This window comes from Desulfovibrio sp. Fe33 (genome assembly GCF_028532725.1).
Lineage (GTDB): Bacteria > Desulfobacterota > Desulfovibrionia > Desulfovibrionales > Desulfovibrionaceae > Pseudodesulfovibrio.
Map to the genome: position 1 here is coordinate 1 of NZ_JAQKGU010000012.1, position 57,671 is coordinate 57,671.

Below are 57,671 nucleotides of genomic sequence, written 5' to 3' on the forward strand. Positions count from 1 at the left end.
ACCTCTTTCCAGGGCATGTGCACCTCCAGGCTTCCATGCCCAAAGTGTTACCCATGTTCCCGGACTAATGTGTTACCTATGTACCCGGACTGTACCGTTCTTTCCTCCCCTTCCCCCGGACCCCCATCCCCTTCTTTTCCCAAACTTTTTATTGCCGCTTCGCGGACTTTGCACGCCCGGCCGTCCGCACCTCACCCACGCGCCACCCTCTTTTTCCCACCTTTGGAGCAATTCGTGGGCAAAGCCCTCTCGAAAGAGACTCTCCCTCCCCTGCAGCAATCCACTTCCCCCCTTCGGAAAATGTGCAGATGGCCCGCTCTCGAAAGCCGCGCCGCGTCACAGAACACGAAAAAAGAGGGCTCCGGTTTCCCGGAGCCCCTTTTTTCGTGTTCTGTGACGCGCTTACTACTTAATGAAGAGCATTTCCTGGTAGCTGGGCAGCGGCCAGAGATCGTCGGCGACGATGCCCTCGAGGCTGTCGGCCACTTCGCGGACGGCGAGCATGGCGGGCAGGGTCTTGGTGACCTTGTACTTGGCGTCCTCTTCAGGGGAATCGAACTCATCCTTGGCGATGATCGAGTCCAGGGCCAGGATGTTCTGCTGGAGGTCACGCAGCTTGTCGGTGACTTCCTGGAGCAGGATGGTACGGGGCTCGATGCCTGCGGCCTTGATGGAGGCGGCGACCTGGGCCAGTTCGCCCTGGTAGCGGATGGCGGCGGGCAGGATGATGGTCTTGGCAATCTTCACGACCAGCAGCGACTCGGTGACGATGTGCTGGTTGTACTGTTCATGGTAGATTTCGTAGCGGGAGTGCAGCTCATCCTTGGACAGGACGCCGTACTTCTCGAAGACCTCGATCACGTCCTTCCCGATCATGGCGGGCAGCGCGTCCGGGGTGGTCTTCAGGTTGGGCAGGCCACGCTTGGCCGCTTCCTTCTGCCAGGCGTCGGCGTAGCCGTCGCCGTTGAAGATCACGTGGCCGTGCTTCTTCATGATGTCCTGGAGGACTTTCTGGCAAGCGGCCTTCAGACCGGCCTTCTTGCCGCCGGTGATCTTGAGGATCTCTTCGGTGACGAAGTCCAGGGAGTCGGCCATGATGGTGTTCAGGGCAACCTGAGCGCCGGCGATGGACTGGTTGGAGCCGACCGCGCGGAACTCGAAGCGGTTGCCGGTGAAGGCGAACGGGGAGGTACGGTTGCGGTCGCCGGAATCCATGGGCAGCGGGGGCAGGGTGTCGACGCCCACCTCAAGGCAGCCCTTGGACTTGCAGCCCTTGAGGTCGCCCAGTTCGATCTGGTTGAAGATCTCGGCAAGCTCGTCGCCCAGGAAGACGGAGATGATGGCCGGAGGCGCTTCGTTGGCGCCCAGGCGATGGTCGTTGCCTGCGGAGGCGACCACGCCGCGCAGCAGCTTGGAGAATTTCTCGACGGCGCGGATGGTGGCCGCGGTGACCGCCAGGAACTGCATGTTCTCATGCGGGGTCTTGCCCGGAGCGTACAGGGAGCCCTGGGTGGCGGTCGAGATGGAGTAGTTCAGGTGCTTGCCGGAACCGTTGATGCCGGCGAAGGGCTTCTCGTGCAGGAGGCAGGCCATGCCGTGCTTCTTGGCCACGGACTTCAGGGTGGTCATGACCATCTGGTTGTGGTCGGTGGCCAGGTTGGACTGCTCGTAGACCGGAGCGATCTCGAACTGGCCGGGAGCGACTTCGTTGTGGCGGGTCTTGACCGGCACGCCCAGCTTGTACAGCTCACGCTCGACCTCCATCATGAAGGAGAGCACGCGGCGAGGAATGGCGCCGAAGTAGTGGTCGTCCAGCTCCTGGCCCTTGGAGGGCTTGGCGCCGAACAGGGTCCGTCCGCAGACCATCAGGTCGGGACGGGCGAAGAAAAAGTTGCGATCCAGCAGGAAGTATTCCTGCTCGGGACCGGCGTTGGACACGACCATGGAGCCGTCGTCGGTGCCGAAGACCTTGAGGAAACGACGACCGGCCTTGTTCAGGGCCTGGTTGGAACGCAGCAGCGGGGTCTTCTTGTCCAGGGCGTGTCCCTTCCAGGAGACGAACGCGGTGGGGATGCACAGGAAGGTGCCGTTGGTGTTCTCAAGGATGTAGGCAGGGTTGGTCACGTCCCAGGCGGTGTAGCCGCGGGCCTCGAAGGTGGCGCGCAGGCCGCCGGACGGGAAGGAGGAAGCGTCGGGCTCGCCCTGGATCAGCAGCTTGCCGTCGAATTCGGCGATGGCGCCGCCCTCGCCGTCGGGGTTCAGGAAGCCGTCATGCTTCTCGGCGGTCAGGCCGGTCAGGGGGTAGAATACGTGAGTGTAATGGGTTGCGCCCTTGGACATGGCCCATTCCTTCATGGCGGCGGCAACGGGACCGGCCACGGAGGGGTCCAGCTTCTCGCCGGTCATCTTGGTATTCATCAGGGACTTGTAGACTTCCTTGGGCAACATCCCCTTCATGACCTTGTCGCTGAAGACGTTGGAACCAAAGATCTCGGCCGGAGAGGTCTCCGCGAAATTCAGAGGCTCGATGCTGGGTTTGTAGTTGGTCACCGCATTGATCGCGTTCTGACGAGTCTGATATCCGCTCATGTAATGCTCCTTCAGGCAATTGGATGTGGGTTTTCCGGCGTCCGGCCGGCCAAAGGGCGCCTGACCCTTGTTGTCTAGACGCCCTCTGTACCAAGTTGTATGCCAAACAGGGAAAAGGTCGTATATTCAACAAGATGCGTCGATTCAAATTTTCAGCCGACCGGGAATTACTACGAAAATGTAGTTTTTCGCCCCTTTTTCGGCCTTCCTGTATAACAAATTTGCAAAAAAAATTCCGTTTTCACACAACACTGCAATTTAGCAGGGGAAGTCTGTTACGGAATTGGCAAGCGAAAAAGGCCGTAACCCCGGGTATTTTGGAAGGCGCGAACGGTCTTTCCCGAGCCGCCGAAAGGAAAGCACAAAAATGGCATTATCGGCCGTTTTGCGTGTAACCGAAGACGGGTCAAAACGGAGCCGGGGAGACAAATTCGAGGGGGACGCGGGTGACGGGATGGCGGAACCGCAGAAGCGAGGCATGGAGTTTGAGCTGTCCGGGGCCCGTGCCGGTGCCGTAGAGGCGGTCTCCGACGATGGGGAAACCCAGCCCCTTCTTGTGAGCCGAATGCAGCCGGAGCTGGTGGGTCCTGCCGGTATGGGGCATGAACTCGACGCGGGTGCGGCCGTTTTCGACGCCGAGGCTGCGCCAGCGGGTCACGGCGGGCTTGCCGTTCACCGGATCATAGACCTGATAGGGGCGGTTGTCCGGGTCCAAACGGAACTTGAGCTCGATGATCCCGCCCGATTCCCTGACGACGCCGTCGATGAGGGCGATATACCGCTTGCCCACCAGCCGGTCCATGAACTGCATGGACAAGTCGCGGTGGGCCTCCGCTGTCAGGGCCAGGGCCAGCAGGCCGGAAGTGTCCTGGTCCAGGCGGTGGACCGAGGGCTGGTCGATGCATTCGGGCCGCATGGCCTTGAGCCGGGTTGCGACGCTGTCCTGGTTGGCCTCGCCCTTTCCGGGAACGGAAAGCAGGCCGGACGGCTTGTCGACGACCACCACGGCGTCGTCCTCGAATACGATGTTCAATCCTTCCGACGTGGTCATGCATCCTCCAGACCGCAGAGCATGAAGCCGAAGATACGGCCGCACTTGTCCAGGCAGGACGTGTAGAATTGGCCGTGCTCCTTTGAACCCGACCTATTCGTCCTGCCGAAATAGAATTCCGCCAGCCCCAGCGGCGTCAGGCCGTTGAGGGCGGCCCAGCCGAGCAGCTTGGGCGCACAGCAGTCGCCCGTGCCCGTGGGCGGATTGCCTGCCGGGAACACCGCCTGCGGCAACGGAACGGTTTCGCCCCGGAAGTTGGGCAGCCGGTACATGGCGTGTATCTCCCGCATGAGAGCGGCCGAAGCCTTCCTGCGCCGGTAGATGAGCAGGTCGCGGGCGGGCGACCCCTGAGGCAGCCCGACGATTTCCCTGCCCATGGCCTTGATCCGCTGCTCCGGTTCGAAGGTGTCGCGCCGGAACCGGACCGTGTCCAGCAACGGCGGGACCCATCCGTCCACTTCCCATACTGAGTTGTATTGGCCGGAGAAGGCCTTGAGGACGAAGGTCGCGCCCGAGTCGTCACGGGCGGCAAGCACGCCGAACATCTGTCCGCCCGCCTCGCCGTGGAGGTACTCCGTGGAGAACCTCGGGTCGGGCTCGGGCGCGTCGAAATCGATGCGCCCTTCCCGCTCCATCCGCTCGAACAGGGCGAGCGCGGGGCCGCGCGCGGGCCCGAACGGCAGGACATGCTCCCTGCCGCAGCGGGCGCACCCGCCCCGGCAGGCGACTGCGGAGTCGAATTCCCCGGTGAAACGGATGGGTGTGGGTTTCATTATAAATAAAAGCCCCGTCGCCGGAAGACGACGGGGCGGGTCATGCAAGATGCGGCTTTCGCACTATCTGAGGTTCAGTCCGGCCGCGCCGAGGAACTCAACGGAAACGATTTCGTATTCAATGCGGCCGCGGGGGGCGTCCACGATGATCTCGTCACCCTCCTCTTTGCCCAGAAGGGCCTGTCCCATGGGAGAGAGCACGGAGATGGAGCCCTTCTTGTGATCCGCGTCGTCGGGGCCGAGCAGAGTAAAGATGCGCCGCTCCTCGGTATCGATATCCTCCACCTCAACGGTGGCGCCGAAGATGGCCCGTTCGCCGGAGAGAGAATCCAGATCGAGGACGTCGAACAACGGCATACGGGAATTGATGTAGCTGATACGGGCTTCCAACATCCCCTGCCGCTCACGGGCGGCATCGTACCCCGCGTTCTCGGAGAGGTCCCCCTCCGCACGAGCTTCCGCGATGGCCTGGATGATTGCCGGACGCTGGGCCTTGAGGTCCTCAAGCTCCTTGGTGATCTTTTCAAACCCTTGCTTAGAAATGGGAACGCGATCCATGGTCAAAAACCTCTCTAAAGTGATTTCGTCGCCGGGTAACAAAAAAGATACAGGCCGCGCGGCATTCCTTAAAAAGCTACGCGGCTGCATATGCGTCATCCAGCTGACTGTCGGCAACATAGGACATACTATCGCCGGGGTCAAGCTAATCCGGACGCTTTCCCCCCGAACGGGAGCTTTCGGAGCGCATTATCATATTATTTGTACAAACAGTAAGCTGTTGACACGACCCCGGCTTCTAATCCAAGAATAGACTTTTGCGGGAGTGTCGGCTACACCGTTCCCGCCGCTTTTTTGCGGGCCCCGTCCGGGACCGCGACACAACAACAGCCCGCAGCATTCGCCGCGCACCGTCACGGGCGGGCATCGAACATGGAGGAGAGGATGAAACGTTTCACCATGCTGCTGGCCCTGGCCGCGAGCGCGCTTTTGCTCATGTCCGGGCTGGCTTTCGCCAAGGATTTCACCATCGGCCTGATCCTGGTCGGCCCCTATAACGACAAGGGCTACAGCCAGGCGCAGTACGAGGGCGGCAAGTACGTCGAAGCCCACATGGACGGCGCCAAGCTGATCTACCTCGACAAGGTCAACCCGGCGGACCGCCCCGGCCTGACCATCCCGCAGGTCGTCGACGACCTGATTGAAAAGGGCGCGGACCTGATTATCGCCGGTTCCGACGACATGAAGGACGGCATCCTGGAAGCCGCCTCCATGCACCCCGACAAGATTTTCGTGCACGCCTCCGGCGACTCCGCATGGTCCGGCAAGGCTCCGGCCAACCTGGGCAACCTGTTCGCCAAGATGATCTACTCCAAGATGCTCGCCGGATTCACCGCCGCCATGACCACCCAGACCGGCAAGATCGGCGTGGTCGGCCCGCTCATCAACGAGGAGACCCGCCGCCTGATGTCCGCCGCCTACCTGGGCGCGCGCTACGCCTGGACCGAAGTGCGCGGCATGGACGCCAAGGACCTGACCTTCAACGTCAAGTGGATCGGCTTCTGGTTCAACATCCCCGGCGTGACCGCCGACCCGACCCAGGTGGCCGGTTCCTTCTATGATTCCGGTTACGACGTGGTCATCTCCGGCATCGATACCCCGGACAACGTCATCGTCGCCAAGCAGCGCGCCGACGCGGGCAAGAAGGTCTGGGCCCTGCCCTACGACTACGAGAAGGCCTGCGAAGGCCAGGGCGATATCTGCCTCGGCGTCCCCTACTTCAACTGGGGTCCCGGCTTCCTGCGCCTGGCCAAGACCGTGGCCGCCGGCACCTACAAGCCCGGCTTCGAGTGGGAAGCTCCCTACTGGGCCGACTACAACAACCACGACAAGTCCCCGGTGGGCTTCATGGCCGGTCCCGGCGTCACCCCCGAGGTCAAGGCCGCGCTCGACAAGTTCATCGCCAAGATGGGTTCCGGCGAGCTGAACCTGTTCACCGGCCCGCTCAACTACCAGGACGGCTCTCCGTTCCTGAAAGCCGGAGAGACGGCCACCGACAAGCAGATCTGGTACATGGAACAACTGCTTGAAGGCATGGAAGGCCTGTCCTCCCCCGAATAGGGATGATCGTTCTCAACGACATACATAAACACTACGGCCGGGTTCGGGCCAACGACGGCATCAGCCTGACCCTCGAACCCGGCCGTATCTACGCTCTCGTCGGCGAAAACGGCGCGGGCAAGTCCACGCTCATGCGCATCCTCGCGGGGCATACCCGGCCGACATCCGGCGAACTGGTCATCAACGAGGAATCCCTGAGCCACCTGACTCCGGCCCTGGCCCGCGAAAAGGGCGTCGGGATGCTCTACCAGGACCCGCTGGATTTTCCGGCCATGCCCGTTTGGGAGAACTTCCAGCTCGGCGCGCCCAAGCGCAGCAAACGGGAAGTGGTCGACATCATCGGCGAGCTCTCCTACCGCCTGGACGCCTGTTTCCTGCCCGACGAGCCGGTGTCCAGCCTGACCGTGGGCGAACGGCAGCTTCTCGAACTGCTGCGCCTGCTCGACCTCGGGGCCACCACCCTGATCCTGGACGAGCCCACCACCGGCATCACTCCCGAGCAGAAGCAGGATCTCTTCGACCTGCTCATGAAGCTGGCGCGCGAGGAGGGGCACACCATCGTCCTCGTCACCCACAAGCTTTCCGAGGCCTTCGAGATGGCCGACTCCATCTTCGTCATGCGCCAGGGAGCCCTGGTCGGCACCCTTACTCCGCCCTATGGCGAGAAAGAGCTGGTCTCCCTCATGTTCGGCGAGGCCGCCGACGGCGAGGTGGAGCCCATGCCCGAGTTGCCCGCCGACACGGGCAAGCCCCGCCTGGACATGCACGACGTGCTTTTCGCCGGTCCGAAGTATTCCATGGGCGGACTGAATTTCACCGCCAGACCGGGAGAATGCATCGGGCTGGCCGGGCTCGACGGCTCCGGCCAGGAACTGTTCCTGCGCGGCCTGTGCGGCCTGGACCGTATGCCCGGCGGCTCCTTCGATCTGGACGGCGTCAACCACGCCTCCAACAATTTTGCCGGACTGCGCAAGGCAGGAGTCCAGTTCGTGCCTGCCGACCGGCTCGCGCTCGCCCTGTTCCCCGACCTGAACCTCATGGAACACATCACCCTCGCCTTCCCGGACCGACACGGCGACCTGACCGAATTCTACCGCTCCCAATGCGTGGACAAATTCAATCTCCAGGCCCACCCTGACACCCACGCGGCCGAACTGTCCGGCGGCAACCAGCAGCGCCTCCTGCTCTCGCTCATTCCCGACGAGGCCAAGCTCCTGCTCATGGAACACCCCACGCGCGGCCTGGACGCGGGATCGGCCAGACAGGTCTGGAACCACCTGAAACGGCGCTGTGCCGAAGGGGCCACATTGATCTTTTTCTCACCGGACCTGGAGGAAGTGCTCGAACACAGCCATAGGGTCATCGTCTTCTACGACCGGACCATGGCCGCCGTGGTCGAAGGTGAGGACATCTCCATGGAAGTGGTCGGCGCCCTCATGGCGGGCAAGCGATACGACGAACTCAAGGAGGCCAAGGCATGAACCGCGAATCCCTCCTGATTCAGACCGGCTGGCTCGCCCTGGCCCTGCTCCTGGCCCTGGCCCTGACCGTAATCGTGGCCCTGCCCTCGGGAGCTCCTCCCCTGAAAACCATCTACGTGCTGTTCCAGGGCGGCCTGAGCTCCTGGTCCAAGGTTGGCCGCGTGCTCGCAGGCTGGGTTCCGCTGACCCTGTGTTCGGTCGGGCTGCTCATCCCGTTCACGGCCCGGCTGTGGAACATCGGCGTGGAAGGCCAGGTCATCATGGGCGCCATCTTCTGCACCGCTGCCCTGCGTCCCTTCGACGACGGCGGCTCCGCCTGGGTCATCGCCCTGGCCCTGGCCGCGTCCGTTGCGGGCGGCGCGCTCTGGGCGCTGCTGGCCGGACTGCTGCGCGTCTTCGGCCGGGTGCATGAGATATTTTCCGGCCTCGGCCTCAATTTCGTGGCCCTCGGCGTCACCCTGTGGCTCATATTCGGGCCATGGAAACGGCCCGGCGTGGCGTCCATGTCCGGAACCCAACCCCTGGACATATCCCTGTGGCTGCCCAGGCTCGGCAACATGTCGGTGAGCTGGGTGGGCCTCGCCCTGGCCGTGGCGGCTCTCATCCTGGTCTACATCCTGCTCCACCGCACCAAGTGGGGGCTCAAGCTGCGCGCCGTGGGCGAGAATCCCAAGGCCGCCACCCTGTTCTCCCTGGGACCGCGCCGCCGTTTGCTCCAGGCATTCATGCTCTGCGGCGGGCTGGCCGGACTGGCCGGAGCCACCCAGGTCCTCGGCGTGTATCACAGGCTGCTGCCCAACATTTCCTCGGGCTACGGCTACACCGCCCTGCTGGTGAGCATGATGGCCTCGTTCAGGCTTTCCCTTGTGCCGTTCATCTGCCTCTTCTTCGCCATTCTCAACGTGGGCTCCATCCAACTGCCCCTGCAACTCGGCCTGGACTCCTCCCTGTCCGGCGTGATCCAGGGCATCATGGTCCTCTCCCTGTTCATCGTGCAGGGACTGAGGCTATGGCTCAAGCAAAGGAAGGAGACGGATTAAATGGATACCTTCGCCCTGACCATCGCCGCCATCCTCATGGCCGGAGCTCCCCTGGTCCTCGCCACCCTGGGAGAGACCCTGACCGAAAAAGCGGGCATCGTTAACCTCTCGCTGGACGGCTCCATCCTGCTGGCCGCCATGGCCGCCTTCGCCTGCTCCGCCACCTTCGACTCCCCCTGGCTCGGGATGCTGGCGGGCGCTGCGGTCGGCGCGGCCATCGCGGGCGTGCTCGGCGTCATCGGCATCTATCTCGGCCAGTCCCAGCTCGCGGTCGGCTTCATCCTGACACTGCTCTCCCGCGACCTGGCCTACTTTCTCGGCCACAATTTCTCCCGGCAGCCCGGGCCGGACCTCGGCCTGTGGACCATCCCCGGCGCGGGCGACGTCCCCTTCGTCGGCCTGATCTTCGGCTCGCAGTCCCCGGTGGTCTACATGAGCCTCGGAGCCATCGCCTTCTGCTGGTGGTGGATGTTCCGCACCGAGGGCGGTATGCGCCTGCGCGCCGTGGGCGAATCCCCACGAGCGGCCTTCGGACGCGGCATCCGGGTCCGGTTGGTGCGCCTGTACTACTGTCTGGCGGGCGGAGCCCTGGTGGGGCTTGCGGGGGGCGCGTACTCCCTGGCCGTGAAGCCCGGCTGGGGCAGGCCGCAGGGCTGCGAGGGCGCGGGCTGGATCGCCCTGGCCATCGTCATCTTCGGAGGCTGGCACCCGGTGCGCACAGCGCTCGGCGCGTTCTTCTTCGCCGCCCTGCAGGTGTCCGGCATTCACCTCCAGGAGATATTCCCGTCCATCCCGGCTCCGGTCTTCCAGGTGGCCCCCTTCCCCATGATGATTCTGACCCTGTTGGCCGTAAACATGGGCCGCATGGGCTGGATTCAGGACATCGTGCGCCGCTACCCGGTCCTCAAAAGCCTGTCCAAGGGGTGGTCCATTGAAGCCCCTGCCGCGCTGGGCCAGGACTTCAATCCCAAGAAGGGGCTCTGATCCAGCACGCTCCCTGAAAAGGGAATTAAGCGGACTTTCTTGCTCAGAGGTGAAAAATGCGGTAATTTCATTGATGGTAGTCCCTTAATCAATGGAGCCGCAATGGACACGAGTGAACGCCCCACCGTCCTAATAGTCGACGACAACCGTCTGAATATCGATCTTCTGGTCGATGTTCTCAAGGACGACTACAAACTCCTTGTGGCGCTTAACGGGCTTACGGCGCTGGAAATCCTCCGCAACACGCTCCCCGACATCATCCTCCTGGACATCATGATGCCCGAGATGGACGGCTACGAGGTCTGCAAACGGATCAAGAGCGAAGAGCGGACCGCGCAAATCCCGATCATCTTCATCACGGCCAGATCGCAGAGCGAAGACGAGGCCAAGGGACTGGCGCTCGGGGCCGTGGACTACATCACCAAGCCGGTCAATCCGGCCATCGTCCAGGCTCGGGTCAAGACCCACCTCGCCCTGTACAACCAGAACCGCGAACTTGAGGAAAAGGTCCGGCAGCGGACCTTCGAACTCGAAAAGAGCAAGGAAAAAGCCGACGAGGCCAGCCGGGCGAAATCCGCCTTCCTGGCCAACATCAGCCACGAGCTTCGCACGCCGCTCAACCACATCATGGGATTGTCCAGTCTGCTCCTCGAAATCGACACCGACCCCGAGCGGCTTGAACTGATCCGACCCCTTCACGATGGAGCCGCGCAGCTCGCCGGGCTTTTCGACCAGCTCCTGGACCTGACCATGCTCGAATCCGACGCGGTGCGGATCGAATTCAAACACTTCGACTTCTCCAAGGCCCTGTCGCGCCTGGCGGCCGTGTTTCACGCCTATGCCCTGAAAAAGGGCGTGGAGTTCGAGTTCGTCGCCCACGGCGATGTGCCGGAGGTTCTCTACGGCGCGCCGCTGGAAACAGCCCAGGCCCTGAACAACATCCTGCTCAACGCCTTTCGCTACACGGAAAAGGGCAAGATAAGCCTGGACGTATCCAGGGACCCGGTCCGCTTCGCCGGGAACGGACAGAACCAGGTCATGATCCTCTTCACGATCACGGACACGGGCGTCGGCATCCCTCCCGACCGCCTGGAAACCATCTTCCACAGCTTTGAAATAGGGGAGAAGGTCATGACCAAGCGGCTGAGCGGGTCCGGCGTGGGACTGACCATATCCAAATACCTCATCGAAAAGCTCGGCGGCGCCATCTCGGTGGAGAGCACGGTGGGCAAGGGCAGCGCCTTCTCCATTTCCCTGCCCTTTTTCCTGAATCACGAGAAAGGGGACAAGCCCGCATCGGCCTAACCCCGCCCAAGGGAAGACAACAGCCCGGCGGGGCTCATCACCCCCCGCCGACCGGCCGTCGGGCATCGCCCGACAGTGCGATCTCCAACGCCTCCAACAGCTTTCGCCTCTCCACGGGCTTGACCACGTAGCCGTCCATTCCCGCCGCGAGAAACTTCTCCCGGTCGCCGACCATGGCGTAGGCGGTCACGGCCACGATGGGGATGTCCGCCCGTTCCTCACCGGCCATCCCGGCCCGAATCGCCAGGGAGGTCTCCACCCCGTCCATCACCGGCATCTGGATGTCCATAAGAATCACGTCGAAGGCCGCGCCGCGCAGTGCGGCGAGGACCTGTTCGCCGTTCTCCACGCCGGTGACGGTATGCCCTGCCTTTTCCAGGATACGTTTGATGACCAGGCTGTTGACCCGCTCGTCTTCGGCAAGAAGGATGGACAGCGGACCGGTCGCGCGTCCGCGCATCGAGGCGATGCTCACGGCCGGAGGAGCGCCCGGAGCCTCGTCGAAGGGCAGGGAGACATACAGCGTGGTGCCGACGCCCTCCTCGCTTTCGATAGCCATGTTGCCGCCCATTAGGGAAACCAGATTCCGGCAGATGGACAACCCGAGCCCCGCGCCCTGGTACCGGCGGGTGTGGCCCCGGGAGACTTGGGTGAAGGCGTCGAACAGGGTGCCGACCTTGCTGTCCGGTATCCCCGCCCCGGTGTCGGACACGTAAAAAAGGATTCGATAGCCGCCCGAAGGGAGGTTCGGAAGCCTATGCGCGGCCATGACGACGCGCCCGGAGTCGGTAAACTTGAAGGCGTTGCCCATGAGGTTGGTCAGGATTTGCTGGAGCCGGACGGCATCCCCCACGGCCCGTCGCGGAACGTCCGCGCCCAGTTCGCAGGCCATGTCCACCCCGGACTGGGCTGAAGTGAGCCTGAACAGGTCGCAGACCTGTTCGCAGGTCTCCACCAGGTCGAAGGGAGCGTTGCGCACGGCCAGCTTGCCCGCCTCCACCCTCGACAGGTCTAGGATGTCGGTCAACAGGTTCATCAGCCTCCGCGCGGATTGCAGGGCCGCCCGCGTGTACTCGGACTGCTCCTTGTCGAGGCCGGTCGACTGGATGAGCTGGAGCATCCCCATGATCCCGTTGAGCGGGGTCCTGATCTCGTGGCTCATGTTGGCGAGAAACTCCGTCTTGGAGCGGCTGAACGCCTCGGCCTGCTCCTTGGCCGTCCGCAAGGTGTCCTGATCCTGCTTCCGTTCGCTGAAGTCCTCCAAGGTGGCGATGACCTCGGTGGGGGACCTGCCGGGAACGACCGGGTTGAACTGAACATGCAGGAACGCCTCGCGCCCGCCGCCGCCCGAAACGAAATAATCGTCGCAGGAGGACGGACGACCGGCCATGGCCGTCTCCAGGGCCCGTCCCAATTTCGGGTTGCGCCCGCGCAGGAGTTCGGCCCCGATGATGTCCCCCCTGGCGGCGCCCATCATTTGCACGAACCGGTTGTTGCAATCCAGTATCCGCCCGTCCCGGCCGAACCGTATCATGCCAAGGGGGGAGTTCTCGAAGATGACCCGGTGGCGTTGTTCGCTGTCCCGAAGCACGTCCGCGAACCGATTGCGCCCGGTGATGTCCCGCGCCACGCCGAGCACGCCGAGCAGCGCGCCGTTTCCGCCGAACAGCGGCGTCCTGATCGTCTCCAGGCACTCCTCATGGCCGTCGTCCCTGTAGACGCCCCGTTCCTCGTTGACGCAGGGAACGCCCGCCTCCACGGCCCTGCGGTCCTGCTCCCGGATGGCGTCGGCCAGGCCGACCTCCACGAAATCGTAATCCGTCCGCCCGACAATGTCCGTTGCCGCCGCTCCGTAAAAACGCTCGAAACATTGATTGCAGAAAACGTAGGTTCCGGCCGCGTCCTTGAACCAGACCAGTTCGGGGATGGATTCCAGCAGGATGCGCAACTGCGCCGCGTCCGCCGTGAGGTCGACGCCGGGAAAACCGGTTGCGGCAGCCGAACGGCACGGCTCCTCCACTACGGCCTTCCTGGTGGGCTGGGACGTCCATGCCGCCCCCAAGGCGGCGCCAAGCCGCTCCCTTGTCCGTTCCAGCTCGGTCTCGAGGTCGGCGATACGCCGCCTACACTGTTCCAGGGTCGCGTATTTCAAGTCTTCCTCCGGATTTACTGAGCTCCGTTGGTTGCCCGAAAAGCCTCCATCAATCGGCAGTAGCATGAAAACAGAAGGGGCGGAATCGGATTAGAATCCGGCAAGGTCCGGCCGGGATTTCCTGCGGGCGGGACCATTACCCGGCGCGACGAAATGTGATATTGAACGCAAGGGGCGGGCGGGAAGGCCGTTTGCTCCGGGACCGCGCCGCGCGCAGGCCCGCACGACCATTTCGAGCCCGGCGGTCCCGCCGGGACGACCATCGCAAAGGAACACATGAAAAGACCGAAAGAACCGAAGATGATAATCGGCTGGCGGGAATGGGTATCCCTGCCCGACCTCAACGTGCCCGCCATCAAGGTCAAGGTGGACACAGGAGCCAGGACTTCCGCCCTGCACGCCTTCGACATCGTTCCCTTCGAACGTGACGGCATCCGTTACGTTTCCTTCAACGTCCACCCCCTGCAGGGGAACGACGATCTTGTCATTCCGTGCGCCGCTCCCCTGGTGGATCGCAGGAAAGTCACCAATTCGGGTGGACAAAGCCAGAGGCGGCATGTCATAGCGACCACCCTGCTTCTGGCCGGACGGTCCTGGCCCATCGAATTGACCCTGACCAATCGGGACGAAATGCGATTCAGGATGCTTCTCGGACGCAACGCCATGTCCGGGCGGCTTCTGGTCGATCCGTCCCTGTCCATGCAGGCAGGAAACGCCGTCGGAAAACGGGCGTACTCCAAACGGAAGAAAGGTAATTAGCCTCCATGAAAATCGTCATTCTCTCGCGCAAGTCCAGCCTGTATTCCACCCAGGCCCTGGTCGACGCAGGAAAAGCTCGCGGCCATAAGGTTGAGGTCGTCAACCCTCTGCGCTGCTACATGAACATCACCTCCCACAGCCCGTCCATTCACTACAAGGGCGAACAGGTGGTCGGCGTTGACGCGGTCATCCCGCGCATAGGCGCGTCCATCACCTTCTTCGGCTGCGCCGTGGTTCGCCAGTTCGAAATGATGGGCGTGTACAGCCTCAATGAATCCATCGCCATCACCCGGTCCCGCGACAAGCTGCGCAGCCTCCAACTGCTCTCGCGCAAGGGCATCGGCCTGCCGGTTACGGGCTTCGCCAGCTCCACCCAGTTCACCGGCGACCTCATCGATCTGGTGGGCGGCGCGCCCCTGGTGGTCAAGCTGCTGGAAGGCACCCAGGGCATCGGCGTGGTCCTGGCCGAAACCAGACATGCGGCCGAGAGCGTCATCCAGGCCTTCCAGGGTCTCAACGCCAACATCCTGGTCCAGGAATACATCAAGGAATCCAAGGGATCGGATATCCGCTGCCTGGTGGTGGGCGGCAAGGTCGTCGCGGCCATGCGGCGCACGGCGGGCAAGGGCGAGTTCCGCTCCAACATCCACCGCGGCGGCACCGCCGAGCCCGTCAGGATCACCCCGGAAGAGCGCTCCACCGCAGTCCGGGCCGCCCGCATCATGGGCCTGAACGTCTGCGGCGTGGACCTGCTCCGCTCCAACCACGGCCCGGTGGTCATGGAGGTCAACTCCTCCCCCGGCCTGGAGGGTATCGAAAAGGCCACGGGTATCGACATCGCGGACAAAATCATCGAGTTTATCGAGAAGAACGCCAAGCCCGGCAAGACCAAAACGCGCGGCAAGGGCTAGACGCCGCGCGAAAGACTCGGGGAGGACAGGGACCATGACCAGGCTTCCGTCACCATCGGCGGCCTGACCGTGGCGGCCGGAACCAGCGCCACCGCGCTTCTGCCCGTGCCCGACACCTCCCTGCGCCAGGGCTCCGTCATGCCGGTCCACGTCGTCCACGGCAGACGCGAGGGACCGTCCTTCTTCGTCTGCGCCGCCCTGCACGGCGACGAACTGAACGGGGTGGAGATCATCCGGCGGCTGTTGGGCATGAAGCGGCTCGGCCAATTGGCCGGCACCCTGTACGCCATCCCCATCGTGAATATATACGGGTTCATGGCCAACACCCGCTACCTGCCGGACCGGCGCGACCTGAACAGGTTTTTCCCCGGCAAGGAAGGCGGCTCGCTGGCTTCGGAACTGGCGTCGGTTCTCTTCGAGAACGTGGTCAGGCGATGCGGCTACGGCATCGACCTGCACACAGGCTCCAATCACCGCCGGAACCTGCCGCACATCCGGGGCGACATGGAGGACCCGACGGTCCTGTCCATGGCCAAGGCGTTCGGCGCGCCGCTGGCCCTCGACCTTTCCGGCATGGAAGGCTCCCTGCGGGCCGCCGCCAGGGAAATCGGCGTACGCGTTTTGCTCTACGAGGCGGGAGAAGCCCTGCGCTTCGACGAGCTCTCCATCCGCGCCGGGCTGCGCGGCATCACCTCGGTGCTAGAGGCCCTGGGAATGCTCCCCGCGGGCAAACGGAAGCGCGAGCGGCCCCCCCTGCAAATCGCCACGGACCGGGCCTGGTGCAGGGCTCCCGCCAGCGGCCTGTTCCGGGCCGCAGCCAAGCTCGGCCAGCACGTCGTCCGGGGCGAAGTTCTCGGAACCGTCCACGACCCCTTCGGCGGCCGGTCCACGGACCTGGTATCGCCGCAGGACGGCGTCGTCATCGGCGATCAGTCCCTGGCCTCGGTCTACAAGGGAGACGCCGTCATGCACATCGCCCGGTTCGACGCGCCCCGCCAGGCCCAGGCCTCGATGGACGAATATTCGGAGATGGTCATGGACGCCAGGGTGGCGCGCTAGGCGCGGAACTCAGCCCGGCGTCAGCCCTTCGGCCCCATCAGGAACCAGAACAGGAACCCCAAAATGGGGAACAGCAGCACCAGGATGATCCAAAGCACCTTGGAGCCGGTGCCCGCCGAGCTCTGAAAAATCTTGACCAACGCCCACACGTCCAACACAAGGATGATGAGTCCGAGCAACCCGCCGATTTCAATACCCATATTCCACTCCCTTTTGTTCGAATCCACCGTGTGACGCCTTCCTCCCAAGGCCGCTCCCCGCAGGATGGCTGCTACCGACGCTAACACGTTTCCCCCGGTTTCGACAATTTTTTGCGCGGCGTGGCTCCCGCCTCGATACGCGCCGCGCTCCCCTCCATGCCTTTTTCCGGCGCAAAAACGGTTTCATCCGTCGTCGATACGTTATATCATGATAATGATGATCGGCATTGGCGGCGCGCGCCACGTCCCATGCCCGCATGAAGGGAAACCCCGAGGAGCCCATGGCCAGATTTCTGAAACGAGACGACAAGACGGCTGGCAAGCCACCGGGATCGCTCATTTTCGTCGGCCTGCAAAAAACCGACGCCCCCAGGTTGCGAATCATTGAATACGACGGGGACAGCCTGCGCGACGAATGCCTCGGGGATTCGGACGGCCTGGCTCCCTGCCCGGACGGCCCCGGCGTCACCTGGCTCAACGTGGACGGCCTGCACGTGCCCGAAATCATACGCCGCGTGGGCGCGGCCTACTCCATTCCCCCGCTTCTCCTGGAGGACATCGTCGATACCGGACATCGGCCCAAGATGGAGGAGTACCCGGACATGGTCTTCATCACGCTCCGGATGCTCTCCCTGAGCGAGGACCATGACCGGATCGTCTCCGAGCAGTTCTCCTGCGCGCTCACGGGCCGCTGCCTGGTCACGTTCCAGGAACGGCCTGGCCTCGTGTTCGAGCCTGTTCGCGAACGCCTTCGCAGACACTCCGGCAAACTCCGGCAGCGCGGTCCGGGCTACCTGCTCTACGCCCTGCTCGACTGCGTGTTCGAAAACTACCTCAAGGTCATCGAGATCATGGGCGAACGCATCGAAGCTTTCGACGAGGAGATTCTCGACGCGCCCTCGCCCGAGCTGCTCGAAGAGATCAACATCTGCCGCCGCGAGATGGCCTTCGCACGCAAGGCCGTGCGCCCGATCCGGGAGATCGCGCTCAAGCTGGCCAGGGCCGACAGCCCTCTCCTGGACGAAGACATGCTCCCGTATCTGCGCGACCTGAACGACATGGCCGAACAGGTCTCCGAGGCCGTGGAGACATACCGCGAAATGCTCAACGACCACCAGAACAGCTACAACATGGCCGTGGCCAACCGTCTTAACGACGTGATGAAATTCCTGACGATCTTCGCCACCATCTTCATCCCGCTCTCTTTCATGGCAAGCCTGTACGGCATGAACTTCGAATTCATGCCCGAACTGAAGTACCATTACGGCTACTTCATCCTCCTCGGCGGTATGGCCGCCGTGGCCGGAGGCTTGCTCATCTACTTCAAAAAACGCAAATGGATCTGATTCCACGAAAAGGAGGCCCCTCATGGACAACGGCAATACCCCAATGAATGCAAGTCAAAAGCAAACCCCAACGATCACCTGGCGGAAAATCCGCCTGGGAGCCATCATCACGCTGATCGCGTTGTGGGTCCTCTTTCTGCTCCAGAACACCGAACAAACCCAGGTCTCGTTCCTCTGGCTCACCTTTACCGCCTCGCGCATCCTGCTCCTTCTCGGCACGCTGTTCGTAGGCGCCGTCCTGGGTGCGTTCCTGACCTACCGGTTCTGCGCCAAGGGGAAGAAATCCCAGCTCAAACCGCCGCAGTTCTCCTGACGGCCGGACGAGAAAACCGCCGCGCCCGGCATCGGCCCAGGTGCGGCGGATACGATCGAAACGGAAACGAAACCGCGAGGATACTTGCCATGAAACGGAAATTATCATTCACCTTGTTCCGCATACCGGCGGCAATGCTGCTGGTCCTCTGCCTGGCCGCAACGGCCGGGGCCGAGACATGGAAGGTGGACCCGGACCACTCCGCGGCCCACTTCTCCATCCGCCACCTGACCATCGCCCAGGTGCGCGGCATGTTCCCGGCAGTCACCGGAACCATCGAGTTCGACGCGGACAAGCCGAAAGCCTTCGACATCTCCATCGATGTGAACAGCATCGACACGGGCGTCGAGGCCCGCGACGCGCACCTCAAGAGCAGCGACTTCTTCGCCGCGGAAATCCATCCGGTCATGACCTTCAAGAGCACCCGGATTTACCCCGCCGACAACGGCTACGCGGTATCCGGCATCCTGACCATCAAGGGTGCGTCCCGAGAAGTGAAGCTGGTCGTCACCGGCCTCGACACGCCGCGCGCCGATCCCTGGGGCAACACCAGGAGAGGCGCGGCCGCGGAGTTCTCCATCGACCGCCGGGACTACGGGGTGGACTGGAACGCCCCGCTCGACGGAGGCGGCTTCATGGTCGGCAATACCGTCCAGATCGCCGTGGACCTCGAAGCCGTCAAGGTCAAATAGAGAAACGGAAAAGGCCCCATGCGCTGCGCACGGGGCCTTTTGGTTTATACGTTTTCATACCGTCCCGGCCAAAGCCGTCATGCGGCCTCGATGCGAAACGGGGATCGCGGCAACTCCGGCAAAACCGTCAGGAGTCTTCCGCCAACGCCCCGGACAGCAGGGAAGCCGAGGACAGCAGATGCTTCCAGAAAGGCGTGCCCGCCGCATCGGCGAGCTGCCGGAAGCACTCCGGAGCCCATCGGGTGAAGTGCTCCTCCAGGAACGCACGCACGTCCGACTGGGTTGGTTGCGGACGGGCGTCCGGCCCGCCCTCTTGGCCCTTCACGGCGGCGTCGAACAGCCAGCCGCAGAAGGCCGCCTCAAAGCCTATATGGTCCTCGGCCTCGTACCCGACCTTGTTGATCTCCCACTGAAAGCGGGCGTACCAGTCGCGGACCGCGAAACTCTCCTCGGTGAAAAGAATCTTCTCACTGGAAAGCCACACGGATTCCCACAGGGGCACGGGAAGCTCGGGGACGCGGAACAGGGCATTGAACTCGCCAAGGGTTCTCGCGAGCTCGGCTTCATCCACCAGCAGGATACGGATGTCATCCCCCAACGCCTCTATCGGGGCGTCGAGTCCTGCGTCTTCGAAGAAGACCCGCCAGGAGTCCGACAGACCGGACGCCTGAACCAGGACGGGCCTGCCGGACTCACCGGCGATGATATTGAATCCGTTGCAGGCCACGCCGACGAACCGGAGAAAGGACCCCAGCACCGTCGTTCCGGCCGCGCCCGCGGCGGACGTTCGGCCTGCATGTCGTTCAACTGACGGCATGTGTTTCATACTCCTTGCGCCGCCGTTGAAACGGCAGACGTTCGACATTCTAGCTCAACATCCCGATGTTGGCCGCATAGAAGAGCATACGGCCGACCACCGCTCCGACGAGCACGACAACGAAACCGATCCGGACGAAACCACGCCTGCCGGGAACGCCATAAGCAGTCAGGACGCCGCCCGCCGCGTAGCAGGCCGCCTGCGTCAGCGTGACGCAAATGGCCGCCGAGGCGAAAACGCCCAGTAGCGCGGGATTGAGCGGAGCCAACATGCCCCCCAGCCAGAAGGCGGGCAGAGACAGGGCGAGCAGCCCTCCCACCAACGCCGCGCTCACGCTGGCGGCAATGGCGGGCCGTTCCCATCCTTCGGGAGCCAGGGCCAGGGCCGCGCTTCCGCCCAGCAGGAGCATGGTTCCCAGGAAGGCCAGGGCCGTTCCCCAGGAATTCCAAAGCGGCACGGACGCGTTCTGGACGTAGATCTGGCTCATGACCAGGACGAAGGCCACGCCGCCAAGGCCCACCAGCCAATTGAACCTGGCCGAGAGCACGTTGAAGAAGCGCAGCCCGATCAGGACGAAGAAGACCGCGCCCATGAGTATCTCACGCGAAAGCCACGAGGACCCCACGTTCGAAAGGGCGAAGGCCGCCGGCAGGTAGGATTGCAGATGCAGCACGGCGCTCGCGCCGGATACGACGAGAGCCGCCAGCGCGACGATCCAGGCCATCCGCTCTTCGGCCTGATGTTTTTGCAGCCCCGTCAGCCAGACGAGGAGCGCGATACCGGCGGAGAGCTGTCCGAACACGGTGAAGAAGACAAGAGGATATTCGTATGTCATGGCTAGAACTCCTCTCTGTTGGCCAACACGGAGGCCGACTTGCGCACCGACAGACTGTCGCGGTGCTTTATCAGGCACAGGTTGGGTTCAGTGAGTTTGGCTGAAGGCAGCGGAGCGACGTCGGCCCGTCCGAGCCGTGCGGCGGCCTCCTTGCGCGGAGCGACGTCCAAGGCGCGGCTGGGGCACGCCGCCACACAGGCGGGAAGCTTGCCCTTGGCCAGGAAGTCCCGGCACATGTCGCACTTGGTCATATGCTTTTTCACGCGGTCCAGGACCGGGGCCGAGTAGGGACAGTTCCACTGGCAGTTGCCGCAAGCGATGCAGCGGTCCGGGTCGATGGCCACGATGCCGTTTTCCACGACCTGCATGGCGCCCGTGGGGCAGACCGTTACGCAGACGGGATTTTCGCAATGGTTGCACGATACGGAGACGTAATAGGCGAGCACGTTTTGCGTGTACGAGCCGTCCGGCTCCTCCGTCCAATCCCCGGATGCGCATTCGAGCACCTTCCGCCACGATACGCCGACAGGCAGATCGTGTTTGTCCTTGCAGGCGATCATGCACGCCTTGCAGCCGTTGCACCGGGAAGCGTCAAATACGAACGCGAGTTCCTGATTCAGATTCATCACGGTCGCCTCCTTATATCCGGTCCACCTGGACAAGGTTGGTGTGCTGGGGATTGGCCTTGCCGATGGCTGTAGGCCTGTACTTGGTCAGGGTGTTGATACATCCTCCAACGTCCACCTTGCTGTCCGCGGAGAGCGGCTTGTACCAGGCGCCCTGTCCCATGGCGACGACGCCGGGAATGATGCGCGGGGTCACCTTGGCCCTGATGCGCACCTCGCCCCGGTCGTTGAACACCCGGACAAGATCGTTGTGCCTGATGCCCCGCCGTTCGGCGTCGATGGGGTTGATCCACATGGTCTGCGGCAACACTTCCAGCAGCCAGTCAACGTTGGCGTAGTGGGAGTGCGTCCGCCCCTTGTAGTGGAAACCGATGAGCTGAAGCGGGTACTTTTCCTTGGTCTTCATGTCTTCGCAGCCGTCCCAGGTCGCCACATACTGCGGCACGAACGGAATAACGTCGCCCAGCACGGAGCTGTCGACCTTCCGCTTTTGCGAAAGGGTGCGCAGCGCGGCGGAGTACAGCTCCACCTTGCCCGACGGGGTCTTCAGGGGATGCGCCACCGGGTCCTGCCGGAAATCGGCGAAGGGAACGGGGAAGTCCCTTCCCTTGGCGCGCTGATGCACGCCCGCCTTGCGCGCTTCGGCCACGGTCGCGGGCATTTCGGGGAAGGTCTTGCGGGTGCCGGTCTGGTAGAGATAGTCGATCCATGCCTCCCGGTCGCGGCCTTCGGTGAATTCCTTCTCCACGCCCAGCCGACGGGCCAGGTCCGCGCAGACGTCATAGACGGGGCGGGACTCGAAGAACGGCTTGACCGCCTCGGTGAGCAACGCCCAGTCAGTGTTCATGGCGTAGCTCGGCCCCACGATGTCCGTCTGCTCCGGATACATGCAGCTCGGCAGGACGATATCGGCCCATTTGGCCGTCGCGGTCATGTGGGTGTCCATGACCACGATCATCTCGCACTTGGTTTCGTCGGAGAGCACGCGCTCGGTTTCGGCGATCTCGGAGTGCTGGTTGATGATGGTGTTGCCCGCATAGTTCCATATGAACTTGATGTCGGCGGGATACCGGTCGCCGCCGATGATACCGTCCTGGTCCGCGGTCATGTCCTTGCCGTGCTCCACGGCCTTGAGCCACATGAAGACCGGGAAGCGGGTCTTGACGCCGTTGTCGCCTATGGGCAGGCGCGGAGTCTTGCTCTGATGGTAGGCGTCCAGGTCGCCGTTGTTGCCGCCCCGAATGCCGACGTTGCCGGTCAGGTTGGCCAGAGCGGCCACGGCCATGACGTTCATCTCGCCGGCGGCCTGGCGCTGAATGCCCCAGCCCTGCATGATGTAGCACGGCTTGATCTGGCCGATCTCGCGGGCCAGCTTGTATATCCTGGCGGCGGGAACGCCGGAGATGGCGGCCGCCCATTCCGGGGTTTTGGCAACCATATCGAACCCGGTGCCCAGGATGTAGTCGGAATAGGAGGAATGCTCGGGCGCATCCTCGGGAAGCGTCGAGGCGTCGAAGCCCACGCAATGGGTATTCAGGTACTCCCGGTCGATCATCCCCTCCGTAATCAGCACGTAGGCCAGGGCCGAAGCCAACGCGGCGTCGGTGCCGGGACGAATGGGAATCCATTCGTCGGCCACGGTCACGCAGGTGTCGGTGTAGCGGGGGTCGATGATGATGATCTTGGTGTTGCCCTTTTTCTTGGCCTCAAGAATCTCGTACTGCAAGCCGCCGCCGCTGGACCGGGTCTCGCTCAGGTTCGCGCCGAAGAACACGGCCAGCTTGGTGTGGACGATGTCCGAAATGGCGTTGCCGGAATATCCGGCCTTGCCGTAGAGGTAGCGCAACGCAGCCTGGTTCTGGGCGGAACTGTAATCGGAATAGCCCAGGGAGAAGCCGCCGAGACAGTTCATCAGCCGCCAGAAGTTCTCCCGCCGGGTCATAGGCCCGGTGATGACGCCGCTGGCGTAATGGCTGTAAATGGACGCGTTGCCGTAATCCTTGATGCAGTGTTTCAAGCTCGCGGCCACGATATCCAGGGCCTCGTCCCAGGAAACGGGCTCGAATTTCCCTTCGCCGCGCTTGCCGATCCGCTTGAGCGGCGTCTTCAACCGGTCGGGCGAATACATGTGCCGCCGCATGGAACGTCCACGCGGACAGGCGCGCACCTGGAAAACTCCGTTCTCCCAATCGTCCTGCACGCTGTCGTCGGTCTCGACGCGAATGACCTTGTCGTTCCGAACAAATGCCTTCAATACGCATGTGCTGCCGCAGTTGTTTACACATGTCGTATAGATGAAGGGATCGTCGGGAAGCGTCGGTATATCGAACGCCGCGGCTTCCGAAGGCTGGAACAGATGATTCAGACCCAGCAGCGATCCCCCGGCAGCTCCGGCCGCGCAGGATAGCGCGCCGAGCTTTAGGATGCTTCGCCGCTCGGGACTGAAAGCAACAGTGCTCTTTTTCTTTTGTGTCATATGCTACTCTCCTCAGTAGAATACGCGGCGCAGCCAACGGCATCATTTCCAGCGGAGTCGATGCCGCCGACAGGCCCGATTACAAGTTTGCGCTCAGCGCCTTATTCGTAACCATTATCAAACCACCATTTATAGAACCCTATCTATTTTGCATATATTCTTATGGGTTAATTAGGGTGTCCCATTAATGCACAATTTATTAAACGAAATAGATAGTGTCAACGACAAAACATTTTACATATTACTTTCGCTAAGCCATGTAAAACAATTTACTATTATTATTTACCCCGAAAAACATCGTAGCCCCCGCTTCAGCCGCCCCGGGGAATGCAGCCGTTCCGGGAAGTTACGGTTCCGCAACGGAATCGCCTTCCCGCCGCGAGACGCCTTCCGCCGCAAAAAAAGGAAAGGGGAGCGAAGGTTTCCCCCCGCTCCCCTTTCGGAATTAACGTGAAATGATTCCTACGCCTTGGGCCAACTGGCCTCGTCGAGCAGGAAAAGAATGTTCTTGTACGGCACCTCGCCGTGCAGGGACAAGCCGATCTCGCAGGTGCGGGACGTGGAATAGCCGATGGTGCATCCGTCGAGCTGCCTGCGCAGCTCCTTGAGGCCCGCCTTGTTCAGTTCCGGATAGTTGAAGCCCCGGTCTCCGGCGAAGCCGCAGCAGAAGACCTCGTCGGGCACGACCACTTCGCGGGCGCACCGGCGGGCCAGGGCCTCCATCTCCTCGGCCAGCCCCATCTTGCGCGAGGTGCAGGTGATATGCAGGGCCACCTTGCGGTTCACCGGAGTGAACTCCAGCTTGTCGGCGAGGAAACGCGCGGCGAACTCCACCGGCTCAAAGAGCTTGAGCTCCTTGATGTGCTCCTTCATGCGATAGAGGCATGGGCTGGTGTCGCAGAGAATGGGCAGTTCGCCCCCGTTGCTGGCCGCGCGCAGGGCGCATTCCAACTCGCGGAGCTTGGCGTCGGCCTGCTCCACGAAACCCTTTGATTCCCAGGGCTGGCCGCAGCACAGCTTGGTCATGCCCGCCGGGTAGACGACCTCATACCCAGCCTTGGCGAGAAGGCTCAGGGTGCGGTCGCGGATGGCGGTCTTGTCCGGGTCGTGCTTTTCCGCCCCCATGTGCCGGGCCACGCAGCTCGGGAAGTAGACCACGCGATTGCCGGTCGCGGGAGCCGTAAGACGGGCCGGGGATGCGGCGCGGGGCATGGAAGTGTTCCAACGGGGGATGCGCTTGCCGGAATACTTGTGCAGGCCGGAGGCGACCGCGTCCATGGCCTTGTCGCCCAGCACGTCCTGGGCGGCCCCGGCCACGCGCAACGCGCCGGACACGGCGTGCACGGTCAGGCCTGTGTTGCCGGCGGCAAAGGAGGCCGCGGCGTTCTGCCAGCGTCCATGTCCCCATGCGCGATATTGCTTGATGAACTTGCCTGTGTCGATGGACACGGGACAACGCAGGGCGCACAGGCCGTCGGCGGCGCAAGTGGCCTCGCCGTCGTAATCGTAGTTGTCGTGGAACGCCTTGCGGGTGTCTGCGGCTTCGCCGCTTTCCTCCTGACGCGCTATCTCGCGGTAGGCCACGATGCGCTGGCGCGGAGTCAGCGTCAGGGAACGCGACGGACAGGTGGGCTCGCAGAAACCGCACTCGATGCACTTGTCGATAAGCCCGTCGGCCACGGGCAGCGGCTTGAGGTCCTTGAGATGCGCCCGGGGGTCGTCGTTGATGATGACGCCGGGATTGAGCAGCCCCCTGGGATCGAAAAGCTCCTTGATCTCGCGCATGAGAGCGAAGGCGTCCCGGCCCCATTCCAGCTCCACGAAGTGGGCCATGTTCCGCCCTGTGCCGTGCTCGGCCTTGAGGGATCCGTTGTACTTGTTGGCCACCATGTCGGTGACGTCGTTCATGAACGCCTCGTAGCGGTCGATCTCGGCCTGGGCGTTGAAGTCCTGGGTGAAGACGAAGTGCAGGTTGCCCTCCAGGGCGTGCCCGAAGATGATCGCCTTGTCGTAGCCGTGCTTGCGGAAGAGCTCCTGGAGATCGAGCGCGCCGTCGGCCAGCGATTCTATGGGGAAGGCCACGTCCTCGATGATGACCGTGGTCCCGGCCTCGCGCACCGCGCCCACGGCCGGGAACAGCCCCTTGCGCACGTTCCACAGCTTGCCGAACTCGGCGGGCACGTCGGTGAACAGGTGCGGCTCAACAGGCTCGATGTCCTTGATGATCTCCTTGACCCTGGCGATCTTCTCCTCCAGCTCCCCGGCGGAACCGGCGCGGACCTCGACCAGGAGCGCGGCGGCGTCGGGACCAAGGGTATCCAACCCCTCGGGCATTCCGGGCTTGTCCTGGACCGAGGCGATGGCCGCGCGGTCCATGATCTCGGCGGCGGACACGGCTCCTCCGCGCAGGGCGGTGGCGGCCTGGCAGGCCGAGCGGATGTCCGGGAAACGCATCAGGGCCGACGCCTTGTGCGGGTGCTCGACCACGGTGTTGTAGACGACCTTGGAGATGAAGGCGAGGGTCCCTTCGCTGCCCACCAGAAGATGTTGGAGAATCTCGAACGGGTCCTCGAAATCCACGATGGCGTTGAGGCTGTAGCCCGTGGTGTTCTTGATCTTGAACTTGCGGCGGATGCGGTCTGCCAGGGTCTTGTTCTCCAACACCCGGGCGCGCATGTCGGACAGCTTGTCGAGAATATGCCCGTGAGTGCGGGCGAAGGCGTCGCGGCTGGCCTGATCTCCGGTGTCCAGGGGCGTGCCGTCCATCAGGACCAGACGCATGGAATGCAAGGTCTTGTAGGAGTTCTCGGCCACGCCGCAACACATGCCCGAAGCGTTGTTGGCCACGATGCCGCCGATTTTGCAGGTGTCGATGGAAGCCGGGTCCGGTCCGATCTTCTTGCCGTGCGGGGCCAGGTACTTGTTTGCCTGGCTGCCGATGATGCCCGGCTCCAGCTCGATCTTTTGCGCATCGTCGAAGATGCGAAAATGACGCCAGCCGTCGCCGAGACGGACCAGCACCGAATCGCTGATGGCCTGCCCCGACAGGCTGGTGCCCGCCGCTCGGAAAGTCACGGACACGTTGTGCCTGTTCACCACGGCCAGGATGCGGATGACCTCATCCTCACTGTCCGTGTCGACCACTATCTTCGGAATAAGCCGGTAAAAACTGGCGTCCGTGCCGTATGCCAGGGTGCGCAAAGGGTCCGTGTAGACACGGTCCTTAGGCAGGAACGCGAGTAATTCCCGGTGAATGGCGTCGTATGGGGTGATGAGCATTTTCTATCTCCTTGGTATGAAATAAAACCGGAAGACTCCGGAAGGACAGCATACCACAAATGCTCCCACCCAAACAACCGTGTACCGATTTTTTCACATAGGGCAAAAAAGAAGTCCCCGGTTCCGATCGGAAACCGGGGCATTACGCCGAAGGCAAGGGATCGTCCCGGTTCTATTCCGCCGCGTCTTCCTTTCTCGAAAGGACGCCGGATACGGTCAGGGGCTCGAAGGTCTTGGTCGTGGGCATGTAGCTCAACAACTGGCCCGACTCCATCTCGAAGTACCAGCCGTGCAGAAAGAGATTGCCCTCGTCCATCCGCTTCTTGATCCAGGGGAACGTCATCAGGTTCTGGACGGAACGCAGGGTGCCCGCCATCTCGCAGGCGGTGCAGGACTTCTTGTTCACCTCGCCGAAATGCTCCATGACCTCTTCACGCACCGGGGCCATGACCGTCAGCCACTTGTTCAGGAACTCGGTATGCCGGACCGCGTCGTCGCGCATCAGGGCGTCGATGCCGCCGCACAGGCTGTGGCCCAGCACGATGATGTCGTTCACCTTGAGGACCTTGACCGCATACTCGATGGCCGAGGACACGCCGTGGAAGCCCGTGTCGCACTCATAGGGAGGCACGATGTTGGCCACGTTCCGGATCACGAAAATATCACCCGGCTCACACTGCATGATGAACGACGGATCGGTGCGCGAATCGCTGCACGCGATGACCAAAGCCGTGGGATTCTGGCCTTTGCAGAGAAGCCCGAACGGGGCGTCCTCCCGACAGAAGAACTCGTTTCGGAAATTTCGGAACCCGGCAATAAACTTCTGAATATCCTTCATGAAACTAGACACCTCGCTGGTATGGGCTATATTTTTTTACCATCACCTCCTGTTTCAGTAGATTATTTCCCGGCGGTATGCAACGCGCTCGCCCGCGCTCTTACCGGCAGCGCCATATCGATTCGACATGACAAGAAAAAACGGATATCGAGACCGTCGATCCGTGCGGCGTTTCCGCCGCTTCCGGCCCTTCGGGAAACGACCTCCCCCGATGGCCCGGCAACCCCGAGCAGGCCGAAAACGACCAGGACAACCATGCCGTATCCCGAAGGCTTCCTGAAAAACCGCTCCACGTACGAACCCGGCAAGTACGCGGTCATCACCACCGAGGGCCGGGTCATCAACGTGATCCCGGGCATCGAAGGCTGCGCCCTGTCCATACTGGCATCGCCCAAGCTCGGAGCCAACTTCGTGCAGCTCGTCGGCACGGTATCCACCGCAGGGCGGACGACCATGCCATACGGACAGGCCGAAGGCGTCGAGGCGTTCCTCTTCGTCATGGACGGCGAGGGGACGCTTGCGGTCGAAGTGGACGGCCAAACCAAAAACCTGACTGCGGGCGGCTACATCTACGCGCCTCCGGGCAAGGGCGTAAGCTTCGCGTCGGCCGGAGACGCGCCTGTCACCGTCCTTCTCTACAAGCAGCGTTTCATCCCCCACCCCGACCGGGCCGCAAGGGAACCGTGGATGGTCACCGGCTCCATCCGCGACATCGCGGAACTGCGCTACGACTCCATGGACAACGTCTTCGTGCGCGATCTGCTGCCCACGGATCAGGCCTTCGACATGAACTTCCACACCCTGGCCTTCCTGCCCGGCGGCTGCCACCCCTTCGTGGAAACCCACGTGCAGGAGCACGGCATGTATATTTATCGCGGCGAGGGACTTTACCTGCTGGATGAAAAATGGCTGCCGGTGGAGTCCGGCGACTTCATCTGGATCGCCCCCTTCTGCAAGCAGGCATGCTACGGCATCGGCCTCGACCGCATGGAATACATCTATTCCAAGGACTGCAATCGAGACGAATCCATCTAGCTGATTTTCCGAATCTTTACGCCGCACGACGCAACCCGCGCCGTGCGGCGTTCCCATGTCCGCCGGTAAGAAAAGGCCGCCCGCCCCCCTTTACTGGACCGCCCATGCATTGTAGTGGGTCCCACAAAGAACCAGTGCAAAAAGGGGACACCACATGGAAGCCGCCATTCGCCGTATCGCCTGCGTCGCCTCGGAAACGCCCACCGCACGGGAACGATTCGCCATTCTGAAAGACCGCTACCCGTTGGTCCCGGTGGAGGAGGCCGACGCCCTGGTGACGCTCGGAGGCGACGGCTTCATGCTCAGGGCCATGCATGAATTCATGGACCTCGACCTGCCCATCTACGGCATGAACTGCGGGACCATCGGCTTCCTGCTCAACCAGTTCGCGCCGGACAACCTCCTTGAACGGATCAACGCGGCCCAGGAACATCTATTGAGCCCGTTGGCAATGACCGCCACGAACGTCAAAGGAGAACGTATTTCCGCCCTGGCCTACAACGAGGTGGCCATGCTGCGCATCTCCCAGCAGTCCGCCCACATCCGGTTGTTCATCAACGGTCGGGAACGGCTCGACAACCTGGTCTGCGACGGCATCATGCTCGCCACCCCGGCGGGCAGCACGGCCTACAACCTGTCCGCCCACGGCCCGATCATTCCCCTCGGCTCCAACGTCCTGGCCCTGACGCCGATCTGCCCCTTCAGGCCCCGCCGCTGGAACGGCGCCCTGCTGCCCAACACCGCGGACGTGGAGTTCGAAATCCTCACCCCCGACAGGCGGCCGGTGAGCGCCACCGCGGACTTCCTCGAAATACGCGACGTGGCCCACATTCTGGTCCATGAGGACCACACCCGCCCGGCGCGCATTCTTTTCGCCCCCGACCACTCCCTGGAGGAGCGCATCTTCAACGAGCAGTTCGTCCACTGACCCGGCCCCGCCCGGCCGAGGGTGGACAACTCCGGCGATTCCGTTCAGACTGGCTCACTACGTGGACCGTCCCGGCAGCCGCAAACCGCCGTTTAACCGGCACCCGACACCGACATGCAACCGAACGGCAACAACCGCACCTTCGCCGCCGTCCTGACCGGCGGACTCTTCACCACCCTGGGCGTGGGGCTGTTCGCCTTCACCATCCCGCTTCTCAGCCTGGACGAACGGGTCAGCGGGGCATGGCTCGGCACGGCGTTCGCCGCGTACTACCTGGCCAAGCTTCTGGCCTCGCCCCTGGCGGGCATGGCCTCCGACAAATTCGGCCCCAAACCGGTCCTGGTCCTGGCCACAGCCGCCGGGTGCCTCATACCCCTGACCTATTTCACGGCTCCCGGCCTGACCTCCCTGTACATCATCCAGGCCGCCATGGGCCTGGTCTCCGGCCTGATCCGCCCCGTGGGACTGGCGGCCCTCGGCGGTTCGGCCTCTGGCCCGACCCTGTCCCGCCGTTTCGCGGCCAATGCGGCCCTCTTCAACGCCGCCTCCTTTGCGGGGCCGATCCTCGGCAGCCTGCTCTACACCACCGGGGTCATGGGCCCCGTCCTCATCGGCCTGTCCATCTGCCTCGGCCTGGCCCTGGTCGCTACCTTCCTGCTCATGCCGGAGAATGCGGCCACCAACTTCGCCCCGCATCCGGCCGAACCGGCCCGGCCCGCGCCGCCGCGCCACCGGGGAAAAGGCGCGGCCCTGCTCCTGGCCATCGGCGGCCGCAGCCTGGGCATCGGCCTGGCCACGGCCTTCTATCCCATCGTCCTGGCCGACGTTCTCGGACGGCACGGGCCCGTCATCGCCGCCACCTTCGCCGCGCCGGGGCTGGCAACCTTCCTCGGGCTGCTGCTCACCGGCCGCTTCACCAACAAGAGTCCCGACATGGACCGCGTGGTCCTGGGCATGTTCCTCAGCGCGGGCGGACTGTACGCCCTCGGCGGGTGCCGGGAGCTTTGGCAGTTCATCACCTTCGGCGTGATCCTCGGGCTCGGCGCGGCCCTGTCCATCCCGGCGTCCATGTTCTTCGCCTCCACCCTGAGCCGCCGCCAGGGAGCGGTTTTCGGCGCGGCCAACCTCGCCTCGGGGCTGGGCTTTCTCCTCGGCCCGCTGCTGGGCGGATTCGCGGTCCACACCCTGCACTCCCCGGCTCCGGGCCTCAAGGCGGCGGCGGTCATCGGCGCGCTGGCCTGTCTGCCACTGCTGTCCTACGTCTTCCGCGACCAGTTCCATTGGGGCCGGGGCATGACCTGGACCGCCACGGGGCTCACGGCGGCATTGCTCGGACTGCTCCTCTTCCCGGCATTCTCCCCGGACCTCCATCCCGACGACCGGGACGAGGACGTCTACCGTTTCACGGACGTGGCCATGGGCACCGTGGTCAAACTGACGATCGAAGCCCCGAGCCGCAAATCGGCCTCACTCGCCGCCCGCCGGACCATGACCGCCATGCGGGCTCTGCAACAGGACTACGACCACCGCAACCCGAGCGGCTCCATCGGACGGATCAACCGGGCGGCCGGGAGTACCTGGATAAAGACCACGCCGAGGGCCTTCGCTCTGCTCGACCGCGCCCTCAAATTCAGCGCGGCCACGGACGGGGTCTTCGATCCGACCGTCGGCGCCCTGACAACCTCGCCCTTCTACTACGCCATGGACGAATCCGTGGCCCGGGCCAAGTCCGGGCTGGTGGACTACCGCATGGTCCTGATGGACCCGGCGGGCGACCGCGTGCGGCTCAAGAAGAAAGGCATGGCCCTGGACCTCGGCGGCATCGCCAAGGGGTCCATTGTGGACGCGGCGGTGGCCCTGCTCAAAAAACACGGCGTACCGTCGGGCATCGTCGAGGCCGGGGGAGACTTCCGCTGCTTCGGAGACCGCGACTGGAACGTGGGCATCCGCCACCCGCGCAACTCCGCCGTGTTCCAGACCATCCCCATCCGCGACAAGGGGGTGTGCGGCTCGGGCGACTACCAGCAATTCGTCACCCCGGACAAAAAAGGCGGCCCCATCAGGCACCACCACATCATCGACCCCTCGACCATGGACTCGGCCCACGAATCCATCGGCGTGACGGTCGTCGCCGACACGGCCGAACTGGCCGACGCCCTGGCCACAACCCTGTTCATCATGGGACCGGCAAAGGGCACGGCCTTCCTCAAGCGATACTCTCCCGAGAGCGCGTGCATCTGGTTCCTGCCCGACGGAACCGTGTCCTACACCGACAATTTCCCGCAATAAACGCGCGGCCGCGGCATATCGGTATCCTATTTGCTACTCTCAAGGCATGACGTTATGCCCCATCAGAAAAATAGTACATTATTCAGATAAGTTGCCAGTATTTATTGCAACGGTCCTCCGCTTTTCCCCTTGCCCGATAGGCGGATTTCCGCCTATTGCTGTCATATCGTCTGAAACAGCAGCATCCCCCTTCGCGGCGGGCACAGGGACAGGCAAGGCATGAAAGGTTTCAACGAGACGCGATTCAACTCACCGACGGTGGTCCTGGGCATCTTCCTGCTCATCGGCCTGCCGTTCATCGTCGGCCTGCTGGTGCAGTACGACTACCTCCAGGACCTGGAACAGGTCTCGGAAGAACGGCTGACCCTGTACGAAATGACGCTCGATTCCGAGCTGCGCAAATACGAGTACCTGCCCTACCTCATCTCGGAAAACGGGATGGTCACCAATTTCCTGAACCGAGGCGGCGAAGGCGTGCCCATCAACCGTTTCCTCAAGCGGGTGAACACCATCGCCGAATCGTCCGTGGTCTACATCATCGGCACCGACGGCATCGTCAGGGCGGCCAGCAACTGGGACCGCCCCAACGCCTTCATCGGCCTGGACCTCGGCTTCCGGCCCTACTTCAAGGACGCCATGGCCGGGCGCCAGGGGACCTTCTTCGGCGTGGGCATTACCCGGGGCGAACCCGGCATCTACATTTCCCACCCCATCAAGGACCAGGACAAGGTCATCGGCGTGGCCGTCGCCAAGATCGCCCTCTCCCCTCTGGAGCATCTCTGGAAGGAGGGCGGCGAGACCCTGCTCGTGACCGACTCCAACGGGGTCATCGTCCTGACCAGCCGCCCCAGCTGGAAATACATGACCCTGACGCCGCTCGACGCGGGCATGATCCGGGAGATCCACGCCCGCGAACACTACCCCAAATACCAGCTCCAACACCTGCCCTGGCGTTCCCGGACCCGTTTCGGCTTTGTCCGGGAAGCGACCATCGGCGCGGAACGGTTCCTGCTGAACACCCGGGGCATCCCGGGAACGGACTGGAGAATCAGCTATCTCACGCCCCAGGGGCCGCTCTGGGAGAGGACGCTCGGCGTCTCGCTGACCACGTTCGTCGTCCTAGGCCTGGCCGTGCTGACCCGCCTGTTCCTCAGGGAACGCAGGCAGCGGCAGATATCCCGGCAACAGGCCGTCGAGGCCAACCACATCCGGGACATCAACCGCAAGCTGGCCCAGGAGGTGGAGGAGCGCAAACGCACCGAGCATGAACTGCGCGCGGCCCAGGAAGAGCTGGTGCAGGCGGGCAAGCTGGCCGCTCTCGGCGAGATGGCCACGGCCATCGCCCATGAGCTCAACCAGCCCATCGCGGCCACCAAGACCTACATCGCGAGTTGCAGGCTGATGCTCAGGCGCAACAAGCTGGAGGACCTCGACCCCACCCTCATCAAGGTCTCGGAGCTGGGCGACCGCATGGCCAAAGTCACCGGCCAGCTCAAGTCCTTCGCCAGGCGGACCACGGACAAGAACATCGAGTTCGACCTCCGCCAAGCCATCAAGGAGGCGCTCAACCTGATGAAGCACCAGTTCCTGGTCGAAAACTGCGACCTCAAGCTCTCCATGCCCGGCCAGCCGGTCCTCGTCCGGGGCGACAGGATGCGCATGGAGCAGGTCCTCATCAATCTTTTCCGGAACGGGCTGGACGCGTTGCAGGAAACCCCCTCCCCGCTCATCGGCGTTCGACTGAGCGTGGAAGGGGACAAGGCCACCATTCATGTCTGGGACAACGGTCCCGGCATCGCCAAGGAAGTCGGCAAGAAGATATTCGAGCCGTTCGTGACCACCAAGAAGGAAGGCATCGGCGTGGGGCTGGGCCTGTCCATCTCCTACAAGATCGTCAAGGAAATGAAGGGAGACTTCAGGGTGGCCAACCGCGAACCGTGCGGAGCCGAATTCTATGTTCACCTGCCCTTGTCCAAGCCGCAACAGGATGACAACAGATCATGAGAAAAATCATATTGGTAGATGACGAACAGTCGGTTCGCGACTCGGCCCGGCAATGGTTGGAACTGTCCGACTTCGAAGTGGCGGACTACGCCGACGCGCGCGTGGCCCTCAGGAACATCACGCCCGACTACGCGGGCATCGTCCTCACCGACGTCAAGATGCCCGGCCTGGACGGGCTCGCCTTCCAGAAGGAAATCGCGGCCATCGACGAACACATCCCCGTGGTCCTCTTCACCGGGCACGGTGACATCGCCATGGCCGTGGAGGCCATCCGGGGCGGGGCCTACGACTTCGTGGAAAAGCCCTTCGAACCCGAACAGATCGTGGAGACCATCAAGCGAGCCCTGGAAAAACGCCGCCTCGTCATCGAAAACCGCCAGCTCAAGATGGCGTTGTCCGAATGCGAGGGCATCGATTCCCGGCTGGTCGGCACCAGCCAGCCCATGCGCGAGCTCAAGAAGGAGATCACCCACATCGCCCCCACCAGGGCCAACGTGCTGATCTTCGGCGAGACCGGCACGGGCAAGGAGGTCATCGCCAGGGCCATCCACAATCTCTCCCTGCTCAACAAGGGGCCTTACATGGCCCTCAACTGCGCGACCATCCCGGTCGACATGGCCGAGAGCGAACTGTTCGGCCACGTCAGCGGCGCATTCACCGGGGCGCAGGGCAAACGCATTGGCAAACTCGAAGCGGCCAACGGCGGGACCCTGTTCCTCGACGAGCTCAATTCCATGCCGCTCGACGTGCAGGGCAAGCTGTTGCGTGCCCTGGAAATGCGCGAAATCACTCCGCTGGGAGCCAATTCGCCCCGCGCCGTGAACTTTCGGCTGATTTCCGCCATGAACGAAAACCCGCGCACGGCCATCGATGAAGGGCGGCTGCGCGAGGACCTCTACTTCCGCATCAACACCGTGGAAGTGAACGTCCCGCCCCTGCGCGAGCGCATGGACGACATCCCCCTGCTCTTCTCCTTTTTCCTGGAACGAATGGCCGACACCTACGGTATGGCGGCCGCGCCGCTGGAGCCCGACGGGCTTCCCCTGATGATGAGCCACGACTGGCCCGGCAACGTCCGCGAACTCAAGAGCGTGGCCGAACGCTACATCCTCTCCCCGCTCCCGGCCAAGGAACGGATCGCCAAGATCATATCGGCCAAGACGGGTGACAGCGCATCCCAGGCCGTCAGCCTCCGCGAACAGGTATCCCTGTTCGAACGCCACCTCATCCAGGAGTCCCTGAACCGCAACGGCGGCGTCATCAAGGACGTCATCGACGACCTCGGCATTCCCCGCCGCACCCTCAACGAAAAGATGACCAAATACGGACTGAAACGGTCCGAATAATTCTCGGCGGATTCTTGCCGATCGCATCCCCCCTGATCGGCAAGAATCCGCTCATTCCATTCCTCACACCCTTTTATAGCCTTTGAATTACACGGTTTTTACACCGTGGTCTTCTGGCATACCTGTTGCTCTTCCGAAATCGTTGCGATCCATATCCGATGTAAGAGGAGGTTCCCAAGAGGATCTCAGCAACCGCATCGCCCCACGGAAAGTCGAAAGCATCCGGACACGGATGCGGACACGGCCCGAAAACGGAGCAAGGCGGTTCGAAAGGCAGGGGTTCATTCCATTTCGTATCAATCCAGAACAACAGGTGAAGAATGATGAAAACCTTTACGACATCCGTCCCAGGCGTGTCCCTCACCGATGCCGCCCTTGACTGGCTGCAGATGCTGACGGGAGCGAGCCTGATCCTGTTCATGTGGTGTCACATGCTGCTCGTGTCCTCGGTGGTCATATCGCCGAGCGTCATGAACGCCATCGCGGGCTTCTTCGAAGCCACCTACATGGCCCAGGTCGGCGGCCCGCTTATCTTCCTGACCTTCCTGGTCCACTTCGCCCTGGCCGCGCGCAAGATTCCCTTCCGCGCCGAGGGACAGGGCACCATCTGGGCGCACGCGAAGATGCTCAAGCATCGCGACACGTGGCTGTGGGTCGTCCAGGCCGCTACCGCCATGATCATCCTGATCCTGGGCGCCATCCACATGTGGGTCGTGCTCAACGACCTGCCCATCACCGCCGCCAAGTCCGCCGCGCGGATGCAGCATTTCTGGTGGTTCCTCTTCTACATGATCCTCCTTCCCAGCGTGGAGCTTCACGTCAGCGTCGGCTTCTACCGCATCGCCGTGAAGTGGGGTTTCGTGAAATCCGATCAGCGGAAGGGCTTCAAGCGCTTCGAGACGACCCTGTTCACCATCTTCATGGTCATCGGCGTCATCACCCTCATCCGCTTCGTAACGTTAGGCTAGTGAGGTGAACTCCATGCAGACATATTATTCCGACCTCCTCGTCATCGGCGCGGGCCTGTCCGGCGAGCGTGTGGCCTGCGAGGCCGCCCAGAACGGTTTCAAGGCCACCTGCCTGTCCATCGTGCCCGCCCGACGCTCCCACTCCTCCGCCGCCCAGGGCGGTATGCAGGCCGCTCTCGGCAACTGTGCCAAGGGCGAAGGCGACAACACGGACGTCCACTTCATCGACACAGTCAAGGGTTCCGACTGGGGCTGCGACCAGGAAGTCGCCCGCCTCTTCGCCGACGCCGCGCCCATCGAGATGCGCCGCCTGGCTCACTGGGGCGTGCCCTGGAACCGCGTCGTTCCCGGCCAGTCCTTCTACTTCAAGGGCGGCGAGAAGTTCGAAAAGTACGAAAAGGAAGAAAACGAAGGCCTGATCACCGCCCGTTCCTTCGGCGGCACCGCCAAGTGGCGCACCTGCTACACCTCGGACGGCACCGGCCACGCGGTCATGTGCACCATGGACAACCGCTGCGCCGAGCTCGGCATCGACGTCTTCGACAAGAAGGAAGCCATCTCCCTCATCCATGACGGCGACAAGTGCATGGGCGCGGTGGTCCGCTGCCTGCGCACCGGCCAACTGGAAGTCTTCCTGGCCAAGGCGACCGCCATCTGCACCGGCGGTTTCGGCCGCATCTACAAGGCCACCACCAACGCGGTCATCTGCGACGGCGGCGGCCACACCATCGCCCACGAAACCGGCCTGGTGCCCATCGGCAACCCGGAATCCATCCAGTTCCACCCCACCGGCATCGTGCCCACCGACATCCTCGTCACCGAGGGCTGCCGCGGCGACGGCGGAACCCTGCTCGACGTCAACGAAGAGCGGTTCATGCACATCTACGAGCCGGAAAAGGCCGAGCTGGCCTCCCGCGACGTCGTTTCCCGCCGGATGACCGAGCACATGCGCGCAGGCAAGGGCGTGAAGTCCCCCTACGGCGAGCATCTCTGGCTCGACATCCGTCACTTGGGCGACAAGCACATCTCCACCAAGCTCCGCGAAGTCGACGAAATCTGCCACCACTTCCTGGGCGTGGACCCGCGCGTGGAACTCATCCCCGTACGCCCGACCCAGCACTACACCATGGCCGGTATCCGGACCAACAAGGACGGCGCGGTCTACGGCCTCAAGGGCCTGTACTCCGCGGGCGAAGCGGCCTGCTGGGACATGCACGGCTTCAACCGCCTGGGCGGCAACTCCCTGGCCGAAACCGTGGTCGCCGGCGGCATCATCGGCGCCAAGATCGTTGAATTCCTGAAGGGTTACGAAACCACCTTCGATACCAAGATCATCAACGCCGAGGTCAAGCGCCAGGAAGAGCGCATCCACGACGTCATCCACGGCCGCAACGGCAAGCTGAACCTCTACCAGGTGCGCAACGAGATGCAGGAAGCGCTCATGAAGGGCTGCTTCGTCTTCCGCAACAAGGAAGGCCTCGAAGAATGCGTCGCCACCCTCCAGGGAACCATGGAAAAGGCCCGCAAGGTCGGCCTGGTCTCCGACGGCGCGGGCGCGAACCATGAGCTGGCCGCCGCCCTCAAGCTCGAGGGACAGGTCCGGCTGGCCATGTGCATCGCCCAGGCGGCCCTGATGCGCACCGAATCCCGCGGCTCCCACAACCGCGAAGACTTCCCCGAACGCAACGACGCCGAATGGCTCAACCGCACCCTGGCCTACTGGCCCGAAGGCGCGGACATGCCCGAGCTCAAGTACGAGGACACCACCCCGTTGTTCGAGCTGCCTCCGGGCGACCGCGGCTACGGCGGCGGCAAGATCATTCCGGCTGACGAAAAGTATGTGAAGGAGCGCACCGTCAAGAGCCCCGTCACCGAAATCGGCAAGAAGAAGTAACTCGGTTCAAGAAAGGAATACATCATGGGTAGACAACTTAAATTCGAAATATTCCGGTATAATCCCGAGAAGAAGGGCGATGTTCCGCACATGCAGGAGTACATCCTGGACGAAACGCCGAACATGACCCTGTTCATCGCCCTGAACCGGCTGCGCGAGGAGCAGGACCCTAGCCTGATCTTCGACTTCTGTTGCCGGGCGGGCATCTGCGGCGCCTGCGCCATGGTCATCAACGGTCGCCCCGGCCTGGCCTGCCAGACCAAGACCAAGGACCAGCCCGGACACATCATCCTGCACCCCCTGCCGGTCTTCAAGCTCGTGGGCGACCTGTCCGTCGACACCGGCGTCTGGTTCCGCGACATGTACGCCAAGACCGAATCCTGGGTGCACACCAAAAAGGTCTTCGACCCCGCCAAGGAAGAGGAACGCATGGACAACTCGGTGGCCGAGCAGATTTACGAGCTCGAACGGTGCATCGAGTGCGGCTGCTGCATCGCGGCCTGCGGAACCGCCCGCCTGCGCGACGACTTCATGGGGGCCGCGGCTCTGAACCGCATCGCCCGCTTCGTGGTGGACCCCCGCGACGAACGCACGGACGAACAGTACTTCGAGGTTATCGGCAACGACAACGGCATCTTCGGCTGCATGGGCCTCCTGGCCTGCGAGGACGTCTGTCCCAAGGGGTTGCCCCTGCAGAACCAGCTCGGCTTCCTGCGCCGCAAGATGGGCATCACCGCAATGAAGCAGATATTCAGGAAGAAGTAACATGCGTACCATTCAGACCAGCGAAATCATCGACGCCGTCGCCAAGATGTGCGTCAGCGCCAACACCGAGCTGCCCGCCGACGTGCGCAGCAAGCTCGAAAAGGCCATGGCAGAGGAAACCAGCCCTTCCGCCAAGGAAGTGCTTCGCCAGCTCCTGGAAAACGCGGACCTGGCCCACAACACCAAACTGCCCCTGTGTCAGGACACCGGCCTCGCCGTCTTCTTCGTGGAAGTGGGCGACGACGTGCGCATCGAGGGCGGCAACCTGCGTGAAGCCATCAACGAAGGCACCCGCAGGGGGTACAAGGACGGCTTCCTGCGCAAGTCCGCCTGCGACCCGCTCTCCCGCGCCAACACCGGCGACGGCACCCCGGCCATCATCCACTTCGACTTCGTGCCCGGCGACAAGCTCAAGATATCCTTCATGGCCAAGGGCGGCGGAGCCGAGAACATGTCCCGCGTGACCATGCTCGCCCCGGCCCAGGGTTGGGAAGGCATCAAGAAGTTCGTTGTCAACCGCGTGGCCGAGGCCGGTCCCAACCCCTGCCCGCCCACGGTCATCGGAGTGGGCATCGGCGGGACCTTCGAACACGCCGCCAAGATCGCCAAGCGCGGACTCCTGCGCAAGCTGGACGACACCCATCCCGATCCGGACATCGCGGCCAAGGAAAAGGAACTCGTTGACGCCATCAACGCGCTCGGCATCGGCCCCATGGGACTGGGCGGAAAGACCACCGTGCTCGGCGTCAAGATCACCATGGAACCGTGCCACCTGGCGAGCCTGCCCCTGGCGGTCAACGTGCAGTGCCACTCCCAGCGGCATGAGGAGGTCGAACTCTAATGGCTGAATACAAGCTGAACACCCCGCTGACCGATGAAGACATCGCCCAACTCAAGGCGGGCGACGTGGTCTTCCTGACCGGGACCATCTACTCCGCGCGCGACGCGGCCCACAAGAAGCTCGTGGACCTGCTCGACGCGGGCAAGGAACTGCCCTTCAAGCTCGAAGGCGCGGCCATCTACTACGTCGGCCCCTCCCCGGCGCCTCCGGGCCGCCCCATCGGCGCTGCCGGCCCGACCACCAGCTACCGCATGGATTCCTACGCCCCGCGCCTCTACTCCCTGGGGCTCAAGGCCACCATCGGCAAGGGCAAACGCGACGCGGCCACCCGCCAGGCCATGCAGGACTACACCGCCGTCTACTTCGGAGCCACCGGCGGGGCAGGCGCACTGCTGTCCAACTCCATCGTGGAGTCCAACGTCATAGCCTTCGACGAACTCGGCCCCGAGGCCATTCGCGAAATGAAGGTCGAGGACTTCCCCCTGCTCGTCATCAACGATTCCCACGGCGGCGAATTGTACGCCGTGCCCGACCGCAAGGCCGCGGGCATCGAATAACGCAAACCACCATAAGGAGACTGAAATGGCATTATTCACCAAACAGGAAGCCCTGGACTACCATTCCATCGGCAGGAAGGGAAAGGTCGAGGTCGTCCCGGTCAAGCCGTGCAAAAACCAGAAGCACCTGTCCATGGCCTACAGCCCCGGCGTCGCCGAAGCGTGCATGGCCATCCATGCCGATCCCGAACTGGCCTACGAGTACACCGGCCGCGGCAACCTGATCGCAGTGGTCTCCAACGGCACCGCCGTGCTCGGCCTGGGCAACATCGGTCCCCTGGCGGGCAAGCCTGTCATGGAGGGCAAGGGCGTTCTGTTCAAGGTCTTCGGCGATGTGGACGTCTACGACATCAACCTCGACGTGACCGACCCCGACAAGCTCTGCGACGTGGTCAAGGCCCTGGAGCCCACCTTCGGCGGCATCAACCTCGAAGACATCAAGGCTCCCGAATGCTTCTACATCGAAGAGAAGCTGAAAAAGGAAATGAACATCCCGGTCTTCCATGACGATCAGCACGGTACGGCCATCGTTACCGCCGCCGGCATGATGAACGCCCTCGAAATCTCCGGCAAGGACCCGGCGGAAATGCGCGTGGTCATCTCCGGCGCGGGCGCGGCCGCCATCGCCTGCACCAACCTGTATCGCAACATGGGCGTCAAGTTCGAAAACATCGCCATGTTCGATTCCAAGGGACACATCAACAAGTCCCGCACCGACCTGAACAAGTTCAAGCAGCAGTACGCCACCGAGAAGGCCTACGGCTCCCTGGCCGAAGCCATGGTCGGCGCGGACTGCTTCCTCGGCCTGTCCAAGGCCGGCGTTGTCTCCAAGGAAATGGTCAAGTCCATGTCCGACAACTGCCCGATCATCTTCGCCTGCGCCAACCCCAATCCGGAGATCACCTACGACGACGCCAAGGAAGCACGCCCCGACTGCATCATGGGCACCGGCCGCTCCGACTTCCCCAACCAGGTGAACAACGTGCTCGGCTTCCCCTTCATCTTCCGCGGAGCGCTGGACTGCGGTGCCACGGCCATCACCGAAGGCATGAAGCTGGCTGCTGCCCAGGCCCTGGCCGACCTGGCCAAGACCGAGGCTCCGAAATACGTCTGCGAGGCGTTCGGCGTGGACAAGCTGGAATTCGGCAGAGACTACGTCATTCCCAAGGCCTTGGACCTGCGGCTCATCGAATATGTCTCCGTGGCCGTGGCCAAGGCCGCCATGGAGGAAGGCGTGGCCCGCAAGCCGCTCGACCTGGAAGAGTACAAGGCCTCCCTCGGCAAGCGCATCGCTGAATCCAGTCAGAGGGTCAGCGCATTCGTGGACACCTATCATCTCGGAATATAAAATAAATACGGGCGGGGCTCAGGCCCCGCCCGGAATTTATCCTCAGCGCCGTCTGGGGTTGCGGTCCTTTCCTGGATGAAAAAGAACAACTACTGAGGAGTGTAAAATGTCTGATCAGGCTGAATCCAACAAAGGCAAACAAATAGGGTTCTTTCTCGGACCCATTGTGTTCATCGCCATGCTGCTCATCCCGGCTCCCGAAGGCATGAAGCTGGAAGCATGGCGCGTGGCGGCCGTCACGGCTCTGATGGCCATCTGGTGGATCACCGAGGCCATTCCCATCCCGGCCACCTCCCTGCTGCCCATCGCCATGTTCCCCCTGCTGGGCGTCATGAAATCCTCGGCCTCCACCGCCCCGTACGCCAACCACCTCATCTACCTGTTCATGGGCGGCTTCTTCCTGGCAGTGACCATGGAACGGTGGAACCTGCACCGCCGCGTGGCCCTGTACACCATCAAGGCCATCGGCACGAGCCCGGCCCGAATGATCATGGGCTTCATGGTCGCCACGGCCTTCCTCTCCATGTGGGTGTCCAACACCGCCACCGCCATGATGATGGTGCCCATCGGGCTGGCCGTCATCCAGCAGGCCACAGGCTTCGACTCCGACCACCTGCGCGACAGCAGCAATAACGTCGGACCCGAGTTCAACTTCGGCCGCGGCCTGATGCTCGGCATCGCCTACGCCGCGTCCATCGGCGGCGTGGCCACCATCATCGGTACCCCGCCCAACACCGTCATGGCGGGCATGGTCGAAAAAATGTTCGGCGTGCAGATCGGCTTCGGCCAGTGGATGCTCTTCGGCGTTCCGCTGTCCGTCGTCACCCTGGCCATCGCATGGCTCCTGCTGACCAAGTTCCTGTTCCCCATGGGCGGCATGGAACTGGCCGGCGGCGAAAAAATCATCAATGAAGAAGTCAAGAAGCTGGGCCCCATGTCCAGCGAAGAAAAAATGATCGTCGTGGTGGGCTGTTTCGTGGCCACCTTCTGGCTGGCGCGCGGCTTCATGGCCGAATCCTCCTTCGTCCTCGGCATCATGCCCCACTTCAAGTACATCGGCGACGCCACCATCGGTATCCTCGGCGCCCTGATCCTGTTCGCCATCCCCGTCGACTTCAAGAAAGGCAAGTTCCTCCTGGATTGGAAGACCGCGGTCAAGATTCCCTGGGACGTCATCCTGCTCTTCGGCGGCGGTCTCGCCATCGCCAACGGTTTCGCCAAGACCGGCCTGGCGGCCTACATCGCCAGCCAGCTCGGCGCGCTCGAAGGCGCCAGCATGATCGTCTTCGTGGGCGCGGTGGTCCTCATCACCATCTTCCTGACGGAGATCACCTCCAACACCGCCACCGCCACCCTGCTCGTGCCCATCATGGGCTCCGCGGCCATCGCCATGGGCGTGCATCCGTACGCGACCATCATCGGTGCCTGCGTGGCGGCCTCCTACGCCTTCATGCTCCCGGTGGCCACCCCGCCGAACGCGGTCGTGTTCGGCAGCGGATGCGTGACCATCAAACAAATGGCAAAGGCAGGTGTATGGCTCAACCTGATAGGAACAATCCTGATTACGGCCTTCGTGGTCTACATCCTCCCGAGCCTCTGGGGCGTGGACCTCAGCATCGTTCCCGAATGGGCGGTCATACCCAAGTAACAACATACCCTCTGCGGGCGGCTACGGCCGCCCGCAGATAAAATAAATCATTCATATACAACAAGATGGAGCTGCCGTACCCTCGCGGCGGAGAGGAAAAATGCGTTCAAAATCGAAGATATTTCCCGTCCTTGCGGCGACCATAGTGCTCCTGGCGGTGGCCATCATCGGATACGTCCGATCGGGCCAGACGCAGCCGATGCCCGTGCGCATCCTATTCGAGAACAACGGGGGAAAGGTTCTTTTCTCCCACCTTGTTCACCACAGGGACTACCAGATCGAATGCTCCCGCTGCCACCACGACAAGGCCCAGCCGATCGTCTCCCCCCAGGACGAAGCTCTGGCCTGCGGCTCCTGTCATCCGAACGAGTTCGACGATAATTTCGTGGACAACCACATGGACTCCTTCCCCAACGAGTCCTACTGCGTGCGTTGCCACCATGTGGAGTACGACACAGTGCGCTTCGACCATGAGGCGCATACCGACTACGCCTCGGACTGCTACGACTGTCATCACGGCAAGGACATCGAGCCCGAGCCGCAAAAGTGCAACAACTGCCACACGGAAAAGAGCACGGACAAGCTCCTGTCCATGCGCGAGGCCGGGCACCAAAGCTGCGGCCAATGCCATGAGGACATGTTCGACAAGGGCCTTTCCAGTTGCAAGTCCTGCCACATCCCCAAGGACATGACCGACTACAAAGGCGATTTCTCGGCCTGCAACCAGTGCCATGAGTCCGAGACCAGGGAACTGGTCCTGCCCCGCATGAACGCCTTCCACGACCAGTGCATGTCCTGCCACGAAGAAATGGGAGCGGGCCCCTACGGCCCCGACAACTGCAACCAATGCCACATCAGCAGGTAGGCGGAATATGAATACCCTATCGACACCTCCCGCCCCGGCGGAGCTGACCCTGACCCGCCACTGTCCCCTGGTCACCTGCGGCCAGAAGGTCGAACGCGGCGAGCGCATCGCCACCGCGTCCGAGCCGGGCATGGGCGACATCCACGCCCCGTTCCCGGGGTCCGTGGAACACGTGGACCCGTACCGCATCCGCATCGTCCGCGAGGGCGGCGAGACCGTGGACCCGGCCATCCTCGACGGCCTGGGCGGCCAGGATCTTCTCGCGCGGCTGCGCGAACTCGGCGCGGACCTCCCGGCCTTCGGGCAGGTCGACGTCCTCATCCTCAACGCCGTGGACGAAGAGCCCGGCTTGCTCTCCAGGCGGACGCTGCTGGCCGAAAAGCTGGAAACCCTGCGGGCCGGGACCTCGGCCCTGGTCCGGGGATACAAGCCTGCGGAAGTCATCCTGGCCGTTCCCGGCGGAGTGAAGGAATCCCTGCCGGACATCGCCGTCAAGGTCATCTCCGATCAATACCCGCAGGGGCTCGATCCCCTGGTGGCCAAGGCCGTCACGGGCCAGGAAGCTCCCGACAACACCCTGGTGGTGGGTCTGGAGACGGTCTTCCATGCCGGAATGGCCATGGAAACAGGGCTGCCTGTCATGGAGACCATGGTCACGGTGGGCAACTCCGCCAGGCTCATCGGCCTGGGGTCCCCGGTCGGCGAGCTTCTGACCAGCGACGGATTGACCATCCACGATGGCGACCGCATCGTCCTTGGCGGTATGCTCCGGGGCACGGCGGCGGCTTCGCCCAGGCAGGGCGTCGACCGCGCAACCACCGCCGTAAGCCTGATCCGCAACCCGACTCCGGTGGCCATGGACGCGGCCTGCGTGGGCTGCGGCGAATGCGTGCGCCGGTGTCCGGCCCGCCTCGATCCGGCCATGATTACCAGCTACGCGGAGTTCGGCCGGTACGACAAGGCCGAGGCCGAAGCCGTGGACGTTTGTTTCGAATGCGGCCTGTGCGGCTTCTTCTGCATCGCCCGCCGCCCCATGCTCCAATACATCAGGCTCGCCAAGCACGAATTGGCGAAGGCCAAAGCCCAGTCCGGGGAGGAAACCCAGCCGTGAAGCCTCTCAACCCCTTTGCCCTGACCGTCTCGGTCCCGCCCCACCGCCATTGCGGCACCACGGTACGGGACCGGATGCTGACCATACTGGTGGCCATGCTGCCCGCCGCCGTCATGGCGTCCATGACCTTCGGGATGCCCGCCGTCCGGGTCATGGCCCTGTCCATGGCCACGGCCGTGCTGGCCGAAATGGCCTGCGATTATTTCATGGACCGCGAGACCGACGTCCATAATTTCCACGCCTTCACCGTGGGGCTGTCCTTCGCCTTCCTGCTCCCGGCCACCGCGCCCTGGTGGCTGGTCGCCTTCGGCAGCGCGGCCTCCATCGTGCTGGGCAAAATGGCCTTCGGGCCCCTGGGCGGCAGCCCGTTCTGCGCCCCCCTGGTGGGCTGGGCCATCTGCCGCATCTCCTGGCCCTCATTCATGGACATAGACGCCTCCATGCTCGGCATGGACCTGACCTACCCCCTGGCCCAGCTCAAGAACTTCGGCCTGGACGCGGTGCAGATCACCGACACCCGACAGCTCTTCCTGGGCAAGCAGCTCGGCGGCCTGGGCTCGGTCCAGATAGCGGGAGTGCTCCTGGGCGGAATGCTCCTGGTCATGCGCAAGCACATCTCGTCCATCATCCCTGTGGGAGTCATCGGCGGCGTCGCCCTGACCGCCTTCCTGTTCCACTGGATAGACCCGTCGATGTACGCCTCCCCGGCCTTCCACCTGCTGACCGGGTCCACCCTGTTCGGGGCGTTCTTCCTGGCCACGGACGGCCCGTCCAGCCCCAACCGGCAGATTCCCATGCTGCTCTTCGGCCTCCTGGCCGGGGCGCTCATCGTCATCATCCGGATTTACGGGGTCTACCCGGACGGCGTGCCCTTCGCCATCCTGCTGGCCAACCTGTTCACCCCGGCGCTCGAACGCATCCGGCCCAAGCCGTTCGGAAGGAGATAGGCCATGAAGGAAATGATGAAAATGATGATCGTCCTGTCGCTCATCTGCGGCATCGCGGGCATCACCCTGGCCGCGCTCAAGCAGGTCACGGCCCCGATCATCGAGGAACAGGTCCTGACCTATGTCCAGGCCCCGGCCATCCAGTCGGTCCTGAGCGGCTACGACAACGACCCCATCAAGGACCGCCGGACGTTCGATGTTGACGGCCGGACCGTGATGGTCTTCCCGGCCCTCAAGGACGGCAAGCTCATCGGACTGGCCTTTGAGACCTCGGGCAAGGGATACGGCGGCAACATCGGCGTCATGGTCGGTTTCGACGTCGGCGCCATGACCCTGACCGGCATAGGCATCACCACACTCAAGGAAACCCCGGGCCTGGGCGCGCGCGTGGCCGAGCACGGGTACGCCACGCAATTCAGGGGACATTCCCTGGAAAGCGTGGATCTGAAGAAGAACGGCGGCGACATCGAAGCCGTCGCCGGGGCGACCATTTCCTCCAACGGCACCGTGTCCGCGGTCCGCGAGGCCATCGCCATCTTCAACGCCCTAAAGGGCAAACTCGCCGGCGGCTGGTCCTAAGCCCGGCCCTTATTCGGAGTCGAACATGAACAGATTGTGGAAGGAATTCTCCAAGGGACTGTGGAAGGACCTGCCCCCGTTCAAGCTGGTCCTCGGCCTCTGCCCGGTCCTGGCCGTGACCAACACGGCGAACAACGGGCTCGGCATGGGCATGGCCGTGGTCTTCGTCCTGACCCTGTCCAACCTGATGGTCTCCCTGCTCAGGAAGATCATCCCGGCCAAGGTGCGCATCGCCTGCTTCATCGTGGTGGCCGCATCCCTGGTGGTGGCCGTCGAGCTGCTCATGCAGGCGTTCGCCTACCCGCTTTACCAGCAGCTCGGCATCTTCGTGCCGCTGATCGTGGTCAACTGCATCATCCTGGGCCGGGCCGAGGCGTTCGCCTCCAAGAACCCGCCGCTTTTGTCCATGGCCGACGGCATGGGCATGGGACTCGGCTTCACCATGTCCCTGACCTTCCTGGGCGCGCTGCGCGAGCTGCTCGGCACGGGCATGGTCTTCGGCGTCAACGTGTTATGGGAAGGCTTCCAGCCCATCGGCATCATGGTCAAGGCCCCCGGAGCCTTTGTCTCCCTGGGCGTCCTGCTGGCCATCATGACCTTCGTGGAAAACGTCCGGCGTAAGCGCAGGGGACTGGCCGCCGTCCAGGGTCCGACCCACGACTGCGGCTCCTGCGGCGGCTGCGGCCAGAAGAACTGCTAAGATTTCGAGGAAACGACCATGCAGGAATACTTCCTTCTCTTCATCGGGGCGATGTTCGTCAACAACATCGTTCTGGCCCAATACCTGGGCAACTGCCCCTTCATCGGCACCTCCAAGGAAACGTCCGTGGCCGTCGGTATGGGCGGAGCCGTGGTTTTCGTGGCCGTCATGGCCGCGGCCATCACCTGGCTGGTCCAGGAGTACGTTCTGGCCCCCTTCGGCCTGGACTTCCTCCAGACCCTGGCCTTCATCCTGGTCATCGCATCGCTGGTCCAGTTCGTGGAGATGTTCCTCAAGAAAATGGTCCCGCCGCTCTACAAGTCGCTGGGCATTTTCCTGCCGCTCATCACCACCAACTGCGCGGTCATGGGTATCGCGCTCATCTGCCAGCGCGAGGAGTTCGGCTTTTTCAAGACGGTCATGTTCTCCCTGGCGTCAGGGCTCGGCTTCATGCTCGCCCTGGTGCTTCTGGCGGGAATCCGCGAGCGGCTGTCCGTGCGGCGGCTGCCCATAGCCATGCGCGGCACGCCCATCGGCCTCATCATGGCCGGACTCATGTCCCTGGCCTTCTTCGCCTTCCAGGGAATGATCTAACCGACAACGACACGGAACGGGACGGACAACATGATACTGACATCGGGACTGACTCTGTTCGGCATCGGCCTGCTGGCCGCCGCCATCCTGGGCATCGCCTCGAAGCTCCTCTTCGTCAAGGAGGACCCGCGGATCGCGCTTATCGAGGACAACCTGCCCGGCGCAAACTGCGGCGGCTGCGGCTTCCCCGGCTGCTCCGGCGCGGCTGCCGCCATCGTGGCGGGCAAGGCTCCGGCCTCGGTGTGCATCGTGGCCGACGGCGAGGCCATCGCCGTCATCGCGGCCATCATGGGCCAGGAAGTCATCGAACGCGAGCCGGAACTGGCCGTGCGGGACTGCTCCGGCGGACAGCGGGCCGAGGAGCTCTTCCACTATGAGGGGGCCATGGACTGCCGGGCCGCCCATCAGCTCTACGGCGGGTCCAAATCCTGCCCCGAAGGGTGCCTCGGACTCGGCACCTGCGTCCGGGCCTGCCCCTTCGACGCCATCCACATGGGCCCGGAAGGCCTACCGGTCATCGACCCGGCCCAGTGCAAGGCCTGCGGCAACTGCGTGGACGCCTGTCCGCGCGGGGTCATCGGCATCTCCGGCATGTCCGCCCGGCTGCTGCACCTCAACCAGACCACGGACTGCCTGGCTCCCTGCCGCCAGAAGTGCCCGGCCCAGATCAATATTCCCCGGTACATCGAACAGATCAAGGCGGGCGACTACGACGGCGCGGTCATGACCATCAAGGAGCGCAACCCGCTGCTGGTCACCTGCGGCCGGGTCTGCCCCCGCCCGTGCGAAACGGTCTGCCGCCGCCAGCACGTGGACACGTCCGTGGGCATCAACATGCTCAAACGGTTCGTGGCCGACCGCGAACTCCGCTCCGGCACCCGGCTGCCCGTGCCTTGCGCGGCCGACACCGGCAAGCGCGTGGCCGTCATCGGCGGCGGCCCCGCAGGCCTGTCCTGCGCCTATTTCCTGCGCCGCCTGGGCCACAGCCCGACCATCTTCGACGCCATGCCCAAACTCGGCGGACAGACCCGCTACGGCATCCCGGAATACCGGCTGCCCAAGGCGGACCTCGACTGGGAAATTCAGGGCATCCTGGACCTCGGGATCGAGGCCAAGGTCAACACCAAGTTCGGACGCGATTTCACCATCGAATCCCTCAAGGCCGAAGGATACGAAGCGGTCTTCATCGGCATCGGCGCCTGGCAGGCGTCGGGCATGTACGCCGAGGGCGAGGACCTGGACGGCGTCATGGGCGGCATCGAATTCCTGACGGCCCACGCCCTGGGCCAGAAGCCCGAGACCGGCGACAAGGTCATCGTGGTCGGCGGCGGCAACACCGCCATCGACGCGGCCCGCACCTGCGTCCGCCTCGGGGCCGAAGTGACCATGATGTACCGCCGCACCCGCGCCGAAATGCCCGCCGACGAGGAAGAGATCGTCGGGGCAGAGGACGAGGGCGTGAAGTTCAGGTTCCTGGCCGCCCCGGCCCGCGTCATCGGCGACGAGAACGGCCACGCCACCCATCTCGAATATTACGAGATGGAACTGGGCGAGCCCGACGCGTCCGGACGCCGCCGCCCGGTCAAGAAGGAAGGCTCGGAACAGCGCATGGAGGCGACCCTCATCATTCCCGCCATCGGACAGAAGCCGGACCTCGGTTGCCTGTACGACGACTCCGAGGCCGGAACCTGTCCGCTGGAAACCACCAAGTGGCAGACCATCGTGGCCGACCCGGACACGTTCCAGACGGCCATCCCCGGCGTGTTCACCGCGGGCGACGTCTACACCGGCCCGGACCTGGTCATCTCGGCCATCGGCGACGGCCGCAAGGCCGCCCGGTCGATCCACTATCACATGATGCAGGGAGACATCCCGGTCCCGGACACCACGCAGAAGGGAATGATCCCGTACACGCTGTTCAAGGAAATCGATCAGGTGGAACGGAGGAACCGCGCTGTTCTGCCTCACCTGTGCCACGGCGATGACCGCAACTGCACCTTCAACGAGGTGGAAGGCCCGCTCACCGAGGAACAGGCCCGCGCCGAGGCGGACCGCTGCCTGCGTTGCGGACTGGTCTGCTACGACCGGGACGAGGCCTTCACTGCCGGGGAAAGGGACACCGCCCCGGACGCTTAATCAACCATACCCCATGCCCTACGGAGCTTAGAGGATGCCGTCGCAACAGCCCCAAACCAAGCCTCGGCATCCGGCCGGGGGAAGGCGATCCGACAAACGCCTTCCCCCGGTCCTCCACCGGCATTTCCCAAGGAGACCGATATGTCCAAGAGCCTCTATATAGCAGCCACCGAAGCCCGAAGCGGCAAATCCGCCATCCTCCTCGGGGTGATGCACCTGCTTCGGGCGAACCTCCAGCGCGTGGCCGTCTTCCGCCCGGTCATCAGCGATCCGATGGACGGCCGCAGGGATCACGACATCGATCTCATGCTTCGCCATTTCAAGCTCGATCAGGAATACGAGCAGACCTACGGCTACACCCTGAGCGAGGCCCGCAGGCTGATGAACAGCGGGAACAAGGCGCTGCTTCTGGAAAGCACCCTGAACAAGTTCAAGGAGCTGGAAAAGAACTACGACTTCGTCCTGTGCGAAGGCACCGACTACATCGGCGGCGGTGCCACCCTGGAATTCGAGATCAACGCCTCCATCGTCTCCAACCTGGGCTGCCCGGTCCTGCTCGTGGTCAACGGCCTGAACCGCAGCGACGACGAGCTGTGCGGCTCGGCCCAGCGCACGGTGGAAGTCTTCGAGGAGCGCGGCCTGGAGGTCATGGGACTCATCGTGAACCGCGCCCGTCCCGGATTCTCGCCCGACACGCTCCGGGACATCGAGGCCAAGACCCGCGCCTCGCACCCGCTGCTGGCCTACGCCGTCCCGGACGACAAGCGGCTGGGCAACCCGACCATTCACGACGTCATCAAATGGCTGGACGCCACCGTGCTTTACGGCCACGGCAGGCTGGACACGCAGGTGGACAGCTTCCTGACCGCGGCCATGCACATCACCAATTTTCTCGAATACATCGAGGACGGCGCGCTGATCGTCACCCCCGGCGACCGCATGGACATCATCCTGGCCAGCATCTCCTCGCGCCAGTCCTCCCTGTACGGCAACATCGCGGGCATCGTGCTGACCGGCGGGATACAGCCGTCCGAGACCGTGCACAGGCTCATTGAAGGATGGACCGGCGTCCCACTGCCCATCCTCAGCGTGAAGGACCACACCTTCAAGGCGACCCAGACGCTCCAGGCCCTGCACGGCACCATCGACCCCGAGCACCCGGCCAAGATCGCCTCGGCCATCGGCCTTTTCGAATCCTGCGTGAACATCGAGGAGCTGCGCAACCGGCTGGTCACCACCCAATCCACCAAGATCACGCCGATCATGTTCGAATACAACCTCCTTGAGACGGCCAAACGCGAACGGATGCACATCGTCCTGCCCGAGGGAACCAGCGACCGCATCCTCCGGGCCACCGAGATACTGCAACGGCGCAACGTGGTGGACATCACCCTGCTGGGCGACCCGGACGCCATCCTCTCCCAGGCCTCCCATCTCGGCGTGCAGCTCAACGGCGCGGTCCTGCTGGACCCGGCCCGGTCACCGCAGTTCGAGGACTACGCCCGGCGGTACTTCGAAGCGCGGCAGCACAAGGGCATCCGCATGGAGGACGCCCGCGACCGCATCGTCGACCCCACCTATTTCGGGACCATGATGGTCCATGCGGGCGACGCGGACGGCATGGTCTCCGGCTCGGTGACCACCACGGCCCAGACCATCCGCCCCGCCTTCGAATTCATCAAAACCAGACCGGACGCTTCCATTGTATCGTCCGTCTTCCTCATGTGCATGGGTGACCGCGTAGTCTGCTTCGGCGACTGCGCGGTCAACCCTAAACCCGACGCGACCCAGCTCGCGGAGATCGCCCTGAGCTCGGCGCAGACCGCCCGGCTCTTCGGCATCGACCCGTATGTGGCCATGCTCTCCTACTCCACGGGCGGCTCGGGCACCGGCGCGGATGTGGAGAAGGTCGTGGAGGCCACGGCCATCGCCAAGAGCCTGGCCAAGGAGCGGGGCCTTTCCATCCCCATCGAGGGGCCGCTGCAATACGACGCGGCGGTGGACCCGGACGTGGCCCGGACCAAGCTGCCCGGTTCCGAGGTGGCCGGACACGCCACGGTCTTCATCTTCCCGGACCTGAACACCGGCAACAACACATACAAGGCCGTGCAGCGGGCCGTCCCCGGCTCCACCGCCATCGGCCCGGTACTCCAGGGGCTGAACAAGCCGGTCAACGACCTCTCGCGCGGCTGCCGCGTGCGGGACATCGTCAACACCGTGGCCATCACCGCCATCCAGGCCCAAGCCCAAAGGAACGCATAGCATGAAAATCCTGGTCATCAACTCCGGAAGCTCGTCCCTCAAATACCAGCTCATCGACATGGCTGACGACAGGGTCATGGCTTCGGGCCTCATCGAGCGTATCGGCGAGGAAATAGGCTCCATCACCCAGAAATCCAATCCGGACAAATGGCCCGACGCCAAATCCGTGGAGCATCTGCCCATCCTGAATCACAAGGAGGCCATGGGACTCATGGTCTCGAAACTCACCGGCGAGGAATGGGGCGTCATCGACTCCCTGCGCGACATAGACGCCGTGGGACACCGCGTGGTCCAGGGCGGCGAATCCTTTTCCACGCCGGTCCTGGTGGACGCCGACGTGGTGGAGACCATCCGCGACAACATTCCGCTCGCGCCCCTGCACGCCGCCAACCTGGTGGGGATCGAAGCCGCCCTGGAGCTTTTTCCAGGCACGCCGAACGTCACCGTGTTCGACACCGAATTTCATCAGACCATGCCGCCCAAGGCGTTCATGTACCCGGTCCCGACGGACCTCTACGAGGACCTCAAGATCCGCAAGTACGGATTCCACGGCACCTCCCACAAGTACGTCACCAGGGAGGCCGCGGCCTTCCTCGGCAAGCCCGTTGACGAAGTGGACCTGATTACCGCCCACCTGGGCAACGGATGCTCCATGGCCGCGGTCAAGAACGGCCGATGCGTGGACACCACCATGGGACTGACCCCGCTTGCCGGGCTGATGATGGGCACCCGTTCGGGCGATGTGGACCCGGCCCTGTTCCCCTTCATCACCAAGCACCGGAATATGTCCGTGCTTGAAGTGGACACCATGCTCAACAAGCAAAGCGGCCTGCTCGGCATTTCCGGCCTGAACGACATGCGCGACGTGCACGCCGCCCGCCAAAAGGGCAACAAGAAGGCGCAGCTCGCATTCGAGATGTTCGCCTATCGGGTCAAGGCCCAGATCGGCTCCTACCTGGCCGTGCTCGGCCGGGCCGACGCCGTGGTCTTCACGGCGGGCATCGGCGAGAACGACGCCTTTGTCAGAGCCGCCGCCTGCGAAGGGCTCGAAGGCCTCGGCATCCGGCTCTCCGCGGAACGCAACGAAACGCGCGCCCCCGGCGTGCGCCGCATCAGCACCGACGACAGCCCGGTGAACGTGCTCGTGATCCCCACCAACGAGGAACTGGAGATCGCCCACGCCACCAAAGCGCTGGTTGATGGATAAACATATATAATACCTAGTTATAAGAAACGGAGCACAACATGTCCAAAATGAAGACAATGGACGGCAACACCGCTGCCGCGTGGGTGGCCTACGCCATGAGCGAAACCGCCGCCATTTACCCCATCACCCCTTCCTCCTCCATGGGCGAGATCGCCGACGAGTGGGCCGCCCAGAACAAGAGAAACGTCTTCGGCCATCCCCTCAAGATCCGCCAGATGCAGTCCGAAGCCGGCGCGGCCGGCGCGGTGCACGGCTCCCTGGCCGGCGGCGCGTTGACCACCACCTTCACGGCTTCCCAGGGTCTGCTGCTGATGATCCCGAACATGTACAAGATTGCGGGCGAACTCCTGCCCTGCGTGTTCCACGTCTCGGCGCGCGCCTTGGCCGGTCACGCCCTGTCCATCTTCGGCGACCACCAGGACGTCATGGCCTGCCGCCAGACCGGCTTCGCCATGCTCGCTTCCGCATCGGTGCAGGAGGTCATGGACCTCGCGCTGGTCGCGCACTTGTCCACGGTGGAAGCCTCGGTTCCCTTCGTGTCCTTCTTCGACGGCTTCCGCACCTCCCATGAAATCCAGAAGATCGAGACCATCGACTACGCGGACATGCTGCCCCTGCTGAACATGGAAAAGGTCGCCGAATTCCGCACCCGGGCCATGAACCCCGAACATCCGAACATCCGGGGCACGGCGCAGAACCCCGACATCTACTTCCAGGGTCGCGAGGCCGCCAACTCGAACTACGAAGCCATCCCGGCCATCGTCGAAGAGTACATGGGCAAGGTTTCCGCCCTCACCGGCCGCAATTACAAGCCCTTCGACTACGTTGGCGCGCCCGACGCGGAGCGCGTCATCATCGCCATGGGTTCCGCCTGCGAAACCATCGAGGAAGTGGTCAACCATCTGCTCGAACAGGGCGAAAAGGTCGGCCTGATAAAAGTCCGTCTGTACCGCCCCTTCTCCGCCGCCCACTTCCTGAGCGTGCTGCCTGCTTCCTGCAAGAAGCTCGCTGTCCTCGACAGGACCAAGGAACCCGGCGCGCAGGGCGACCCCCTGTACCAGGACATCTGCGCCGTGCTGTTCGAACAGGGCGTCGGCCCGGCAGTGATCGGCGGCCGGTACGGCCTCGGCTCCAAGGAATTCACCCCGGCCATGGTCAAGGCTGTCTACGACAACCTCGCCTCCCCGGCCCCCAAATCCAGATTCACCGTAGGCATCGACGACGATGTCACGAACTCCTCCCTCGTCCTGACCGGGACCCTGGACACAACCCCCAAAGGCACCGTGCAGTGCAAGTTCTGGGGTCTCGGCTCGGACGGCACCGTGGGCGCGAACAAGCAGGCCATCAAGATCATCGGCGACAACACCGACATGTATGCGCAGGGCTACTTCGCCTACGATTCCAAGAAATCCGGCGGCATCACCATCTCCCACCTGCGCTTCGGCAACGAGCCCATCCAGTCCACCTATCTGGTCGCGGCCGCCGACTACGTGGCCTGCCACAACCCGAGCTACGTCAACCTCTACGACGTGCTTGAAGGCATCAAGGACGGCGGCACCTTCGTCCTGAACTGCGCCTGGACCGGCGGCGAAATCGAAAAGAACCTCCCTGCCGCCATGCGCCGCACCATCGCCGAAAAGAAGCTCAAGTTCTACACCATCGACGCGGTCAAAATCGCGGGCGAGGCCGGTCTCGGCGGACGCATCAACATGGTCATGCAGACCGCCTTCTTCAAACTGGCCGACGTCATCCCGTTCGAACAGGCAGTCAGCCTGCTCAAGGACGGCATCGACAAGGCGTACGGCAAGAAGGGACCGAAGATCGTTGAAATGAACTGCGCCGCCGTGGACAAGGCTCCCGACGCCCTGGTCCAGGTGGACGTGCCCGCCTCCTGGGCGTCCCTGGCCGACGAACCCGCGTCCGAGACGGACGAGCCCGACTACGTGAAGAACGTCATGCGGCCCGTCCTGGCCCAGAAGGGCGACACCCTGCCGGTTTCCGCATTCTCCAAGGACGGCACCATGCCGGTCGCCACTTCCCGTTGGGAAAAACGCGGCGTGGCCATCAACGTGCCCGAGTGGATCGCCGACAACTGCATCCAGTGCAACCAGTGCGCCTTCGTCTGTCCGCACGCCGCCCTGCGCCCGGTCCTGTTGGCCGACGAGGACGCGTCGGGCGCGCCTGCTGCCTTCGCCACCGTCGAAGCCAAGGGCAAGGACGTCAAGGGAATGCGCTACCGTATGCAGGTCAACACCCTGGATTGCCTCGGTTGCGGCAACTGCGCCGACATCTGTCCGGCCAAGGACAAGGCCCTGGTCATGAAGCCCATCGCCACCCAAACCGCCGAGCAGGTGCCCAACTTCGACTACACCGAAACCGTGGCCTACCGCGACGCCTTCAAGCGCGACACGGTCAAGGGCTCCCAGTTCCGCCAGCCGCTCATGGAATTCTCCGGAGCGTGCGCCGGTTGCGGTGAAACCCCCTACGTCAAGGTGCTGACCCAGCTCTTCGGCGAACGCATGGTCATCGCCAACGCCACGGGCTGCTCCTCCATCTGGGGCGCTTCCGCACCGTCCACCCCGTACTGCACCAACCGCGACGGCTTCGGCCCGGCCTGGGGCAACTCCCTGTTCGAAGACGCGGCCGAATTCGGCTACGGCATCGGCATGGGCCTCGACAACCGCCGAGAAATCCTTGTCGCCAACTGCGAAAAGGCCCTTGAAACCGCCGACGGCGACGTAAAGAAAGCCCTGGCCGACTGGCTGGCCGCAAAAGACGATCCCGAAGCCTCCGCCGAGACCGGCGCGGCCCTCAAGACCGTCCTCGCTTCCGCGACCGGCGACAACCTCAAGGCCATCGCGGCCGACGCCGACCTGTTCACCAAGAAGTCCATCTGGATCTTCGGCGGCGACGGATGGGCCTACGACATCGGCTACGGCGGCGTGGATCACGTCCTGGCGTCCGGCGAAGACATCAACATCCTCGTCCTCGACACCGAGGTCTACTCCAACACCGGCGGGCAGTCCTCCAAGGCCACCCCGCTCGGCTCCATCGCCAAGTTCGCAGCCGCGGGCAAACGCACCGGCAAAAAGGACCTCGGCCGCATGGCCATGACCTACGGATACGTCTACGTGGCTTCCGTATCCATGGGCGCGGACAAGCAGCAGCTCCTCAAGGCGTTCCGCGAGGCCGAAGCCTACAACGGACCGTCCCTGATCATCTGCTACGCCCCGTGCATCAACCAGGGCATCAAGAAGGGCATGGGCAAGACCCAGCTCGAACAGAAGCTCGCCGTGGACTCCGGCTACTGGCCGCTCTTCCGCTTCGACCCGCAACGCGCCGACAAGGGCGAAAACCCGTTCCAGCTCGACTCCAAGGCCCCGGACGGCTCCCTCCAGGAATTCCTGTCCGGCGAAAACCGGTACGCCATGCTCGAACGGTTCCACCCGGACCTGTCCAAGACCTACCGCTCCAAGATCGAACAGGACTACGACAACCGCTATACCATCCTCAGCCGCATGGCCGAGGAAACGCCTGTCGCCCCTGAATCCGAAGACCCCGCCGCCTGCGACTCCGGCATCTCCGCCGAAAGCCCCGGCTCCGGAGAGCCGTGCGACGACGGACGCTAAACGACAATAGCGCGGGTGGAGTTTTGTGACCGCAACTTACAAAATATACTCCTAGGGAATCACCCCGCGTTATGGACCTCCCGTCAGAAGACGGGAGGTCCTCTTTTTTGGGAGGCCTCCGGCGGCCGGGGGGAAGGGAAGAGGGAAACCCTTTTCAAAGGGTTGTCCCTCTTCCCTTCCCCCCGGACCCCCCATCCCATCTCCTTTCCTAAACTTTTTGTGGCCGCTTCGCGGGGCGGGCAGCGGCTCGAAGCTCTTCTGCTTAATGTAATATTTAGCGGTGAAATGGATATGTTAGAAAACCGATGCATCAGCTTACGTGTTATCCCGCGAAGCGGCGCCAAAAAGTTCTGGAGGGGGAGTCCAGAGGGGGA

General features: G+C 63.3%; 45 protein-coding genes. 33 read left to right on the plus strand and 12 right to left on the minus strand.

Annotated elements, in window-relative coordinates; translation table 11 throughout:
- Positions 1-405 precede the first annotated feature (405 nt).
- From PSN43_RS14035 to greA, 4 genes are all read right to left on the minus strand, one after another.
- Positions 406-2,589, minus strand: a complete 2,184-nt coding sequence (locus tag PSN43_RS14035) for a glutamine synthetase III family protein (RefSeq protein ID WP_272701362.1) — start codon at positions 2,587-2,589, stop codon at positions 406-408.
- Positions 2,590-2,995: 406 nt separating this feature from the next.
- On the minus strand, positions 2,996-3,640 hold the full coding sequence (locus PSN43_RS14040) for an RluA family pseudouridine synthase (RefSeq protein WP_272701363.1): 645 nt from the start codon (positions 3,638-3,640) through the stop codon (positions 2,996-2,998).
- Entirely contained in the window at positions 3,637-4,413 is a 777-nt protein-coding gene (locus PSN43_RS14045) for a hypothetical protein (protein ID WP_272701364.1), read from the minus strand. Before PSN43_RS14045 ends, PSN43_RS14040 begins: the two co-directional genes overlap by 4 nt.
- 63 nt (positions 4,414-4,476) lie before the next feature.
- Positions 4,477-4,971 carry a transcription elongation factor GreA gene (gene greA, locus PSN43_RS14050; RefSeq protein WP_272701365.1) on the minus strand — a complete coding sequence of 165 codons (495 nt, stop codon included), beginning with the start codon at positions 4,969-4,971 and terminating at the stop codon, positions 4,477-4,479.
- Between the two features lie 384 nt (positions 4,972-5,355).
- Between greA and PSN43_RS14055 the strand changes: the two genes are divergently transcribed.
- From PSN43_RS14055 to PSN43_RS14075, 5 genes are all read left to right on the plus strand, one after another.
- A complete protein-coding gene (locus PSN43_RS14055) occupies positions 5,356-6,531 on the plus strand; it encodes a BMP family lipoprotein (protein WP_272701366.1) in 1,176 nt (391 codons plus the stop codon).
- Positions 6,532-6,533: 2 nt separating this feature from the next.
- A complete protein-coding gene (locus tag PSN43_RS14060) occupies positions 6,534-8,012 on the plus strand; it encodes an ATP-binding cassette domain-containing protein (RefSeq protein ID WP_272701367.1) in 1,479 nt (492 codons plus the stop codon).
- The gene (locus PSN43_RS14065) at positions 8,009-9,052 is read left to right on the plus strand and encodes an ABC transporter permease (protein WP_272701368.1); all 1,044 of its coding nucleotides are present in this window, start codon (positions 8,009-8,011) and stop codon (positions 9,050-9,052) included. The genes PSN43_RS14060 and PSN43_RS14065 overlap by 4 nt, the downstream gene beginning before the upstream one ends.
- On the plus strand, positions 9,053-10,036 hold the full coding sequence (locus tag PSN43_RS14070; RefSeq protein ID WP_272701369.1) for an ABC transporter permease: 984 nt from the start codon (positions 9,053-9,055) through the stop codon (positions 10,034-10,036).
- A 102-nt stretch (positions 10,037-10,138) separates the two neighbouring features.
- Positions 10,139-11,341, plus strand: a complete 1,203-nt coding sequence (locus PSN43_RS14075; RefSeq protein WP_272701370.1) for a hybrid sensor histidine kinase/response regulator — start codon at positions 10,139-10,141, stop codon at positions 11,339-11,341.
- 37 nt (positions 11,342-11,378) lie between these two features.
- Here the strand turns inward: PSN43_RS14075 and PSN43_RS14080 are convergent, their stop codons facing one another.
- Complete coding sequence (locus PSN43_RS14080) at positions 11,379-13,493, minus strand: PAS domain-containing hybrid sensor histidine kinase/response regulator (protein WP_272701371.1); 2,115 nt, start codon at positions 13,491-13,493, stop codon at positions 11,379-11,381.
- Positions 13,494-13,769: 276 nt separating this feature from the next.
- Here PSN43_RS14080 and PSN43_RS14085 point away from each other — a divergent pair, with 276 nt between their 5' ends.
- From PSN43_RS14085 to PSN43_RS14095, 3 genes are all read left to right on the plus strand, one after another.
- Positions 13,770-14,252: an ATP-dependent zinc protease family protein gene (locus tag PSN43_RS14085; protein WP_272701372.1), complete on the plus strand. Its 483-nt coding sequence runs from the start codon at positions 13,770-13,772 to the stop codon at positions 14,250-14,252.
- A 5-nt stretch (positions 14,253-14,257) separates the two neighbouring features.
- Positions 14,258-15,163: a 30S ribosomal protein S6--L-glutamate ligase gene (gene rimK, locus PSN43_RS14090; RefSeq protein WP_272701373.1), complete on the plus strand. Its 906-nt coding sequence runs from the start codon at positions 14,258-14,260 to the stop codon at positions 15,161-15,163.
- 69 nt (positions 15,164-15,232) lie between these two features.
- Complete coding sequence (locus PSN43_RS14095; RefSeq protein ID WP_272701374.1) at positions 15,233-16,222, plus strand: succinylglutamate desuccinylase/aspartoacylase family protein; 990 nt, start codon at positions 15,233-15,235, stop codon at positions 16,220-16,222.
- A gap of 20 nt (positions 16,223-16,242) precedes the next feature.
- Here the strand turns inward: PSN43_RS14095 and PSN43_RS14100 are convergent, their stop codons facing one another.
- Positions 16,243-16,422: a PLD nuclease N-terminal domain-containing protein gene (locus PSN43_RS14100; RefSeq protein WP_272701375.1), complete on the minus strand. Its 180-nt coding sequence runs from the start codon at positions 16,420-16,422 to the stop codon at positions 16,243-16,245.
- 281 nt (positions 16,423-16,703) lie between these two features.
- Between PSN43_RS14100 and corA the strand changes: the two genes are divergently transcribed.
- The 3 genes from corA (at position 16,704) to PSN43_RS14115 (ending at position 18,773) form a co-directional block, all read left to right on the plus strand.
- A complete protein-coding gene (gene corA / locus PSN43_RS14105; protein ID WP_272701376.1) occupies positions 16,704-17,768 on the plus strand; it encodes a magnesium/cobalt transporter CorA in 1,065 nt (354 codons plus the stop codon).
- 22 nt (positions 17,769-17,790) lie between these two features.
- Entirely contained in the window at positions 17,791-18,081 is a 291-nt protein-coding gene (locus PSN43_RS14110; protein WP_272701377.1) for a LapA family protein, read from the plus strand.
- An 89-nt stretch (positions 18,082-18,170) separates the two neighbouring features.
- Entirely contained in the window at positions 18,171-18,773 is a 603-nt protein-coding gene (locus PSN43_RS14115; RefSeq protein WP_272701378.1) for a YceI family protein, read from the plus strand.
- A 127-nt stretch (positions 18,774-18,900) separates the two neighbouring features.
- On the opposite strand, the gene PSN43_RS14120 is transcribed toward PSN43_RS14115, so the two are convergent.
- The 6 genes from PSN43_RS14120 to PSN43_RS14145 form a co-directional block, all read right to left on the minus strand.
- A complete protein-coding gene (locus PSN43_RS14120; RefSeq protein ID WP_272701379.1) occupies positions 18,901-19,590 on the minus strand; it encodes a TorD/DmsD family molecular chaperone in 690 nt (229 codons plus the stop codon).
- A gap of 49 nt (positions 19,591-19,639) precedes the next feature.
- Entirely contained in the window at positions 19,640-20,425 is a 786-nt protein-coding gene (locus tag PSN43_RS14125; protein ID WP_272701380.1) for a dimethyl sulfoxide reductase anchor subunit family protein, read from the minus strand.
- 2 nt (positions 20,426-20,427) lie between these two features.
- The gene (locus PSN43_RS14130) at positions 20,428-21,051 is read right to left on the minus strand and encodes a 4Fe-4S dicluster domain-containing protein (protein ID WP_272701469.1); all 624 of its coding nucleotides are present in this window, start codon (positions 21,049-21,051) and stop codon (positions 20,428-20,430) included.
- Positions 21,052-21,064: 13 nt separating this feature from the next.
- A complete protein-coding gene (locus tag PSN43_RS14135; RefSeq protein WP_272701381.1) occupies positions 21,065-23,527 on the minus strand; it encodes a DMSO/selenate family reductase complex A subunit in 2,463 nt (820 codons plus the stop codon).
- A gap of 462 nt (positions 23,528-23,989) precedes the next feature.
- Positions 23,990-26,806, minus strand: coding sequence for an FAD-binding and (Fe-S)-binding domain-containing protein (locus tag PSN43_RS14140; RefSeq protein WP_272701382.1), 2,817 nt, complete (start codon positions 26,804-26,806; stop codon positions 23,990-23,992).
- A 172-nt stretch (positions 26,807-26,978) separates the two neighbouring features.
- The gene (locus PSN43_RS14145; RefSeq protein ID WP_272701383.1) at positions 26,979-27,644 is read right to left on the minus strand and encodes a carbonic anhydrase; all 666 of its coding nucleotides are present in this window, start codon (positions 27,642-27,644) and stop codon (positions 26,979-26,981) included.
- Between the two features lie 255 nt (positions 27,645-27,899).
- Between PSN43_RS14145 and allE the strand changes: the two genes are divergently transcribed.
- The 22 genes from allE (at position 27,900) to nifJ (ending at position 57,297) form a co-directional block, all read left to right on the plus strand.
- The gene (gene allE, locus PSN43_RS14150; RefSeq protein WP_272701384.1) at positions 27,900-28,679 is read left to right on the plus strand and encodes a (S)-ureidoglycine aminohydrolase; all 780 of its coding nucleotides are present in this window, start codon (positions 27,900-27,902) and stop codon (positions 28,677-28,679) included.
- 154 nt (positions 28,680-28,833) lie between these two features.
- Positions 28,834-29,607, plus strand: a complete 774-nt coding sequence (locus PSN43_RS14155) for an NAD kinase (protein WP_272701385.1) — start codon at positions 28,834-28,836, stop codon at positions 29,605-29,607.
- Positions 29,608-29,721: 114 nt separating this feature from the next.
- Entirely contained in the window at positions 29,722-31,896 is a 2,175-nt protein-coding gene (locus tag PSN43_RS14160) for an MFS transporter (RefSeq protein WP_272701386.1), read from the plus strand.
- A gap of 219 nt (positions 31,897-32,115) precedes the next feature.
- The gene (locus PSN43_RS14165; protein WP_272701387.1) at positions 32,116-33,900 is read left to right on the plus strand and encodes a sensor histidine kinase; all 1,785 of its coding nucleotides are present in this window, start codon (positions 32,116-32,118) and stop codon (positions 33,898-33,900) included.
- Positions 33,897-35,246 carry a sigma-54-dependent transcriptional regulator gene (locus tag PSN43_RS14170; RefSeq protein ID WP_272701388.1) on the plus strand — a complete coding sequence of 450 codons (1,350 nt, stop codon included), beginning with the start codon at positions 33,897-33,899 and terminating at the stop codon, positions 35,244-35,246. Before PSN43_RS14165 ends, PSN43_RS14170 begins: the two co-directional genes overlap by 4 nt.
- 323 nt (positions 35,247-35,569) lie before the next feature.
- Positions 35,570-36,214, plus strand: a complete 645-nt coding sequence (locus PSN43_RS14175; protein ID WP_272701389.1) for a succinate dehydrogenase/fumarate reductase cytochrome b subunit — start codon at positions 35,570-35,572, stop codon at positions 36,212-36,214.
- A gap of 13 nt (positions 36,215-36,227) precedes the next feature.
- A complete protein-coding gene (locus tag PSN43_RS14180; RefSeq protein ID WP_272701390.1) occupies positions 36,228-38,108 on the plus strand; it encodes a fumarate reductase flavoprotein subunit in 1,881 nt (626 codons plus the stop codon).
- Positions 38,109-38,132: 24 nt separating this feature from the next.
- On the plus strand, positions 38,133-38,873 hold the full coding sequence (locus tag PSN43_RS14185) for a fumarate reductase iron-sulfur subunit (protein WP_272701391.1): 741 nt from the start codon (positions 38,133-38,135) through the stop codon (positions 38,871-38,873).
- A 1-nt stretch (position 38,874) separates the two neighbouring features.
- Entirely contained in the window at positions 38,875-39,714 is an 840-nt protein-coding gene (locus PSN43_RS14190; RefSeq protein WP_272701392.1) for a fumarate hydratase, read from the plus strand.
- A complete protein-coding gene (locus PSN43_RS14195; protein ID WP_272701393.1) occupies positions 39,714-40,271 on the plus strand; it encodes a Fe-S-containing hydro-lyase in 558 nt (185 codons plus the stop codon). Before PSN43_RS14190 ends, PSN43_RS14195 begins: the two co-directional genes overlap by 1 nt.
- 25 nt (positions 40,272-40,296) lie before the next feature.
- A complete protein-coding gene (locus tag PSN43_RS14200) occupies positions 40,297-41,619 on the plus strand; it encodes a malic enzyme-like NAD(P)-binding protein (RefSeq protein ID WP_272701394.1) in 1,323 nt (440 codons plus the stop codon).
- Between the two features lie 106 nt (positions 41,620-41,725).
- Positions 41,726-43,267, plus strand: coding sequence for an SLC13 family permease (locus tag PSN43_RS14205; protein WP_272701395.1), 1,542 nt, complete (start codon positions 41,726-41,728; stop codon positions 43,265-43,267).
- Between the two features lie 100 nt (positions 43,268-43,367).
- The gene (locus PSN43_RS14210) at positions 43,368-44,132 is read left to right on the plus strand and encodes a cytochrome c3 family protein (RefSeq protein WP_272701396.1); all 765 of its coding nucleotides are present in this window, start codon (positions 43,368-43,370) and stop codon (positions 44,130-44,132) included.
- 7 nt (positions 44,133-44,139) lie between these two features.
- On the plus strand, positions 44,140-45,243 hold the full coding sequence (locus tag PSN43_RS14215) for a 4Fe-4S dicluster domain-containing protein (protein ID WP_272701397.1): 1,104 nt from the start codon (positions 44,140-44,142) through the stop codon (positions 45,241-45,243).
- On the plus strand, positions 45,240-46,190 hold the full coding sequence (locus PSN43_RS14220) for an RnfABCDGE type electron transport complex subunit D (protein WP_272701398.1): 951 nt from the start codon (positions 45,240-45,242) through the stop codon (positions 46,188-46,190). The genes PSN43_RS14215 and PSN43_RS14220 overlap by 4 nt, the downstream gene beginning before the upstream one ends.
- A 3-nt stretch (positions 46,191-46,193) precedes the next feature.
- Positions 46,194-46,769: an RnfABCDGE type electron transport complex subunit G gene (gene rnfG / locus PSN43_RS14225; protein WP_272701399.1), complete on the plus strand. Its 576-nt coding sequence runs from the start codon at positions 46,194-46,196 to the stop codon at positions 46,767-46,769.
- Between the two features lie 25 nt (positions 46,770-46,794).
- Positions 46,795-47,469, plus strand: a complete 675-nt coding sequence (rsxE, locus tag PSN43_RS14230; protein WP_272701400.1) for an electron transport complex subunit RsxE — start codon at positions 46,795-46,797, stop codon at positions 47,467-47,469.
- An 18-nt stretch (positions 47,470-47,487) separates the two neighbouring features.
- Positions 47,488-48,063 (plus strand): electron transport complex protein RnfA, encoded by a 576-nt coding sequence (locus PSN43_RS14235; protein WP_272701401.1) that lies wholly within the window; start codon positions 47,488-47,490, stop codon positions 48,061-48,063.
- Between the two features lie 30 nt (positions 48,064-48,093).
- The gene (locus PSN43_RS14240; RefSeq protein WP_272701402.1) at positions 48,094-50,199 is read left to right on the plus strand and encodes an FAD-dependent oxidoreductase; all 2,106 of its coding nucleotides are present in this window, start codon (positions 48,094-48,096) and stop codon (positions 50,197-50,199) included.
- 141 nt (positions 50,200-50,340) lie between these two features.
- The gene (gene pta, locus PSN43_RS14245; protein ID WP_272701403.1) at positions 50,341-52,461 is read left to right on the plus strand and encodes a phosphate acetyltransferase; all 2,121 of its coding nucleotides are present in this window, start codon (positions 50,341-50,343) and stop codon (positions 52,459-52,461) included.
- A 1-nt stretch (position 52,462) separates the two neighbouring features.
- Positions 52,463-53,668: an acetate kinase gene (locus tag PSN43_RS14250; RefSeq protein WP_272701404.1), complete on the plus strand. Its 1,206-nt coding sequence runs from the start codon at positions 52,463-52,465 to the stop codon at positions 53,666-53,668.
- Between the two features lie 38 nt (positions 53,669-53,706).
- Entirely contained in the window at positions 53,707-57,297 is a 3,591-nt protein-coding gene (gene nifJ / locus PSN43_RS14255; protein ID WP_272701405.1) for a pyruvate:ferredoxin (flavodoxin) oxidoreductase, read from the plus strand.
- Positions 57,298-57,671: the final 374 nt, after the last annotated feature.

What these genes read in the sequence shown, in the direction of transcription:
- PSN43_RS14035 (WP_272701362.1), bottom strand. Translation starts at nt 2,589, where the DNA reads ATGAGCGGATATCAGACTCGTCAGAACGCGATCAATGCGGTGACCAAC.
- PSN43_RS14240 (WP_272701402.1), top strand. Translation starts at nt 48,094, where the DNA reads ATGATACTGACATCGGGACTGACTCTGTTCGGCATCGGCCTGCTGGCC.
- PSN43_RS14130 (WP_272701469.1), bottom strand. Translation starts at nt 21,051, where the DNA reads ATGAATCTGAATCAGGAACTCGCGTTCGTATTTGACGCTTCCCGGTGC.
- PSN43_RS14195 (WP_272701393.1), top strand. Translation starts at nt 39,714, where the DNA reads ATGGCTGAATACAAGCTGAACACCCCGCTGACCGATGAAGACATCGCC.
- PSN43_RS14175 (WP_272701389.1), top strand. Translation starts at nt 35,570, where the DNA reads ATGAAAACCTTTACGACATCCGTCCCAGGCGTGTCCCTCACCGATGCC.
- PSN43_RS14165 (WP_272701387.1), top strand. Translation starts at nt 32,116, where the DNA reads ATGAAAGGTTTCAACGAGACGCGATTCAACTCACCGACGGTGGTCCTG.
- PSN43_RS14115 (WP_272701378.1), top strand. Translation starts at nt 18,171, where the DNA reads ATGAAACGGAAATTATCATTCACCTTGTTCCGCATACCGGCGGCAATG.
- allE (WP_272701384.1), top strand. Translation starts at nt 27,900, where the DNA reads ATGCCGTATCCCGAAGGCTTCCTGAAAAACCGCTCCACGTACGAACCC.
- PSN43_RS14200 (WP_272701394.1), top strand. Translation starts at nt 40,297, where the DNA reads ATGGCATTATTCACCAAACAGGAAGCCCTGGACTACCATTCCATCGGC.
- PSN43_RS14170 (WP_272701388.1), top strand. Translation starts at nt 33,897, where the DNA reads ATGAGAAAAATCATATTGGTAGATGACGAACAGTCGGTTCGCGACTCG.
- PSN43_RS14155 (WP_272701385.1), top strand. Translation starts at nt 28,834, where the DNA reads ATGGAAGCCGCCATTCGCCGTATCGCCTGCGTCGCCTCGGAAACGCCC.
- PSN43_RS14045 (WP_272701364.1), bottom strand. Translation starts at nt 4,413, where the DNA reads ATGAAACCCACACCCATCCGTTTCACCGGGGAATTCGACTCCGCAGTC.
- rsxE (WP_272701400.1), top strand. Translation starts at nt 46,795, where the DNA reads ATGAACAGATTGTGGAAGGAATTCTCCAAGGGACTGTGGAAGGACCTG.
- PSN43_RS14185 (WP_272701391.1), top strand. Translation starts at nt 38,133, where the DNA reads ATGGGTAGACAACTTAAATTCGAAATATTCCGGTATAATCCCGAGAAG.
- PSN43_RS14210 (WP_272701396.1), top strand. Translation starts at nt 43,368, where the DNA reads ATGCGTTCAAAATCGAAGATATTTCCCGTCCTTGCGGCGACCATAGTG.
- rimK (WP_272701373.1), top strand. Translation starts at nt 14,258, where the DNA reads ATGAAAATCGTCATTCTCTCGCGCAAGTCCAGCCTGTATTCCACCCAG.
- PSN43_RS14110 (WP_272701377.1), top strand. Translation starts at nt 17,791, where the DNA reads ATGGACAACGGCAATACCCCAATGAATGCAAGTCAAAAGCAAACCCCA.
- PSN43_RS14085 (WP_272701372.1), top strand. Translation starts at nt 13,770, where the DNA reads ATGAAAAGACCGAAAGAACCGAAGATGATAATCGGCTGGCGGGAATGG.
- PSN43_RS14140 (WP_272701382.1), bottom strand. Translation starts at nt 26,806, where the DNA reads ATGCTCATCACCCCATACGACGCCATTCACCGGGAATTACTCGCGTTC.
- pta (WP_272701403.1), top strand. Translation starts at nt 50,341, where the DNA reads ATGTCCAAGAGCCTCTATATAGCAGCCACCGAAGCCCGAAGCGGCAAA.
- PSN43_RS14180 (WP_272701390.1), top strand. Translation starts at nt 36,228, where the DNA reads ATGCAGACATATTATTCCGACCTCCTCGTCATCGGCGCGGGCCTGTCC.
- PSN43_RS14040 (WP_272701363.1), bottom strand. Translation starts at nt 3,640, where the DNA reads ATGACCACGTCGGAAGGATTGAACATCGTATTCGAGGACGACGCCGTG.
- PSN43_RS14055 (WP_272701366.1), top strand. Translation starts at nt 5,356, where the DNA reads ATGAAACGTTTCACCATGCTGCTGGCCCTGGCCGCGAGCGCGCTTTTG.
- PSN43_RS14135 (WP_272701381.1), bottom strand. Translation starts at nt 23,527, where the DNA reads ATGACACAAAAGAAAAAGAGCACTGTTGCTTTCAGTCCCGAGCGGCGA.
- PSN43_RS14075 (WP_272701370.1), top strand. Translation starts at nt 10,139, where the DNA reads ATGGACACGAGTGAACGCCCCACCGTCCTAATAGTCGACGACAACCGT.
- PSN43_RS14160 (WP_272701386.1), top strand. Translation starts at nt 29,722, where the DNA reads ATGCAACCGAACGGCAACAACCGCACCTTCGCCGCCGTCCTGACCGGC.
- corA (WP_272701376.1), top strand. Translation starts at nt 16,704, where the DNA reads ATGGCCAGATTTCTGAAACGAGACGACAAGACGGCTGGCAAGCCACCG.
- PSN43_RS14120 (WP_272701379.1), bottom strand. Translation starts at nt 19,590, where the DNA reads ATGCCGTCAGTTGAACGACATGCAGGCCGAACGTCCGCCGCGGGCGCG.
- PSN43_RS14065 (WP_272701368.1), top strand. Translation starts at nt 8,009, where the DNA reads ATGAACCGCGAATCCCTCCTGATTCAGACCGGCTGGCTCGCCCTGGCC.
- PSN43_RS14205 (WP_272701395.1), top strand. Translation starts at nt 41,726, where the DNA reads ATGTCTGATCAGGCTGAATCCAACAAAGGCAAACAAATAGGGTTCTTT.
- PSN43_RS14125 (WP_272701380.1), bottom strand. Translation starts at nt 20,425, where the DNA reads ATGACATACGAATATCCTCTTGTCTTCTTCACCGTGTTCGGACAGCTC.
- PSN43_RS14060 (WP_272701367.1), top strand. Translation starts at nt 6,534, where the DNA reads ATGATCGTTCTCAACGACATACATAAACACTACGGCCGGGTTCGGGCC.
- PSN43_RS14070 (WP_272701369.1), top strand. Translation starts at nt 9,053, where the DNA reads ATGGATACCTTCGCCCTGACCATCGCCGCCATCCTCATGGCCGGAGCT.
- PSN43_RS14215 (WP_272701397.1), top strand. Translation starts at nt 44,140, where the DNA reads ATGAATACCCTATCGACACCTCCCGCCCCGGCGGAGCTGACCCTGACC.
- rnfG (WP_272701399.1), top strand. Translation starts at nt 46,194, where the DNA reads ATGAAGGAAATGATGAAAATGATGATCGTCCTGTCGCTCATCTGCGGC.
- PSN43_RS14250 (WP_272701404.1), top strand. Translation starts at nt 52,463, where the DNA reads ATGAAAATCCTGGTCATCAACTCCGGAAGCTCGTCCCTCAAATACCAG.
- PSN43_RS14190 (WP_272701392.1), top strand. Translation starts at nt 38,875, where the DNA reads ATGCGTACCATTCAGACCAGCGAAATCATCGACGCCGTCGCCAAGATG.
- PSN43_RS14235 (WP_272701401.1), top strand. Translation starts at nt 47,488, where the DNA reads ATGCAGGAATACTTCCTTCTCTTCATCGGGGCGATGTTCGTCAACAAC.
- PSN43_RS14100 (WP_272701375.1), bottom strand. Translation starts at nt 16,422, where the DNA reads ATGGGTATTGAAATCGGCGGGTTGCTCGGACTCATCATCCTTGTGTTG.
- nifJ (WP_272701405.1), top strand. Translation starts at nt 53,707, where the DNA reads ATGTCCAAAATGAAGACAATGGACGGCAACACCGCTGCCGCGTGGGTG.
- greA (WP_272701365.1), bottom strand. Translation starts at nt 4,971, where the DNA reads ATGGATCGCGTTCCCATTTCTAAGCAAGGGTTTGAAAAGATCACCAAG.
- PSN43_RS14145 (WP_272701383.1), bottom strand. Translation starts at nt 27,644, where the DNA reads ATGAAGGATATTCAGAAGTTTATTGCCGGGTTCCGAAATTTCCGAAAC.